We start from the raw sequence: 57,178 nt of genomic DNA, 5'->3' as shown, positions 1-57,178 counted from the left end.
TCCTCGGCATGGCAGGCATGGCGGTGGATTTCGCCCACGCCATGAGCCTACGCACGCAGCTCTTTGCTGCCGCCGATGCCGCCGCCGTCGGCTCGATCGCCGAAAAATCTGGCGCGGTCGCCGCCGCCATGACCATGAGCGGCAATGGCACGATCTCTCTCGGCAAGACCGACGCCCGCAGCATCTTCCTGTCGCAGGTATCGGGAGAACTGTCGGATGTTAATGTCGATCTCGGCATCGACGTTACCAAGACCGCCAACAAGCTGAATTCACAGGTTTCCTTCACCGCGGTTGTGCCGACCACCTTCATGCGCGTTCTCGGCAAGGATTCGATCACCATCTCCGGCACGGCAACCGCCGAATATCTGACCGCATCGTTCATGGATTTCTACATCCTGCTCGACAACACGCCATCGATGGGCGTCGGCGCCACGGCGAAAGACGTCGCGACGATGGAAAAGAACACCAGCGATAGCTGCGCTTTCGCCTGCCACGAAACGGAAAATAAAAACAACTACTACAACCTTGCCAAGAAGCTCGGAGTCAGCATGCGCATCGATGTCGTGCGCCAAGCGACGAAGGAGCTGACGCTGACCGCGAAGTCGACGCGCGTTTCCACCAACCAGTTCCGCATGGGAGTCTATACCTTCGGCACCAAGGCCGAAGACGCCAATCTGACCACGATATCGGACCCGACGGACGACCTCGACAAGGTAGGCACCTACACTGACGCGGTCGATCTGATGACCATCCCGAAGCAGGGCTACAATAACGACCAGCAGACGAGCTTCGACAACGCGCTGACGCAGATGAAAGACATTATCACCACCCCCGGCGACGGCAGCACCGCCACGACACCGCAGAAGATCCTGTTCTTCGTCTCGGACGGCGTCGGCGACAGCGAAAAGCCGAAAGGCTGCACCAAGAAACTGACCGGCAACCGCTGCCAGGAGCCAATCGACACTTCCTTCTGCAAACCGCTGAAGGACAAGGGCATCAGGATTGCGGTGCTCTACACCACTTATCTACCTCTGCCGAAGAACAGCTGGTACAATACCTGGATCAGCCCCTTCCAGAGCCAGATCCCGACGAAGATGCAGGAATGCGCCTCGCCCGGCCTCTATTTCGAGGTGACGCCGACGGAAGGTATCGCCGATGCGATGAAGGCGCTATTCCTCAAGGTCATTCGCGCGCCTCGCATTACCAGCTAATGCATGTCGCCCGGAAGTGCACAGCGGTTCCGGGATAACGACATGCATCAAAACAAAGAGCTAAAGCACGTCGCATGAATCACGTTTGATGCGACGCGCTTTAAGCGCACACGGATGACTCAGACGCGCTGCCCGTCACGGACCCGATAGCTAGGAGCATACATGGTGACGAGCTCTTCGGCCGCAGTCGGGTGCAGCGCCATGGTCTGGTCGAAGTCGTCCTTAGTGCAGCCGGCCTTCAGCGTGACCCCGAGCAGCTGCGCCATCTCGCCGGCATCATGGCCAAGGATATGGGCGCCCACTACCTTGCGGCTTCCCGCATCGACGATCAGCTTCATGATCATCCGCTCGGCGCGGCCGGAAAGCGTCGCCTTCAACGGCCGGAACTGAGCCCGATAAACCTCGAGCTCACCGTAACGCTTGCCCGCCTCTTCTTCTGAAAGACCGACGGTGCCGATCTCCGGCTGCGAGAAGACGGCGGTGGGGATCAGCTCGTAGTCCGGCCGGGTCGGATTGTTCTTGTACTCGGTCTCGATGAAGCACATCGCCTCGTGGATCGCCACCGGCGTCAGCTGTACCCGGTTGGTGACATCGCCGAGCGCGTAGATGTTCTCGACATTGGTGCGGGAATAGTCGTCGACGATAATCGCGCCGCGCTCGTCGATCGCAACGCCGGCCGCCTCGAGGCCGAGGCCTTCGGTGTTCGGATCGCGCCCGAGCGCCAGCATGACGACGCCGGCCTGCAGCGTGCCGCTGTTCAGCGTCTCCAGAACGAGCCCGCCCTCGCCCTTCGAAACCTTCTGCAGCATGTCGTGGCAAAGGATGCGGATGCCCTTGGCGACCATCGCCTCATGCAGCCCGCGCCTCAGATCCTCGTCGAAGCGCGACAGGATCTCGGCGCCACGATAAATCAGCGTCGTCTCGACGCCGAGGCCATGAAAGATATTGGCGAACTCGACGGCAATATAACCGCCGCCAGCGATGACGATCGATTTCGGTAGCTCTTCGAGATGAAAGGCCTCGTTGGAGGAGATGCAGAGCTCGTGGCCGGGAAGGGCTGCATGCGGGTTCGGCCGCCCGCCGGTGGCAATCACGATCGTCTTTGCCGTCACCGTCTGGCCAGTTTTCACAAGCCGCACCGTATGGGCGTCGACGAGTTCGGCGCGCGTTTCCAGGATCTCGGCATTGGCGCCGGCAAGGCCCTTCTTGTAGAGGCCTTCCAGCCGGGCAATTTCCGCATCCTTGGCCGCCACCAACTTCTTCCAGTCGAAGCTGCTTTCGCCGACCGTCCAGCCGAAGCCGGCCGCATCCTCGAAATGCTCATGGAACTGCGAAGCATAGACGAACAGCTTCTTCGGCACGCAGCCGCGGATGACGCAGGTGCCGCCGTAGCGGTATTCCTCCGCGATCGCCACCTTTTTGCCGAGCGAGGCAGCGACACGCGCGCCGCGCACGCCTCCGGAACCGCCGCCAATGACGAAGAGGTCGTAGTCGTAGGAAGACATGAGGAGCTCCGGAAGGGAATCGCTGGAAGGATGTTCCTGATATAGGGGTGATCGCCCTGAAAACAAAAGCCCGCTCCTGCATCATCCCGTTCCTCTCGCCCGAATTTTCCCGGCAAACGGTTGACCCGACCGCCTGAGGCTGGCAGGCAAATCCACGCTGTAAAAAAGAAGCCGGAGCAAAAGATGGATCAAACTCTCTTCGCCAACCTCTGCAAGGCTGGCAAATTCAAGGAAGCGCTCGGCCTCGCCATCCAAGGCCACGAGAACGAAAAATACGCGCCGAGCCGCTTTGCGATGGACAAGAAAACAGGACTGCCGATCTTCTATCGCGGCAACAAGCGCGTTGAGCCGGATGAAACGGGCGTATGGCAATTGGCCAAGAGCTCGAAGGATTGGGGCTGAGGGTCCGGCGCTCACAGAGCGCCATCTCCTGGCGGTTTGCCGCTTTCAAGCGGTGATGCGGAAATCCGTCGGCATTTCCGCAAGCTGGGTCGCTTCCGACTCGACGCCGGAAACCGATGCTCCCGCAGGCCCGCGGCCGAAACGATCGATCATTGTCGAGATGGCGGTATCGGATCCTGCGATCAAAGCGGTGACCGATCCGTCCGCTTCATTGCGCACCCAGCCTGTGAGCCCGAGCCGCAACGCCTCATCGCGCGCCCACATGCGGAATCCGACCCCTTGGACCCTACCTGATACTCGCACCTGCAAGCCCTCGTAATGAGCAGACATGTTGCCTCGCCAAAGCCTCATCAGTATTGCCGCATCCATCATAGCAAAAAAGCCCGGACGATGCCGGGCTTTTGCAAATCTGCGGAGGCAGCCTTTACTTCTGGGCAGCCGGGGCCGGAGCGGGTGCCGGAGCCACCGGGCTGTCGGTTGCCGGCGGCGGTGCCTTGATGACCTTGGAGAGTTCGGCATTGCTCTGCTTTTCCAGGTCGCGAGAAATGCCCTGCGCCCAGATGTCGGCAGCCTTCGCCGTCTCGCGCGAGGCAACCGGGCCGTCGCGCAGCAGCTTCTTGCCGACGTCGGAATTATAGAAGTCGGCGATCGCCTTCAGTTCGTCGGCGGTGAAGGTCTTGGCATAGGTGAGCGCCGCCTCCTTCTCCAGATCGCCGCGGCGCGGCGCCAGCGCCAGCGCCTGCGCGTCGACCGTCGACGAAATGATGTCCTGGTAGTTCGGCGAATCCTGGATCAGGCCGGCCTTCAGGCGCTCGGCAAGACCGGGCAAAATGTTGTCGAACTGGGCGGTGGCGCCGATGGCGTCGATCGCCGCGCGAGAGGCCTTCAGTTGCTCCTCGGAGACCTCCTGCGCCTTGACGGCAGAGCCGAAGGCAAGCCCGGAAAGAACGATGGTCGCAGCGGCAAAACGGCCAAGACCTGCAATGTTCATCATGTGTGTACGCTCCTGTTATCTGTTTGCCTGCAGCGTGCGCGCACCCGCAGGACCGGCAATGATTGCAAGTGCCGCCATATTGATAAAGAGCCCGTGTTCGACGACGCCGGGTATGGAATTCAGCTCGCTCGAAAGCGCCTCTGCATCAGGAATGCGGCCAAAAGATGCATCGATAATGTGATGGCCGCCATCCGTGGTAAACTCTCCGTCACCGGATTGGCGCAGACTGAGGTCGCCGGAAAGGCCGAGCCGGGCCGCGACCTTCTCGATCGCGATCCGTGTCGAGACGAGCCCGAACGGATTGACCTCAATCGGCAGCGCGTAGGCGCCGAGCGTTTCCACAAGCTTGCTCTCGTCGGCAATGACGATCATCCGCTCGGAAGCGGCCGCGACGATCTTTTCGCGCAGCAACGCGCCGCCGCCGCCCTTGATCAATCTGAGCGACGGATCGACCTCGTCGGCGCCGTCGATCGTCAGGTCGAGTGCCGGCAGTTCATCGAGCGACTTCAGCGGCACGCCGAGCTCGACGCACAGCCGCGCCGTTCTTTCTGACGTCGGAACGCCTTCGACCTTGAAGCCGCTTGCGACTTTCTCCGCCAACAGGCGAACGAATTCTTCCGCTGTGCTGCCCGTGCCGATGCCGAGGCGCATTCCGTCTTCGACATGGGCGAGTGCGGCTGCGGCGGCCTTTATCTTCATTTCGCGGGCATCCATGCGCCGCCAACTCCGAATTATTGCGTTGGATGTGCTGTTTACACGGCTCGCCTGGCAAACGAAAGTCAAAATCATCACGGAAAATGAAAAGCCGAAACAAATGCCTGCGGCCTTCCCGGCCGGCATCCTAACGTTGCTTTCCGCCGCGCGATCGCCTACCTCTGGGATGATCCATCGTTCCGGAGCCGACCTGTCGTTCCCAGGGGAAACCTGTCGTGCCTCAGGACGACTTTTCTCCAGAACGACCCATTGCGCAAAGAGACAAGCCTTGACCCTTTCCCACGCCCGCCCGGCACTCATCGTCTTCGATCTCGACGGTACCCTTCTCGATACCCATACGGATCTTGTCGAGAGCCTCAATCATACGATCTCAGCCCTTGGCCTCGACCCGGTCAGCTATGACGACCTCACCCATCTCGTCGGCCACGGCGCGCGCGTAATGATCGAACGCGCCTGCCGGCTGCGCGGCCATCCGCTCGAAAGCGACGCCCTGCCGCCCCTGGTCGAGCGCTTCGTCGCCCATTACGCCGGCAACATGCCCGGCTGCACCGAACCCTATCCCGGCCTCGTCGCCGCGATGGACCGGCTTAAATTTGCCGGTTACCGCCTCGCCGTCTGCACCAACAAGATGGAAAGCCTGGCGCTCGGCCTGCTCGAAAAACTCGACCTCGTCAGCTATTTCGATGCCATCACCGGCGGCGACAGCTTCCCCGTGCGCAAGCCCGACGCCCGCCACCTCACCGGCACCATCGACCGCGCCGGCGGCGACATCACCCGCACCGTGATGATCGGCGACAGCATCAACGACATCGCCGTGGCGAAGAACGCTGCCGTACCGTCGATCGCCGTGCCTTTTGGATATTCGGACGTGCCGGTTTCCAACCTGGATCCCGATATGATCATCACCCATTACGATGAGCTGACGCCGGAACTGGTGGAGCGGCTGCTGCGGGAGTATGCGGTGAAGGTCGCGGTCTGAGGAGTCCGCTCATTTGTCCTCTCCGTCCCTCATTCCTGTGCTTGTCACAGGAATCCAGCCGGCTTGCGTCCGCAAGCCGAAAAGACCCTTAAATTGAGACCAGCATCCATCACTTGAAGACGACATTGCTTCTGCAATGGCACCATTTGTCGACGGGGCTGCAATTCCCCGCCACGTAGACACGCGGCTGCTGGATTCCTGTGACGAGCACAGGAATGAGGGGCGAGTTTTGGGCGCCAGTCTGCCAAGCGCAGCACTCCCCTACTCCTCACTCCCAAAACAAAACGGGCGGCCCGAAGACCGCCCATTCCATAACCCGCTAGACCCTGCGTCAAATCTGCGCGCCACGCGCCTTTGTCGTCGCGTCGAAGGCCTTGTCGACATAGCCGTCGCGGCCATAGACATCGTCGAAATATTCCACCACGCCGTCCTTGTTCGGCCAGGCGGTGAAATAGGAAACGTAGACCGGGATCTTCTGCGGCACCTTCACGGCATGGTTCTGCCCGGTGGCGATCTGCTTGGCGACGTCGTCGACCGTCGTGCCGAGCACGGCAGCTGCCATAGCACGCGGATTGGCAAGGCGCACGCAGCCGTGGCTCAAAGCCCGCATATCGCGCTTGAAGAAGTTTTTCGACGGCGTGTCGTGCATGTAGATCGCGTGGCTGTTCGGGAACAGGATCTTCAGTTCGCCGAGCGCATTGTCGCTGCTCGGCGGCTGGCGCACCGAGACATTATTGGTCGAGCCGTACCAATCGACGCTCGACGAGGCGACGGCATGGCCGTTCACCTCGACTTCATAGCCGAGCTGGTCGAGATAGTTCGGATCCGAACGCAGCTTCGGCAACATCTCGTTGATGATGATCGACTGCGGCACGCCCCAGAACGGGTTGAACTCCACCGTCTCGATCTCGTCGTCGAAGAAATAGGTTTGATTGTTCTTGCCGCCGACAACGACGCGCATTGACAGCTGTTCCTTGCCGTCATTGTGGTAATAGACCATGAAGGCCGGCTGGTTGATCATCACGTAGCGGGAACCAAGATCCTCCGGCAGCCAGCGCGCCTGCTCCATGGCGACGACGAGCTTGTCGATCTTCGAGGCATTGGTATCGCCACCGGTCATGGCCCGCACGGTCGCCTGGCCGATGACGCCATCGGCCTTCAGTCCGCGCTCTTGCTGGAAGGCCTCGACCAGCGAGACGATATCGGGCGAATAGTCGGTGCTGCCTGCGTAAGCGGCAAGCGTTGCCGCGTGATCGGTCTTCAGCGTTTCGGACCCATGCTTGCCGATCGCCTTGACGATATTGGCAATCTCGGGCGAGCTGTCGCCAGGCTTCAGCAGCTTGTCGAGCGAAACGACGATTCGCTCCTCATTGCCGCCGTCGGCGGCGCGAAGCTTGGCAAGCTCCGCCTTCAGCGCCTCAAATTGAGCACTATCGGGCGAACGGCTGGCGATGTAGGCGCCGACATCGGGGCTCATGCGGGCAAGCTTCAGCACCGACGTCAGATTGACCGCCTTGCGCTGAAAGTCATGATAGCCGGAGATCTTGTTCGGATCGATGCGGCCACGCACGGTGTCCTGCACGAAAGCCAGCACCTTGGCCGAGAGTTCGAGCTCAAACTGCGTCAGTGCCCGGTCGCGGAAGGCGGGATCGGGATTGGCCGGGTCAATCGCCGGTGTCTGGACCGTATAATCGGCAGGATCGAGACCGACGGAAGCCGCATCGGCAAGTGTCGCCATCGCCGACTTCGCGCGGTCGTTGATCTGGTTGCCATCGACCCAGACAAGCGGATTGCGGCTGTCGCCGTAATAGGCTTCGAGCACCTTCGCAACGTCCGCATTGGCGCGCACCTCGGCCTGCGCCAGGAAGCGGCGCTGGACTGCGGGTTCGGCGCTGGCATCGCCGCTTGCCGAAACATCGGCGACCGCGCCGGTGACGACGGGATCGGCAAACCTGCTGGTGTCGACGAACTGCAGCGTCTCTGTCTTATAGGTGTAGTAACGCGGGCCGCTCACCTTCGGCAGCGGCGCTTCCGGATCGAGCCCGCCGAGCGACCCGCCGTCGGCGCCGCGCGGCACCGGACGGCCGGGCGCCTGATCCATGAAGATGGTGCTTTGGGTCCGCTGCCTGTCGCCGCGCAGCATGTCCATCAAAGTATAAGCATGCGCGGGTGCGGCACTCATAACCGCCACGCCGCAGGAAATTGCCAATGCGGATGCCGCGCTTTTCAAAACGAACGTCATATATCTTCCAGTCCCGGTGTCATGCTGTTCTCAGCTCAAATCCCGCGAAACTCAGCGTCCGGCTCATTGATCAGAAACCGGCCTGCGCCGCCAGCGCCGGCGGACTCAATTCTGTGTGACGGAGATCCTGCGCGGCGCCGCGCCGAAGTTCACACAAAATTATGAAATTATTAGTTAATTTTTTACCGAATTTTCGCATCCGGGCCAGTGGGACGAAATCGCCCGGACGCATAAAATTTTCAAAGTGGCCGAAAAAGCACGCACCACAACCCATCCAAACATGACTTTGGATTTCAATATTTCGCATGGGGTCCGGTTTTCTTGTCGGACGTTCCCACCTATAAGACCTCATCTTTCTCAGATGACCGAAAACAGCATGTAAAGGGAAGGCAAGGCCGATGACCGCAACCCGCACCGAAACCGATACTTTTGGCCCGATCGACGTCGCCGCCGACCGATATTGGGGCGCCCAGGCCGAGCGTTCGCTCGGCAATTTCAAGATCGGCTGGGAAAAGCAGCCGCTGTCGATCGTGCGTGCGCTCGGCATCGTCAAGCAGGCCGCCGCCCGCGCCAACATGTCGCTCGGCCAGCTCGACCCTGCGCTTGGCAAGGCAATCGTCGACGCCGCCCAGGAAGTGATCGACGGCAAGCTCGACGAGCATTTTCCGCTTGTCGTCTGGCAGACCGGTTCGGGCACGCAGTCCAACATGAATGCCAATGAGGTGATCTCCAATCGTGCCATAGAAATGCTTGGCGGCGTCATGGGTTCCAAGAAGCCGGTGCATCCGAACGATCACGTCAATATGAGCCAGTCGTCGAACGACACCTACCCGACGGCGATGCACATCGCCTGCGCCGAACGGATCGCTCATCACCTGCTGCCGTCCCTGAAGCACCTGCATGCCGCCCTCGACATGAAGGTCACCGAATTCAGCCACATCATCAAGATCGGCCGTACCCACACCCAGGATGCCACACCGCTGACGCTCGGCCAGGAATTCTCGGGTTATGCCGCCCAGGTCGGCTCGGCCATCAAGCGCATCGAAATGACCCTGCCCGGCCTTTGCGAACTCGCCCAGGGCGGCACCGCCGTCGGCACCGGCCTCAATGCGCCACTCGGTTTCGCCGAGAAGGTGGCCGAAGAAATCGCAGCCATAACGGCCCTGCCCTTCGTCACCGCGCCGAACAAGTTCGAGGCGCTCGCCTCGCATGACAGCATGGTCTTTTCCCATGGCGCCATCAATGCGGCGGCCGCCGCCCTCTTCAAGATCGCCAACGACATCCGCCTGCTCGGCTCCGGCCCGCGCGCCGGCCTCGGCGAACTGGCGCTGCCGGAAAACGAACCCGGCTCCTCGATCATGCCCGGCAAGGTCAACCCGACCCAGTGCGAGGCGCTGACGCAGGTCTGCATCCACATCTTCGGCAATCATGCCGCGCTGACCTTCGCCGACAGCCAGGGCCATTTCGAGCTCAACGTCTACAATCCGATGATGGCCTATAATTTCCTGCAATCGGTGCAGCTGCTGGCCGACGCCGCCGTCTCTTTCACCGACAATTGCGTCGTCGGCATCGAGGCGCGCGAGGACAACATCAAGGCCGGCCTCGACCGCTCGCTGATGCTGGTAACCGCGCTCGCCCCGAAGATCGGCTACGACGCCGCCGCCAAGATCGCCAAGGCCGCGCATAAGAATGGCACGACGCTGAAGGAAGAAGCCCTCGCCAGCGGACTGGTCTCGGCGGAGGATTACGATGCGATTGTCCGCCCGGAAACGATGATCGGCCCGAAGTAGGACCTTGGGGAGTACCGCCCACCGCCCCCTCCCTCATTCCTGTGCTCCTGACAGGAATGAGGGAGGTTGGGGTAGCCGTTCTGCTGAATTTTTCACCAACGCGGACAGACCCGCATCCGCCTGCCGCGGCAACCCACAGCCCTGCAAACCTCACACCAACAGCGAAAAATTGTCCATCACCACCGAATTGCCCATGAAATCGAAACGGATTTCTTCAATGTCTTCGATCTCGACCGTAAGATTGGGATCGGTGACCTCGAACTCCTGCTGATAGACGATCTGGCCATCATTCATGGCGGTCAGCGTCAGGTGAAAGGGCAATGCAGACAGTTCGGCGATCGAGACGCCCTGAAAGGTAAACTCCCCGCCATCGACCATTTTCAAGGTCACCGGCAGCGAGCCCGGGGATAGCACGGTATCGCTGAAGCCGTCCTCGGTGATGGCGTCGACGCCCGGGATGGTATCGTAGACGATGCCGTTCAGAAGCGTCAGCTCCTGACTGTCGTTCACGGAGAGCGCAAAGCCCCGATAGTCGGGAAGGAAGAAATTATCCGCCCTCGACGTGACGCCCATGTCGTCAAAATCCAGGACCTCGTGGTATTTTTCGCCTTCGTTGACGCCGTCGATCGCCAGCGTCAGCACGCCGAGGTCCGTGCCCCCGGAGCCATCGGACATCTTGTAGCTCAGCGTCTCGATGAGCTGATCGTATTTCCCTAAATTCTTCACCACGTCGAGAGTGTAGTCCAGCTCGTACGTGAAGTGACCGTCAGGTTTCACCTTGAAGGTTCCGTACTTGCCTTCAATGATCGTTTCATGGTCAGGCCCATGTTTGGCGTCGATACGCACGCCATTGACGAAGCGCGCATACATCTCCGCTCCTTCGGGATCGCTGGCGAGGCGCAGCAGATCGCCCCTGATCCAGTCATGTTCGAAAAAAACGAGTAGGTCGTCGACAGCAGTTGGCTTTGCATTTGGCATTGGAAGCCCCGGCAGGTTAACGCTGCGGGAATATGAACCGGACTTGATCTGGAGGCAACCTGAACGGCCGCGACAAATGTCGATCTCGCCTTTCTTTTACTCGCCTGCCGCGTGTGACATCCCGACGGCAAAATGCAGCACGACATGGCCGCAACGCCAAACTCCGCCGCATGCAGATTGCTTTTGCCCGACAGGGGATTTAGATCGGTTCCAATTTTAGCGACGCGCCCACCAGAAAGGTCACTTCGATGGCTGACGATCTCTTCCCGCTCGGCAAGGACACCACGCCCTATCGCAAGATCAGTAGCGATCATGTGTCGGTCGATAGCTTCAAGGGCCAAGACATCCTGACCGTCGAGCCGGAAGGCATCCGCCTGCTCGCCGAAACGGCCTTTGCCGACATCAACCACCTGCTGCGCCCCGGCCATCTGAAGCAGCTCGCCTCGATCCTCGACGACCCCGAGGCGACCGACAATGACCGCTTCGTCGCCTACGACCTCCTGAAGAATGCCAATATTGCTGCCGGCGGCGTGTTGCCGATGTGCCAGGATACCGGCACGGCGATCATCATGGGCAAGAAGGGTCGCAGGGTCTGGACCGAAGGCGGCGATGGCGCCGCCCTCGCCCGCGGCGTCATGGATGCCTATGAGAAGAAGAACCTGCGTTATTCGCAGCTCGCGCCGGTGAAAATGTTCGAGGAGAAGAACACCCGCAATAACCTGCCGGCGCAGATCGACATCTACGAGGAAGGGACCGACGCCTATGAATTCCTCTTCGTCGCCAAGGGCGGCGGCTCGGCCAACAAGACCTTTCTGTACCAGGGCACGCCCTCGCTTTTGACGCATGACCGGATGATCGACTTCCTTAAGGAGAAGATCCTGACATTAGGGACGGCAGCCTGTCCGCCCTATCATCTAGCGATCGTCATCGGCGGCACCTCGGCCGAGATGAACCTGAAGACCGTCAAGCTCGCCTCGACCCGCTATCTCGACGAGCTGCCGACCGAAGGTTCGGAAAGCGGCCACGCCTTCCGCGATCTCGAGATGGAGAAGGAAATCCACAGACTGACGCAGCAGATGGGCGTCGGCGCCCAGTTCGGCGGCAAGTATTTCTGTCATGATGTGCGTGTCATCCGCCTGCCCCGCCATGGCGCTTCGCTGCCGATCGGCCTCGGCGTCTCCTGTTCCGCTGACCGCCAGGCCAAGGGCAAAATCACCCGCGACGGCATCTTCATCGAGCAGCTCGAAACCGATCCGTCGAAATACATGCCCGAGATCGATGAGGCGAAGCTGTCGGAATCGACTGTGCGTATCGATCTCAACCGGCCGATGGCCGAGGTGCTTGCCGAACTGTCGCGACATCCGGTCAAGACGCGCCTGTCCTTGACAGGCACGATCATCGTCGCCCGCGACCTGGCGCATGCCAAGATCCGCGAGCGGCTGGAAAAGGGCGAAGGCATGCCCGATTACCTGAAAAACCATCCGGTCTACTACGCCGGTCCGGCCAAGACGCCCGCCGGCTACGCCTCCGGCTCCTTCGGCCCGACGACGGCCGGCCGCATGGACAGTTACGTCGACCAGTTCCAGTCCTTCGGCGGCTCGATGGTGATGCTCGCCAAGGGCAACCGGTCACGGGCGGTGCGCGAGGCCTGCAAGAAACACGGCGGCTTCTACCTCGGCTCGATCGGCGGCCCTGCCGCCCGCCTCGCCCAGGACTGCATCCGTAAGGTCGAAGTCTTCGAATATCCCGAACTCGGCATGGAAGCGGTGTGGAAGATCGACGTCGAAGACTTTCCCGCCTTCATCGTCATCGACGATAAGGGCAATGATTTCTTCCAGGAATTGAACCTGGGCTGATATCGACAAGTCGAAGACGATCTCCGGCAGAGAATAACTGTAAGTTTTTCAGACAGCGTTCTCACACAATGAGTATGCACTGTCTCGCCAAAGATACGTTTTTCCGTGCAGAATCATAGGCCTGCAAGAAGTATTGACCCATGGGGCAATTGTCGTATGTAGTATTTGGTATATATCGCTTTAATCTTTTCCCAAGAAATTTAAGCTACCAAATAGAATATTGCCTTTGAATATATGAGGAGTTCGCCGGATGAATACGGCTGTCGCGCCCAAGGTGCAGGTTCCCGATGTTGCGGGCCAGATCACCTATGCCATGCGCTCGATGGGCGTTGCGCCGATACCGCGCAATTACGAACTCTTCTACGAGGCCTATATCGGTTCCAATCCGGCGCTCACCCGCGAGCTTTCCGCGCTCGGCAGCCAGGCGACGCAGGCCGAACTTGACGCGCTTGGCGCGCAATATTTCACCAGCAGCCCGGTCCGCGTCGTCGATGACGCCCATACCCGCATATCAGGCGAACTCGACGGCCTGCTGCGGATCCTGAAACAGGAGCAGAGTTCGCTCGAAAGCTATACCAGGCTGCTCGGCGAGACCCATAAGCGCATCACCTCCAAGAGCAATGCCAGCGTCGAGCTGATCGAAAACGCCATCGAACTTTTGAGCCAGGCGACCGGCGACACCATGGCGCACGGCGAACGCACCGTCGAGGACGTCGTCCAACGCTCGCAGGAGATGGACCAGGTCCGCAAGGAACTGGACGAATACAAACGCATCGCCAACACCGATTCGCTGACGCGCCTTTCCAACCGCCGCGCCTTCGACGAGCGCCTCGCCGCCGTTTTCAACAATCCCGGCATGCGGCCCGTGACGGCCCTGCTGCTCGCCGACATCGACAACTTCAAGAAGATCAACGACACCTACGGCCATCCCGTCGGCGACAAGATCCTTGCCACCGTCGCCTCCGTCATCCGCAGCAACGTCCGGCGCGATGTCTTCGTCGCCCGTGCCGGCGGCGAGGAATTCGCCCTCATCATCGACGGCAATACGCCCGAGGAAATCACGGCAATCGCCGAGCGCATCCGCCGCACGCTGGAAACGACCCCGTTCAAGAATTCCCGCACGCGGGTCAACTACGGGCCGATCACCGTCTCGATCGGCATCTGCATGGCCTCCAGCGCCGAGGATGCCGGCGAACTCTACAGCAAGACCGACATCGCCCTTTACGGCGCCAAGAATGCCGGCCGCAACTGCACGATCCTCTATCAGGACGGCATGCAGAAGGATTTCACCAAGAGCTGGCTGATCTACAAGACCTGACGGCCGTTCCACTCCGCGGCGGTTTTACCACATCGTCTTCGCCGCGCGGCCGGGCCATTCCCGGTCGTAGGTTTCCTGGTCGAAATCGCCGACCGCGGCCTTCAGCATCTGGCCGGGCGTGGGCAGCCTTGCAGGATCGGCGAAATGTTCGGCATTCCACAGTTCGGCCCGCATCACGGCGCGCGCGCACTGGAAATAGACCTCGTCGATCGAGATGACGATGACGGTGCGCGGATGTTTGCCGTCCATCTCGAAGCTTGCAAGCAACGCCTCGTCATCCGAGACGACGCCGCGGCCGTTGATGCGCATCGTCGTGTTCGAGCCAGGGATCAGGAACATCAGCGCGAGCCTGGGATCACGCACGATATTGGAAAGCGAATCGACGCGGTTGTTGCCGCGCCAGTCCGGCAGATGCAGCGTCTCGTCATCTGCAACGCGCACCACGCCGCCGAGATCGCCGCGCGGCGAACAGTCGAGCCCTTCCGGCCCGACGGTCGCAAGTGCTGCGAAGGGCGAGGTCTCGATCATCTCCCGATAGAGCGGTGTCAGCCGCTTGGTCACCTTGTCGACTGAGGCCTGCGACAGGCCTGCGCCATAGATCCTATTGAGCTCTTCGATGCTGCTGATGATTTTCATGAGGCGTCCCGCCGCGGCTTGATCGTTGCGACGGACGCTACAATGCCGCGCGCCGCGCCGGAAGCTCAAAAAACGGAATGATCTCCGCATCTTTTTTGATGCTTTCGTCGGAAACACCCTCTTCGCCCCCATCGCAGTCGAGAAATGCCGCGATCGCGCCGAGGACGGGCGCCGCGCCGACGATGCGCCGATGGCCGAAGCCGTTCGCCCAAAGCAGCCGGACGTCCTTCCCGGCAGCCTGATAGCGCCTGGCATGGGTCGGCGGCACCTCCTTGTCGTCCTCGGCATGGATGACGAGCACCGGCCGGCCGATTGCGCCCAGCGTATCGCGCGCCTCGAACTCCTCAAGTCTCCGGCCGGTGACGCGATGGACTTCATCCTCCAGCACCGCTTGCGCGGCCGGGTGAAGGCCGATCATCCGGCCGAAATCGACAAACAGCCAGGCCATCTCGCTTGGCGCGCCGATCAGCACCAGCCGCTCGCAGGCAACAGGCGCCACCCCGGGCAGCAAGCCCGCCGCTGACACCATCAGCGCCGCACCGCCGAAGGAATGGCCGATAACCGCATCGAAGGCGCCGAACCGCTGCTCGGCCGCGGCGATCGCTCCGACCGCAAGGCCCATATGCAGGAAACGCCCGCCGGCGCGCCCGTGACCGGGAAAATCGAGCGCCACCACCTCCGCGCCGGTTGCCACAAGCATCGAAACCACCTCAGCCATATATTCGGCGCTCGAGCCCCAGCCATGTGTCACCAGCAAACGCTGGCGTTTTCCCAGCGCCCCGCCATTCAGCCGATAGGCATGCGCTTTCGCCCCGGCTGCGATCTTGAGAGTGAAGCGTTCGGCGCCTGCCAGCCGGGCCGCGCCCGCGGCATGCGCCGCCTTCGCCCTTGCTCCCTTCGGCCGCGGCGAAGGGGTGCGGCAGAACAGCCGGAACGCCGCCCTGCCCGCCAGATCGGGCGAAATCGCCTGCAGAGCCGAAAAACCCAGGCGGGTGACCTCAAGCGCAAAATTTGCCATAGTGAGAATCCAAAAGACTGTTCAACACTGAACAATAAAGTACAACGATGAACAAAAATCAATCCCTTCCCTGGGATCATCCGCGTTTTCGCAGCTGGATCGCGGTGGCGCGCGCCTGCCAGCTGATGCAGCAGTCGCTGACGCGCTCGCTGGCCGATCTCGATATCAAGCCGCCGCACCTCGATATTCTCGTCAATCTCTACCGTTTCGAAGGCATCTCGCAGCAGGAGCTGGCGCGCAAGCTGTTGGTTGGCCGCTCCAATATGAGCATGCTCTTGCCGCAGATGGAAAAACGGGAGCTGATCGAGCGGCGCGGCGACGCGCGCGACAAACGCGTGCTGCGCCTTTATCTCACTGCGGAGGGCCGCCGGCTGACCGAGGCGGCGATGGCGATCCAGACCGATCTTATCGAACGCACGCTCTCCGACGAGCCGATCGAACAATGCATGGCGACGGCCACCTCGATGGAGCGCATCATAGCCACGCTGCTCAAGGATCTCAGCGACGACGACTGATGATCAATGCAGCGTCGGCGCCGGCGATGCACCGCTCAGCGAGCGGTATTCCCAGGCGGCGACGACGATCAGCACCAGCGTCGCCAGAATGCCCAGCAGATAGATTTCGAGGAAGGGTGCCGCGAAGGCAAGCAGGATCAGCAGCACCAGACCGGCAAGATGCGACAGCGGCAGCTGCCCGCTCGTCGCGCCCTTGAACCAGAGATTACCGATGAGGAACAGGCCGGAGCCGCCGAGCACCGCCGCAGCGATGCCGAGATCGCCCGTCTCATGCGGATGCGAGAACATGAACTCGACGGCCACCGCATGGACGATGATGCCGGCCAGGATCGGGATATGCCCATAGGTGAAGGCAAGCCGCGCCAACGCCCCCGGCGTCGCCTCATGCTCGATGCGATGGGCGGCGCGCCCATGGCCGAAGCGAAAATAAAGCCACCACATGGCGACGGTGCCGATGAAACCGGTGACGAAGACGATGCCGGTCAGCCCCGAAACCGGCAGCTCCGAAAAGGTGCGGCCGGAAACCAGGATCGCCTCGCCGAGGCAGATGATGACGAACAGCGCGCAGCGCTCGGCCATGTGGGCGCCGGAAACGTCCCAGTCGCTCGGCTTCGAGCGGCCGAGCCCGGGCACGGCAAAGCCCGCGGCCGGCCCGATATATTCGATCGCCAGCGCGATCACCCAGGCGATCAGCCGGGCTTCATGCTCCAGCAACCCGCCGGCGATCCAGAAGACGGCGGCCACCACGAGCCAGGTGGTGATGCGGACGAAATTCAGCGTATTGGCGCGGTCGACGCGCGTCATTGCATAGGTGGTAAACAACGAGCGTCCGACCTGCATCGCCACATAGGCGCCGGCAAACAGCAGCCCTTTGTCGCCGAAGGCCTCGGGAATGGAGGCCGACAGCAGCAGCCCGAGCATCATCAGCGCCACCAGCATGCCGCGCACCGGCATCTTGTCGGGATCGAGCCAGTTGGTCACCCAGGCGGTGAAAATCCAAACCCACCAGACGGCAAAGGTCATCAGCGCCGCTTCGGCAGCACCGAGCGGCGTATAATGGGCGGCAAGCGCATGCGAAAGCTGCGAGATCGAAAAGACGAAGACCAGGTCGAAGAACAGTTCGAGGAAGGTCACCTTGCTGCCGGCCGCACTCCCCTTGGCGCGCAGCCAGTTCTTTCCGTTCGTTTTCGCCATATGGCCCCCCGATGGCTGGTTATGTGAAGTTCAGCGCGGCTTTTCCGCCGTGTCGCGGTTCATGCCCTTTTCCCTGAGTTCATCCTCATAGGCCGAAAACAGCTCGGCGCCCCTTTCGCCGAGTTCGCGCAGATAGGTCCAGGTGTAGATGCCGGTATCGTGCATGTCGTCGAAGCCGATCCTGACGGCATAATTGCCGGTCGGCGTCATCGAGATGATCGCGACGTTGCGCTTGCCCGGCACCGTCACCCGCTGCCCCGGCCCGTGGCCCTGCACCTCGGCCGACGGCGACAGCACGCGCAAGAGTTCGGCCGACAGGTCGAAGCTCTGGCCATCGTCGAAGGTTATCGCCAGCCTCTGCCGGTCTTTCGAAACGCGAAGTTCGCTCGGCCAGATATCGCTCATCTCTATCACCCTCTTTCCTCTGGAGCAGTAGGCGTTCGCCTTTTTCGAGGCAAGCGCAAATTAGCGTGTGCGAAATCCGTTTCCCTTGACGGCGCAATCACATATGCACACATAGGAAGATATCGCTTGAAAACAGGCAGGTCTGGCGCGCTTCAGGTTCGCTCGCGGAGGAATTGGTGAATACGAGAGTCGGAACGATAGGCAACGCGTCGCCGCTCACGGCGGATGCAAATCCGATGATCGACCCTTTCGGCCGGGCAGTCACCTATCTCCGCGTCTCCGTCACCGATCGCTGCGATTTCCGCTGCACCTATTGCATGGCGGAGAATATGACCTTCCTGCCGAAGAAGGATCTGTTGACGCTGGAAGAGCTCGACCGGCTCTGTTCCGCCTTTATCACCAAAGGCGTGAGGAAAATCCGGCTGACCGGCGGCGAGCCGCTGGTGCGCAAGAACATCATGTATCTTGTGCGCCAGCTCGGCGAAAAGATCGGTTCCGGCCTCGACGAGCTGACGCTGACCACCAACGGCTCGCAGCTCTCCCGCCATGCCGAGGAGCTTTATGAGTGCGGCGTGCGCCGCATCAACGTCTCGCTCGATACGCTCGACCCCGACAAATTCCGCAAGATCACCCGCTGGGGCGATTTCGCCAAGGTCATGGAAGGCATCGATGCCGCTCCAAAGGCCGGGCTGAAGATCAAGCTCAACGCCGTGGCGCTCAAGGATTTCAACGACTCCGAGATGCCCGAACTCCTGCGCTTCGCCCATGGCCGCGGCATGGACCTCACCGTCATCGAAACCATGCCGATGGGCGAGATCGACGAGGACCGCACCGACCAGTACCTGCCGCTCTCCGAGCTTCGCGCCGATCTGGAAAAGCAGTTCACGCTTACCGACATCGACTACCAGACCGGCGGCCCGGCCCGTTACGTCAGGGTCACGGAGACCGGGGGCGCCTCGGCTTCATCACGCCGATGACCCATAATTTCTGCGAGAGCTGTAACCGCGTCCGTCTCACCTGCACCGGCACGCTCTTTATGTGCCTCGGCCAGAACGACGCCGCCGATCTGCGCGCAGCACTCCGCGCCACCGAAGACGACGCCCTCCTCCAAGCTGCCATCGACGAAGCCATCACCCGCAAACCGAAGGGCCATGATTTCATCATCGACCGCACCCACAATCGTCCGGCCGTGGCGCGGCATATGAGTGTCACCGGCGGGTGAGACGCGGTCCCGCGAAGCGGGAGCGATCGATCCAGTGAATCGATCGCAGCGTCGAACGCCCTGAGCCCAAGCGAAGGGTTTCCCGCGCCCAAAGACTTGGGCGCACTGGATTCCTGTGACGAGCACAGGAATGACGGAGAGTGGGTTAATACCTGCGCTAGATTTTCTGCCGTCGAGCGAAGTTACGAGCAAAGCACACCAATCAGCCCATTGAACGCACGGCACATCGATCAGCCCTCATCCTGAAGTGCCAACACCCAAGAGAGCCCCATCCTGAGATGTGTAGCCCATAGGGCGAAGCCTCGAAGGACGAGGCGGGCGCTCCCGCCCAGGCACAACCATCCTGAAAAGCCCAGAAACGACGGAGCGGCAGGATCCTTCCGACCTCATCAATCAATCAGTCGATCAATCGCTGCGCCGTAAACTTGTCCGTAACAAGCATGTCGATGACCCCCACGCGCAACGCACCGGCGATTGCGTCGGTCTTTTTCGATCCACCAGCAAGAGCGATAACCCGCTCCACCCGCTCGAGATCCTCAAGCGGAAGTCCTATGACCCGGTCGTCCAGGGGCGTCTTGACCGGCTTGCCGTTTTTATCGAAGAAGCGCAGCGAGATGTCGCCGACGGCGCCCGCTTCCGCAAGATCGGAGAGTTCCCGAGATGAAAAGATGTTGCCGGACCGTGCGAGAAGTTCGGACGGTTCGACGGCTCCGATTCCGACGATCGCGAGCGTTATGCTGCCGAACAGGTCCATCGTCTCGCGAACATACGGATCGGCCTGCATCAGAAGTTTTGCCTCTCGGGATGACGTCACGCCCTGCACCGGGAGCAGTTTCGGCTCGGCGCCGGTCAGGCGCGCAAGCCGCGTGGTCAGCTGCGTGGCATGCGTCTGCACGGAAGGGTCACCCATGCCTCCAAGCGTCTGGACGACATATTTCACCTGAGCGCTCTTCTGCGGATGAATGTTCTCGACCATCTTGAAAATGGTCTGGCTCCAGCTGGAAACGCCGATGATCTCCCCCGGCGCAAGCGTCACCTCGAGGAGATGCGCCGCTGCCTCGCCAATGCGGGCCATGATGGCGCCGTCCCGATCTTCCGTGCACTCGACGACGATCGCCTCCGGCAGATCGTATTTCTCGCGAAGCGCGCTCTCGAGTTCGCTGTAGGTGCCGACGGGAGGGATGACGCTGGTTCGCACGATATCTTCAGCCTCGGCACGCTTGAGCATGCGCGACACCGTCGCCTGCGACAGGCGAAGGTGCTGTGCGATCTCGGCCTGCCGCCGCCCCTCGATGTGGTACATCTGGGCGACCCTTGAAATGAGGCGGAGTTCGTTGAGCCGAGTCATTGCTAATCCCAGAGTGAATTTTTATTCACCTTTAGCCTGTGTTTCGCGGGACGTCGAGCGGGCGAGCGCATCATTCCAGGCATCGAGAAGCCCCGCTCGATCCATGGGTTGCGGCTCTATGGTTTGGGTGTTTCGCGGCAGCCTCGCGACCACCTGGAGATCGGTCCACAAGCCGAGTGCCAGTCCCGCCAGGTAAGCAGCACCCAAAGCCGATGCCTCGGGTGCTTCGCATTGGATCACGGGATGGTCGATGAGGTTGGAGACACATTGCATCAGGAAGCGGTTCTGGCTCGGTCCGCCATCCACATAGAGCGCACCGAGCGCACCGCCGCTCTGCGCCCGCATGGCCGCGATCACGTCATGCACCTGCAAGGCGATGGAATCGGTGACCGACCGCGCCATTTGCGCCCGCGTTGTATTGAAGGTGATCTGGGAGAACAGGGCACGGGCGTCGGAATTCCAGTAAGGCGCCCCCAGTCCCACGAATGCCGGCACGAACCCGGGTCCGCCCGGCGCAGCACTTTCCGCAAGTTCGACAAGCGCCGCCACATCGGCAAGGCCAAGAATATCAGCCATCCAGGGAAGACTGGCGGCGCAGACCAGAATATTGCCTTCGAAAGCGAAGGTCGGCTTTCCCCGATACGCCACGCGACGGTGGTTGTGACACCGTTGCGTGGAGGAATATATTGCGCAAGCGTCGTCATAATGGAAGAGCCGGTTCCGAAGGTCACCTTGCCGTCGCCCGGCTTGAAAGCGCCGTGCCCGAACAGGGCAGCGTGGCTGTCGCCGATCGCGGCCATGATCGGCGTGCCATCCGCCACCCCCGGCAATCCCTGCGTTCTACCGAAATCGGCAGAACTGTCGAGCACCTCGGGAAGGAGCGCGATATCGACGCCGAAGATCTCGCCAAGCTCCTCGCTCCATCTCTGCTCCCGCAGATCGAACAATTGGCTCCTGGCGGCATTCGAAGCGTCGCAGACATGCCGGCGCCCGCCGGTCAGGCAGTGGACGAGCCAGCTGTCCACCGTTCCCAGTCGCACCGATCGCCCGGCCGGAACACGGTCGAGCAGCCACCGAAACTTGGAACCCGGAAACATCGGATCCAAGGGCAGGCCCGTGAGCGCCTGCACCCGGTCGAGGTGGCCCTCGGCAATGAGTCGTTCGCAATCGGGCGCCGTTCGGCGGCACTGCCAGCTGACCAACGGTCCAAGCGCATCTCCCATTTCGGCGTCCCAGGCAGTGACGGATTCACGCTGGTTGGAAATGGCCACGGCCTCGATCACCACATCCGGGCCGGCGGCCTTCAGGCAGGCGTCGACTGCTTCGCAGACCGAGGCGTAGAGCCTGCGCGGGTCCTGTTCGACCCAGCCCGGCTTCGGATAGGAGATGCCGACGCGAGCCGAACCTCTGCCGACGATTTCTCCCTTTTCGGAAACGAGAACGGCCTTTGAATTGGTCGTGCCCTGGTCGATTGCCAGAATTGTCCGCATTCTATCCTCTCCGGATCAGGTCACCGCCGGGACGACAAAAGCGTCCCCGCCGGTCACGTGATCCCAATTATTTGCGCCTGATTAGCGACTGCGCGGCGTCGGCGATGGCAGCCGGCGCCATCCCGAACTCGTCGAGCAGGAACTCTGCCGAACCGGTCGGGGCGTAAATGCCAGGAACGCCGAGACGCTTCATCGGCACTGGAGCATTGTCGACCACCACTTCGGCGACCGCGGAACCGAGCCCGCCGAAGATAGAATGCTCCTCGGCCGTGACGATCGCTCCGGTTTCCCTAGCCGCGGCGATGATAGCCTCCTCGTCGATTGGACGAACCGTCGCAAGGTTCAGAACCCTGGCATTGATGCCGCGATCCGCGAGGATTTCGGCCGCCTTCACAATGCGATGAGTCAAAGTGCCGTTGGCGATAAGCGTGACGTCGGAACCTTGGCGAAGGAGATTTGCCTTGCCGAGTTCGAACCTGTGACCCTCCGGAAGCAGATCGGGCACGCCAACGCGCGACAGACGCAGGAAACAGGGCCCGTTATAGGTCGCGGCCCACGCAACGGCAGCGGCGGTTTCGATGCGGTCACAGGGCGCAATGACCGGAAGGTTGGGCAGGACCCGCGTCCAGGCGAAGTCTTCGATCGAGTGATGTGTCGGACCGAGTTCGCCATATGCCATTCCGGAAGAAATGCCCACCAGCTTGACGTTGGCATTCGAGTAGGAAATATCGGCCTTGATCTGCTCCAGCGACCGCCCTGTGAGAAACGGAGCAGCGGCACATACGAATGGAAGACGTCCGCCGTTGGCCAGGCCTGCTGCAACGCCAACCATGTTCTGCTCGGCAATACCAACATTGACGAGGCGCTCTCCAAACTTCGCCTTGAAGCCGCCGAGCTTCGAAGAGCCGACGGAGTCGTTGCAGACGGCAACGATCGTGTCGTTTTCGGCTGCCAGCCGCTCAAGCGTAGAGGCAAATGCGTCGCGGCAATCATAGAGCTTGGGTGGGTTTACTGACGCGTTCATTACAGTGCCTCCGACAGTTCTGCCAATGCGATTTCGTACTGTTCCTTGCTCGGCACCTTGTGGTGCCAGTCGACCCGGTCCTGCATGAACGAAATTCCATGGCCCTTGTTGGTATGGGCGACGATGCAATGCGGTCTTGCTCCCCGGTGTTCGAGAGCCGGAACGACTTCGCTCATGGCGTTTCCGTTGATCTCGGTGACCTCCCAATCGAAGGCCTCGAGCTTCGGGCGAAGCGGAGCGAGATCATTGGTTTCGGCGAGCGCCGCACCCTGCTGGAACCTGTTGTGATCGATGACCAGGGTCAAGTTGTCGAGTTTGAACTGGGCGGCCGCCATGATCGCTTCCCAGTTGGAACCCTCCTGCATCTCACCGTCGCCGGTGGCGACATAGGTATGAAATTTTGCGCCTGAGAGTTTGGCGGCTTTCGCCATTCCGACGGCCACCGGAAGACCGTGGCCCAGCGGCCCGGTATTGGTTTCGACGCCGGGAACCTTGTTGCAATTCGGATGCCCGTTCAGCCTCGAATGCGGCTGCAGAAAGGTGGAGACCTCCTCCTCCGGAATGAAGCCGCGTTTTGCGAGCGTCACATAGAGAGCGCATGCCGTATGTCCCTTTGAAAGGACGAACCTGTCGCGGTCGGGGTGTTTCGGCTGATCGGGCCAGACATTCAGGACACGAAAATAGAGCGCCGTCAAAATGTCGATCACCGACATCTCCCCGCCAATATGGCCGGCGCCCGCTTCAAAGACCGCCTGGAGATCGCGCAATCGGATCTCGCGGGCGATGCGCTCAAGTTCTATCGTATCCATGGGTTCCTCATGTGTGCATAAATATTCACTTATCAATATTTTTGCACAAGAAGCTGATTAGTCAAGCCCCTTATACAATGCAATGACAGCGGACGCCCGAGGAAATCTTGTTGACAGCCGGAAAGCAACTTGTTAATGAATTTTCCAACAAGTGTGAATAATTATTCTTGCTTGCACGAATATCGGATACAAGCCTAGGCATATAGGGAGGAGCAATGGTGGCGCTCGATATCAATGAACACAGGCTTTCGTCCGGAGCCTGGCTGAGCAAGCTCAAGGGAGCAACCGGTCCGCTCGTCGGACTGCTCGCGCTGTGCGTCTTTCTGAGCCTGAGCACCGACACGTTTCTTTCGGTTCGAAACGGCCTCAACATCCTCGACCAGATCACCGTTCTCGGCATCATGGCGGTCGGAATGACCTTCGTCATCCTGATCGGCGGCATTGATCTCTCCGTCGGCTCGGCGCTTGCGCTGGCGATGATGGTCATGGGCTGGACCGCCAATGTCGCCGGTCTGCCGCTGCCCATCGGGATCGCCTCTGCGCTGATCGCATCGGCAGTCTCCGGCCTGATCGTCGGACTTCTGGTGACGCAATTCAGGGTACCGGCCTTCATTGCCACGCTTGCGATGATGTCCGCGGCTCGCGGCGTTGCAAACATGATCACCGATGGCCAGCAGATCGTCGGATTCCCCGATTGGTTCATGATGCTGGCAATCGACCGCCATTTCGGCGTCATGACGGCCACGGTATTTTTGATGCTTGCGGTTGTTCTTGCGGCATGGCTGTTCCTGCACTTCCGCTCCGAAGGGCGCATGCTTTATGCGGTGGGCGGAAATCCGGAAGTCGCACGCCTGGCCGGGATCAACGTCCCGCTCGTGACGATATCAGTCTATGTCGTCAGTGCCGTCCTTGCGGGGCTTGCTGGCATCGTGCTCGCCGCTCGGCTGGATTCCGTCCAGCCATCCAGCGGTCTCGGCTATGAGCTGGACACCATCGCCGCTGTTGTCATCGGCGGCACGTCGCTCTCCGGCGGCGCCGGCGGCATCGGGGGAACGCTGATCGGCGTTCTTATCATCGGTGTGCTTCGCAACGGGCTCAATCTTCTCAACGTCTCGCCGTTCCTTCAGCAGGTGATCATCGGCATCGTCATCGTGCTCGCGGTCGGCGCGGAAACCATTCGCAGGCGTCGCGCCTGACGAGCGTGGTCCGCCGCATTGGCGGACCTGGAATTCCGCCCCGAACGTTTGGGGCGGATCAATAACCCAAGGGGGAGGACATACCCGAGGGTCCCATCAAACAACGGAGGAAATACAATGAAAATAGCGCGCACCATGCTCGCGTCTGCCGCCCTGCTCGGCCTCATGCTCGGTCCCGTACACGCTGCGGAACTGAAGAAGCTCGGCCTGGCCGTTGCCAATCTTCAGGCAAACTTCTTCAACCAGATCAAGCAATCGGTCGAGGCCGAAGCCAAGAAGCGCGGCATCGAAGTCATCACGGTCGACGCAAAAGGCGACGGACCGACGCAGGTCAACCAGATCCAGGATCTTCTGACCCAGAAAATCGACGCGCTGATCTACATTCCGGCCGGTGCGGCCGCTGCGACCGTTCCGGTCAAGCTGGCCAAGAGCGCCGGCATCCCGGTCGTCAACGTCGACCGCAACGCCGAGGGTGCACCGGGCGACACCTTCCTCGCAACGGATTCCGTCGCCTCTGCCAAGGCAGTGTGCGACTACATTCTGAAGGAAGCCGGCGGCAAGGGGAAGATGGTCATCATCCACGGCCAGAAGGGCACGACGCCGGAAGTCGATCGCTCGAAGGGCTGCGCTGAATCCCTCAAGGCCTATCCTGACGTGAAAGTTGTCGCTGAGCAGTTCTCCAACATCTGGAGCCAGGACGAAGGCTTCCAGATCATGCAGAACATGCTGCAGGCAAACCCCGACGTTTCGATCGTGTTCGCCCAGGCCGACGGTCTTGCACTTGGCGCCGCGCAGGCGATCAAGGTCGCCAATCCGTCGCAGAAGATCGTCGTTGGCGGCTTCGATGGCGACACTGCAGCTCTCGAAGCCCTCAGCAAGGGCGTCTTCAACGTCACTGCGACACAGCAGACGCAGAAGATGGGCCGTGACGCGGTTGAAAATGCCGCCAAGCTTGTCGCCGGAGAAAAAGTGCCCCCGGTCCAGCTCCTCGATGCCACGCTGACAACCAAGGAAAACGTGGCAGGCTTCATCGCCAACCACCCGTAATGAAGTCGAGGTCTTGAGGAGGTGTGCCAATGACAGATCCGGTTCTTTCCCTGAGGGGCATATCCAAGTGGTACGGGCCGCTCCAGGTGCTGAAGGATGTCAGCTTGGACGTTTATCCTGGCGAAGTGGTTGCACTTCTCGGCGAAAACGGAGCGGGCAAGTCGACCCTGTCCGGCATCATCGCCGGGTCACGCACACCGTCCGAAGGATCAATGACATGGCTGGGGCAGCCTTATGCCCCGGCCACCCCCAGGGAAGCGATCGACAAGGGCGTTGTGCTGATCCATCAGGAACTGCAGCTTCTGCCGCAGCTGTCGATCGCCGAAAACGTCTTCATCGGACGCTGGCCAATGAAGAACGGCGTCGTCGACCGTGCCCAAATGGTTCGCCGGGCCCAGGATCAGCTCGCTCGCTTGAACCTTCACATCCCGGCAACGCGAACGGTCGCCGGCCTTTCCACAGCAAATCAGCAGCTCATCGAGATCGCCAAGGCGCTGGCTCTCGACGCAAAGCTCTTGATCCTCGATGAGCCGACAGCCGCGCTTGGCGGCGCGGAGACGGAAGCCCTCTTCGAACAGGTTCGCAAGCTTCGCTCGGAAGGCGTAGGCATCGTCTACATTTCCCACCGCATGGAAGAGATCAAGCAGATAACCAACCGGATCGTCGTTCTTCGCGACGGGGAGCGGGTGCAGGAATTCTCGGACAGCGCGACCCCGGTGCGAACGATTATCGAGAGCATGGTCGGACGCCCGCTTGACCGCTTGTTCCCCACCCTGCCCGTTCCGACAGACCGTCCAGTCCTGCAGGTGTCCGGGCTGAGCTCGCCCGACAACTCGTTCCGAGACGTTACCTTCGAGGTGCGGGCCGGTGAAATTCTCGGGATAGCCGGCTTGGTCGGCGCCGGCCGCACCGAACTGGTGCGTGCGATTTCGGGCGCAGATCCGATCAGTGCCGGTTCGATCAAGCTGGAAGGCGAGGAACTCAGGCTGCGCGATCCGGCGGACGCGATCGCCAAGGGCATCGTGATGGTTCCGGAAGACCGCAAGGAACAGGGCCTGGTGGTCGGGCACCGGATCAGCGAGAACATTATCTACGCCAATCTCGACAAACTGGGCGGCGGTTGGATTACGCCGAGCGTCAAGCGCTCGTTTGCGCAAAAGGCAGTTGCCAAGTTCGGCGTCAAGGGCCGTGCGGAGCAGTACGCCTCCGACCTTTCGGGCGGCAACCAGCAGAAGGTCGTGATCGCGAAGTGGCTCATGCGTGATCCCAAAGTCGTCGTGCTCGACGAACCGACGAGAGGCATCGATGTCGGCGCTCGCGCAGGCATCTACGACATCATCGTCAATCTTGCCAAACAGGGCGTGGCGGTCATCGTCGTAAGCTCGGACCTCGAGGAAGTTCTCGGAGTCTCCAACCGCATTCTCGTGCTTGCCCAAGGCAAGCAGGCGGGGATCCTCGATCGTGGCCAGGCAAATGACGTCTCGGTCATGGAGCTAGCTACCATCTAAACAGATAGAGAAAGGAAGAGCGGTGTCCGACATCACTCTGAACGCCCCGAAGCTTTTCGATCTCAGCGGCCAGGTTGCCATCGTCACCGGGGCCGGAAGCGGCATCGGGCAGCGCATTGCCATCGGGCTTGCGCAATGCGGCGCCGACGTGGCCCTGCTCGACCGTCGGAGCGACGACGGATTGGCCAGGACGGCTGAACATATCAGCGTCGCCGGCCGCCGCTCGATCCAGATCGCGGCTGATGTTACGAACAAATCTTCCCTTGGAGATGCAGTCGCACGTACCGAAGCCGATCTCGGCACCTTGACGCTTGCCGTCAACGCGGCAGGCATCGCCAACGCGAACCCGGCGGAGGAGATGGAGGAGGATCAATATCAGACGTTGATGGATATCAACCTGAAAGGCATCTTCCTTTCCTGCCAGGCCGAGGCTCGCGCCATGCTGAAGAATGGACGCGGCTCCATCGTCAACATTGCTTCCATGTCGGGTGTGATCGTCAACCGGGGGCTGAACCAGGCGCATTACAACGCCTCTAAGGCGGGCGTGATCCATATGTCGAAGTCTATGGCGATGGAATGGGTCGACCGCGGCATTCGCGTCAACACCATTTCCCCCGGATACACGGCGACGCCCATGAACACCCGTCCGGAGATGGTTCATCAGACCAAGCTCTTCGAAGAGCAGACGCCGATGCAGCGCATGGCAGCGGTCGACGAGATGGTCGGTCCGGCGGTGTTCCTTCTGTCGACTGCGGCAAGTTTCGTCACCGGCGTCGATCTTCTCGTCGACGGCGGTTTCTGCTGCTGGTGATGGATAAGAAGACGCATTGCCGGCGACAGAAAGTGAACCGGTCTCGCTTCCTCCCTGGCTGAGACCGAGGCGCTGAAGGGAGCAACGGGCCAGACGGCGCGCGATATCGCCGCCTGCCCGCCCTTCGCGCTGATCGAACGGCTGTCGCAGCCGCTTGAGCTTCAACAATGACCGTAAGGCAGGCATCCAGATTTGCTGTTTATCGACGATACCGCGAAGGAAAGAGCATGAAACGCTTTGAGCAAAAGACTGTCGTCATTACCGGAGGCAGCCGCGGCATCGGCGCGGCCATCGCCAGGCGTTTTGCCCGCGAAGGCGCCAACCTTGTCGTTTCGGCCAACGAGGATCTGGTCCACGGCGTTGCCGAGCAGATCCGGGCCGAAGGCGGCAAGGCAATCTCCTTCATCGGCGACGTTACCGACAAAACAAGCGTCATCGCCCTCTACGATGCGGCCGAGACGGAATTCGGCTCTGTCGACGTCTCGATCCAAAATGCCGGCGTCATCACCATCGCCCGCGTCGAGGACTTGACCGAGAACGAGTGGGACAAGGTCATGGCCGTCAACACCAAGGGCGTCTTCCTCTGCGCTCAAGAGGCGATATCGCGCATGCGCAAGCACAAGCGCGGCGGCCGCATCATCAACACCGCCTCCGGCCAGGCCCGCGACGGCTTCATTTTTACGCCGCATTATGCCGCCTCGAAAATGGGTGTCGTCGGCATCACCCAGAGCCTGGCCAAGGAAGTCGCGACCGAAAACATCACCGTCAACGCTTTCTGCCCCGGCATCATCGAAACCGACATGTGGGCCTATAACGACCAAGCCTGGGGCAAGCTGCTTGGCAACTACGCCCCCGGCGAACTGATGAAGGAATGGGTCGAAGGCATCCCGATGAAACGCGCCGGCTCCGGCGAAGACGTCGCCGGACTGGTCACCTTCCTCGCCAGCGACGACGCCGCCTACATCACCGGCCAGACGATCAATGTCGATGGCGGGTTGATCATGTCGTAGGTGGAGCGGAGGACACCGGCTCCTCGAAGCGGGCGATTTCCGCTCCCGCCTGAAGATATCCGCCAACTTCTACCTTGATCCAAATCTTGCCTGCCCGCGATGCCGTGACCTGGGTTTCCATCTTCATCGCCTCCATGACGGCGATGAGATCACCGGCAACAACCTCCGCGCCATCTTCGACCTTGAACGCCTGCAGCGTGCCGGAAATCGGTGCGGTTATGGTCGCCGCGTCGTCGGTCCTTGCCGCTGTCGCACCTCCACGACCCGCGCCTGCAAGTCCGCCGAGACCGGCAAGGAGCGCCGCGGGAATGCCGAGTTCATGTCGCTTACCATCGATCTCGACGTGGGTGCGGATCAGGTGGCCATCGGCAACCGGCTCGGGCCGGGCGACGGCCGAAAGCCGATCGGCGAAGCCGGTCTCGATCCAGCGCGTGTGCACCTTGAATCCTGTCTCGCCGATGAATTCTTCTGTCTCGATCGCGGCGCGGTGGAAGGGAAGGACCGTTGCGACGCCCTCGATCCTGAACTCCTTGAGGGCACGGCGGGCGCGGCTCAACGCCTCCTCACGGGTACTGCCCGTGACGATCAGCTTCGCCATCAGCGAATCGAAGGTGCCGGGAACGGTCGAGCCCACGCCGACACCGGTGTCGAGACGGATGCCGGGACCGGAGGGCGCGTCGAAAGCCGTGATCGCGCCGGGTGTCGGCAAGAAGCCACGGCCGGGATCTTCGGCGTTGATACGGAACTCGATCGAGTGGCCACGCGGGGCAGGCGTTTCGGTGACGCGCAACGGCAGGCCATCGGCGATGCGGAACTGCTCGATCACGAGATCGATGCCGGTCGTCTCCTCGGTTACCGGATGCTCGACCTGAAGGCGCGTGTTCACTTCGAGGAAGGAGATCGTACCGTCGACACCGAGCAGGAACTCGACCGTTCCCGCCCCCGAGTAGCCGGCCGCCGCACAGATCTTCTTCGCGGCGTCGTGGATCGACTGGCGCTGAGCGTCGGAAAGAAACGGTGCCGGCGCCTCCTCGACGAGCTTCTGGTTGCGCCGCTGTAGCGAGCAGTCACGGGTGCCGAGAACCAGCACATTGCCATGTTTGTCAGCCAGCACCTGCGCCTCGATGTGGCGCGGACGATCGAGGAAGCGTTCGAGGAAACACTCGCCGCGGCCGAAGGCGGCCTTGGCCTCACGCACGGCGGATTCGTAGAGTTCCGCCACCTCCTCCATCTTCCAGGCGACCTTCAGGCCGCGTCCGCCGCCCCCATGCGCCGCCTTGATGGCAACGGGCAGACCGTGTTTTTCAGCAAAGGCGGTGACTTCCGCAGCGGTCTCGACCGGACCGTCACTGCCAGCGACGAGAGGCGCACCGACACTCAGCGCAATGCGCCGGGCCTCGACCTTGTCGCCAAGGGCTTCGATGACATGCGGATCCGGTCCGATCCAGATGAGGCCTGCATCGATGACGGCTCGGGCGAACTCCGCACGCTCGGACAGGAACCCGTAGCCGGGATGAACGGCGTCGGCGCCCGAACGTTTGGCAATGTCGATCAGCTTGTCGATATCGAGATAGGTTTCCGCCGGACGGCTGCCGGAGAGCCCGTAGGCTTCGTCCGCCAGCTTGACGAAGAGCGCATCCATGTCCGGATCGGCATAGACGGCGACCGATTGCAGGCCGTGGTCGCGACAAGCCCGGATGATGCGCACCGCAATCTCGCCTCGGTTGGCGATCAGGACTTTCTGCATGGATGTCTCCTCACTTATTTCTTGGCGGCCGGGCTTTGGTGTCGGGCACGTGCGGCCGAACATCGGCAAACCTCGTCACGGGCCGGAAGCGTATCTGGGCATTGACCGGGATCTGCCCGGCGAGATCGAGATGATATTCGGCGACCGTGCCGATGACCGGGTAACCGCCGGTCAACGGATGGTCCGCAAGGAAAAGCACCGGCTGGCCGCTATGCGGCACCTGGATCGCGCCGGTTGCGGTTCCCTCGCTCGGCAGCTCCGTCTTGTCCTTACGCTCGATGGCGATGTCGCCGGAAAGACGGATACCGACACGGTTGGACTGCGGGGTCACCTGCCAGAGTTGACCCGAGAAACTGGTGATGGCGGCCTCGGTGAACCAGTCGCTGCGCGGTCCCATGATCACGTCGAGCGTCACGATCTCGCCGGAAGCCGGAAACGCGAAGGCCGGCGCTTCGGAAAGCGATACGCTGCCGAGAGACTGCGTCGCCGTTTGCAGTGTCAAGATCGTCCCTGCCGTGACCGGGTCCGGGCCGATGAAGGCAAGCGTATCGGTCGAGGCGCTGCCGAGCACCGGCTCGACAGTGAGACCGCCGCGGATCGACAAATAGCTTCGCATGCCGCGCGGCGCATGGCCGAGCGTCACCACATCGCCGGGCTCCAGCGAGATGGGCCGATAGGTTTCGGCGGCAATGGTGCGCCCTGAGGCATCGCGGATCGATATCGGACAGGGCGCGCCGGTCAGTGCCATCACCGTCCGGCCCGACGCCTCGAAAGAAAATCCGCCGAGGGTGATTTCGAGGCACGGGGTGCCGGCAGCATTGCCGACCACACGGTTGGCCGCCTTGAGTGCCCGTCGATCGAGCGCGCCTGAGGAGGACACGCCCTGGCCGGTCTTGCCGAAGCGGCCGAGATCCTGAAACAGTGCCGGCATGGGTGCGGCCAGGACCTTTAGTGTGACAGCCCCGCCGGAGACCTCGGCCGGGCCCGCATCTGCGACCTTCGTCGCCAGAGTGGAAATCGCAACCGTCCGCTTTTCGAGATCGAAGAAGCGCACCCGGTAGCCGGGCTGGAACAAGGCCGGCGGATCGCGCGACAGGTCCCACATTTTTTCCAACGTCGTGCCGATGATCTGCCAGCCGCCGGGACTTGCCTGCGGATAGACGCCGGAAAAGGCGCCAGCAAGAGCGACCGATCCCGCCGGAATCCGAGTCCGCGGGCTTTGGCGCCGCGGCACATGCAGCGCGGGATCACCACCGACAAGATAACCGAAACCGGGGGCAAAGCCGCAGAAGGCGACGGTGAAGGTGCTCTCGGTGTGACGACGGATGACCTCTTCGACTGACAGACCGGTCAGTTGCGCCACATCGGCAAGGTCTTCGCCGTCATAGTGAACCGGGATTTCGACGAGCTGGTCGGACGGCGCGATGCGGGCCGAAAGGTCGCGGGTGGCGATCTCGCCGGCAAGCCGTTCCGCGGTGAGCCTTTCTGCGCGAAAGCCGATCATCAGCGTGCGTGCGGCCGGCACTATCTCTTCGATGCCCTCCACCGGATCGGTTTCGAGCGAAGCAAACAGCGCCAGCGTCTGGTCGAGATCGTCGAGTTCGACCAGAAGGGTCGTCAGGTTGACGGGCAGGAAGCGCATCGGATCCTCAGGCGTGATAGGCGGTGTCGGGAATGTCGGTGATGAACATATGCCCCGGCGCATGGGTGATGGCAAAGGGCACGCCGGATGCCATCACGGCGGCCTGCGGGGTCACGCCGCAGGCCCAGAACACCGGGATTTCACCAGGCTCGATACGCACCGGCTCGCCGAATTCCGGCTTCGACAGGTCTCGGATGCCGATTTCTTCCGGCGCGCCGATATGGACAGGTGCGCCGTGCACCGCCGGGAAGCGACCGGAGATGGTCGCGGCATCGGCGACGCGGCTCGCCTTGATCGGCCTCATCGATACGACCAGGTTGCCGCGCAGCCGGCCTGCCGGGCGGCAGGCGCGGTTGGTCAGATACATCGGAACGTTCGACTTGTCGGTGATATGCCGGATCTCGATGCCCGCCTCGGCCATCGACGTTTCGAAGGTGAAGCTGCATCCGATGAGGAAGCTGACGAGGTCGGGGCGTTCCGCCCAGGCCGTCGTCGCATCCGCGATTTCCTCGGCGAGCTTGCCGTCGCGCCAGATGCGATAGAGCGGCAGATCCGTGCGAAGATCGGCCCCCGGAGCCAGAAGCGTCATGTGCGAGCCGGGATCGGAAACGTCGAGCAATGGGCAGGCCTTCGGATTGCGCTGCGCAAAGAGCAGGAAATCGAAGGCCCAGTCGCGCGGCAGGACGATCATGTTTGCCTGGGTAAATCCCGGCGCCACACCCGACGTCGGCTCGGCATTACCGGCCCGATAGCGCCGGCGCGCGAGGCGCGCCGCTTCGGCATCGATGTGACCAAGGTTCTCAATCGCAATCATGGTTTCCTCCAAATGTTTGCTCACGCCGCCAGGAACGAGCGAACGGTGATCCCGTCGGTCTCAAAGGCCTGACGAATCGCCTGGGCGATCGCGACCGCACCGGGGCTGTCGCCATGGACGCAGATCGACTGAGCATCGACCTTGATGGTCGAGCCGTCGATCGCTTCGATCGTACCCTCGTGAGCAAGTTGCAGCATGCGACGGGCGATCACGGTTGTGTCGTGCAGAACCGCGCCCGGTTCACGACGCGAAACGAGTTCCCCGCCGGCCGTATAGGCGCGGTCGGCGAAGGCCTCGGCCACGGTCTTGAGGCCGGATTTGTGCGCGAGTTTGAGGATGGGTGCTCCGGCCAGGCCCATTAGAACCAGGTCCGGATCGATCGCCTTGATGCCGTCGATCACCGCCTGGCCCTGTATTGGATCGTGGGCAATGCGGTTGTAGAGCGCGCCGTGCGGCTTAACGTAGCCGACTACGACGCCCGCAGCAGCGGCGACGCCTTTCAGCGCGCCGATCTGATAAATGACGTCGGCGGTCAGTTCCGGGCTGGTGACGCCCATGTCGCGCCGTCCGAAGCCGACTCGGTCGGGATAGGAAACATGGGCTCCGACCGAAACGCCCCTTTCAGCGGCGGCTTTGACAGTCTTCAGAATGCCGAGCGGATCGCCGGCATGGAAGCCGCAGGCGATATTGGCGCTGGAGACGATGGCCAGCATAGCCGCGTCGTCGCCCATGCCCCAGGCGCCGTAGCTTTCGCCGAGATCGCTGTTCAGATCGATGGCAGTCATGTCAGATCTCCCTGTGAATCACGAACGATGTAGGCCGGGCTGTCCGGAACCGAAAGCGTGATTGATTCAAAAAGTCAGAGCGGGGCCCGGGCGCAAAGGCGCCCGCGCCCTCCTCGTCCCGCGTTACGCGGCAAGCAGCGCGAAGATCGGGCCGATCGACTTGTAGCCCATGTACCAGGTCAGTGCGCAGACCAGTACGCCGAGCACCAGCAGCCAACGCGGATACCGATAGCCTCCCATCAGGTCGGACCGGGCCCAGGCCGCATAGATGAAGATCGACAGGCCGATCGGCAGAATCAGGCCGTTCAGCCCCCCGACGAAGACCAGCATCTGTGCCGGCGGCGTGGTGATGATCACGTAGAAGAACAGCGACACGGCAATGAAGATGACAGTCGCGATGCTGCGGGCCCGTTCGGTGATGTCTCTCTTGAAAATCGTGACGAACGAGACCGACGTGTAAGCGGCACCGATGACTGAGGTGATCGCAGCAGCCCAGAAGATGACGCCGAAGATGCGCAGGCCAATGTTGCCAGTGGCGGCCTGGAAAGCCTGGGCAGCCGGATTCGCACCCGCGCCGGAAACATCGATGACGGCTCCGCCCGCAACCACGCCGAGGACGGCCAGGAAAAGCACGTAGCGCATGAGGCCGGTGACAGCGATGCCCGTCAGCGCTGCACGGTTGACCGCACCGAGATTCTCGATGCCGACCGTGCCCTTGTCGAGCAGTCGGTGGGCGCCGGAATAGGTGATATAGCCCCCGACCGTGCCGCCGACGATGGTGGTGATGGTAGCGAAATCGATGGTGGACGGCAGAAAGGTCTGGAACAGCGCGTCGCCAACCGGCGGCGCCGATGCGAAGGCAACATAGACCGTCAAGGCGATCATCAGGATACCGGCCAGGACAATGAAGCGATCGATCGCCATGCCGGCACGCTTCGACAGGAAGATGCCGATCGAAAGCAGCGCGCTGATCGCCCCGCCAAGCTTCGGATCAAGGCCGATCATCGCATTGATGCCGAGGCCTGTGCCGCCGATGTTGCCGATGTTGAAGAATAATCCGCCGACGATGACGAGAATTGCGAGCAGATAGCCGGAGCCCGGGAGGGCGGCGTTGGCGAGGTCGGAAGCCCGCATCTTCGTCAGCGTGACGATCCGCCAGATATTCAGCTGAACGACGAAATCGATCAGGATATAGGCGAGGATCGCGAAGGCGAAGGCCGCACCGAGTTTTGTTGTGAACGTCGCCGTCTGGGTGATGAAGCCCGGACCGATGGCAGACGTGGCCATCAGGAAGATGGCCGCCACGAGCGCAGCGCGGCGCGACTTGGCCGACATCCGCGCCGGCGCAACGGTTGTCATTGAAATTGCTGACTGTTCCATGAACCCCTCCTTATGTGCAGGCCGACGCCGAGATCTCGGCGGGCTGCCTAGGTTTGTTGACAGCATCACGGTGACACGTTTTACAATTCTGTCAAGATTGTTCAACGATTTTGCTGTATCGTTCTACCAAATAACCGCAATTCGGCCGCAACAAACGCACTTGGACCAGGTGTCCTTTATTGTTGCAAGTTCCGGCCACATCCGAAGTGGCTCTTGCCTCCTTTCGTGCATCAACGATAAGGAACGGGTTGCGGGGGCTTTCACTTTCTGTCTGCCCGAGGGGCCATGTACGGCGTCTGGCGTTGCCCCAGTCCGCGTGGTCAAGCCACTCCTCTTATGGCTCCCGGAGATGCAAACCGCTATACCGGTGCGCAAGGGCGCGGAGGTTTCACTCGTGTCTGTGCATTAGGGGATTTGATGGTCGAACAAAATATCACATCGGCGCTCGCGCCGCGCCTGGCGGAGGAAATCCGCGACAAACTGATTGCTGGCGAATTGAAGCCGGGCCAGCGCCTTTCCGAGACAGCGCTAAGTGCCGGTCTGGATGTGTCGCGCAACTCTTTGCGTGAGGCATTCCGGCTTCTGACAAAAGAAGGGCTCTTGCGGCACGAGCCCAATCGCGGCGTTTTTGTCGCCACACCCAGTATGGCCTCGATCATCGACATCTATCGCGTGCGCCGTGTGATCGAATGCCAGGCGCTCGCCAAGGCGTATCCCAACCATCCGGCGGTGGCACGAATGCGCGCGGCAGTCACGCGTGCCAAGCTCGCGCGCGAGGCCAAGGATTGGGGTATGGTCGGCAGTGAGAACATGGTCTTTCACGCGGCGATCGTAGATCTCGCCGACAGTCACCGTCTGAACACCTTCTATGCGCAGATCGCCGCAGAGCTGCGCCTCAGCTTCGGCCTGCTCTCCGATCCCGAGCTGTTGCACGCTCCCTACGTCGATCTTAATGCGGCAATCCTTGAAAAGCTTGAGGCAGGGATGACGGCCGAAGCCTCCGCGGCACTTGAGGCGTATCTGATGCAGTCCGAGCGCACTGTTCTGGCCGCTTTCTCGCGAATTGGCGGCGCCAAATGAATTGCACGCTCGGCCGCGCGTTTCGATGCCGCTTAAAGGACGATTCGTCTCTGGTTGCGACAATAGCCCCGCGGCGCATGGCCATCGGTGGCGGATGGATTTCAACAGGTCCGCGGCCATAGGCTGCCGATCCCGCCCTCGCCCATCCTACGTCCGGCTGATCGAAACCCCACCATCGGCGAGCATCGCCGTCCCCGTCACGAAGCTCGACAGATCAGACGCAAGGAAGAGCGCCGCATTGGCGATCTCTTCCGGCTGCGCCATGCGCTTCAGCGCATGCAGCCCCTCGACGAAGGCGAGCAGTTCCTCGGTCGCGTCAGGCGCGTTGGTGATGCTGGCCGGCGTGTCAGTGCCGCCGGGCAGCAGGGCGTTGACGCGGATGTTCCGCCGGCCGAGTTCGGCGGCGAGCACCTGAACGAAGCCGATCAACCCCGCCTTGCTCGCCGCATAGGCGGCCATGCCCGGCATGCCGGCGGTGTGGCCGACGAAGGTGGAGGTGAAGATCAGCGATCCGCCGCCTTTTCCCATCGCTGCCGACTGGTATTTGGCGCCGACGAAGGCCGCGGTGAGATTGGTCTCGATCGTCTCGCGCCAGCCCTCCGGCGACAGTTCCGCCACCGGCCCCATCTCGCCGAGAATGCCGGCATTGTTGAAACCGATGTCGAGTCCGCCGAAGCGGGAGACAGCCGTTTCACTAAGCCTGGCCTGCAGCCCCTCGTCCCTGATGTCGCCCGATATTGCGACGGCCTGCCCACCCTCCGCCTCGATTTCGGCGACGACGGCGTCGAGCGCCTCTTGTCGCCTTCCGGTGACCACGAGCTTGGCGCCCTCCCGTGCAAAGAGTTTCGCCGCGGCGCGGCCAATGCCGGAGCTTGCGCCGGTGATGATCGCGACCTTGTCGTTCAGAAGTCTCATGTCCGTTTCTCCTCAATTGTCGAGGCATCCGGAATCTCAAACATCGGGCGATGCAGCCACCCGTTTCCCGCGCGGACAAACGAAAACCGCCGACAGCCGATGCTTTCGGCCAACGATCAGCCCCTCGCAGCAGCGGACAAAAGCCTCGACGCCGCATCGGAATATCGAAATTCGCGTTGCAAAACGCCGCCTTGCCGGACTTTCCACATACGCAGCTGCCGCAGCGTCAGCGCCATTGTGCGCTGCACCATCGATTTATCCAGCGTGTGACATTCATCCGATTCCCTTGATTGTTCTTCCCGATTAAGAAGGGACGCACACGTAAGGGAATCTCTTCATGCCGCGGTCACGCAATACTGAGGGCGCCATCTATATGAGCATGGCGATGGCCGGGTTTTCCGCGAGCGACGCTCTCTCCAAATCGGTGATCGCCTCCATGAACGCCGGCGAAATCATGTGCCTGCGCGGCCTCTTCACCAGCTTGCTCGTCTATCTGATCGCCTGGAAAATGGGCGCTCTGCGCTCCTGGCGCGTCGTGCTGAAGCCGATCATCATCCTCCGCATCGTCTGCGAGATGTTCTCCGCCGTCACTTATATCACCGCGCTCGGCATGATGCCGATCGCCAATGCCTCGGCGATCCTGCAGTCGCTGCCGCTGGTCGTCACCTTCGGCGCTGCGCTTTTCTTCAATGAGCCCGTCGGCTGGCGGCGCTGGTCGGCGATCCTTGTCGGCCTGGTCGGCGTGATGATCATCATTCGCCCAGGTCCGGAAGGATTCACCGCTGCCGCCCTGCTCTGCGTCGGCGCGGTGCTGACGACGGCCGGCCGCGATCTCGCCACCCGCTCGATCGATCCGGAGATTCCCTCGCTGATGATCACCGTCATCACCGCCATCTCCATCTCCTTTTTCGGCGCTTTGCTCATCCCGGTGCTCGGCGGCTGGCAACCGGTCAGCGCCACGTCGCTCGGTCATCTTCTGCTTGCCTCGGTGCTTGTGCTCGTTGGCTACCAGTCGGTCATCCTCGCCATGCGCACCGGCGAAATTTCCTTCGTCGCGCCGTTTCGCTATACGAGCCTCATCTTTTCCTCGCTGCTCGGCTTCTTCTTCTTTGCCGAAGTGCCTGACAGCTGGATGCTTGTGGGTGCTGCGATCGTCATCGCTTCTGGCCTCTATACGTTCTATCGTGAAGCCAAGCGCCGCGTGCCGCCGATCGCGCAGGAATCTGCGCCGCGCTCACCGGTTTGAGGTAGGATTATGACTGAATTCTCGCTCGGCAGATCCGATATAGCAGGCGTCGTGCTGGCCGGCGGCCGCTCGCAGCGAATGGGCAGCGACAAGGCGGGCGCAATGCTCGGGGCCGAAAGCCTGCTCCGACATGTCCTGACCCGCCTCTCGCAGCAAGTCCTCTCTGTTGCCGTCAATGCCGATGCCACCGCCGAGGATGTGCCTGCAGTCCCCGACCATTTTCCCGGCAAGGCCGGGCCATTGGCCGGCATCCATGCGGCGATGGTCTATGCTGCCGGCCTTCCCGGGATCACCCATGTCGTCACCGTCTCGGTGGATTGCCCGTTCTTCCCGGCCGATCTCGTCGCCCGGCTGGCGGCAGCGCTCGAGCGCCCGTCGCAGATCGCCATCGCCGCCTCCGAGGGCCGCAGCCATCCCGTCTTTGGGCTCTGGCCGGCGATACTCGCCGCCGACCTCGAAGCCTGGATCGTCACCGACGAAAAGCGCCGCGTGCGTGACTTCCTGTCACGGCATGACGTTACGGAAGTATCATTTCCGCTGCATCCGACCCGCGCCAGCCTGCTCGATCCTTTCTTCAACATCAACACGCCGGATGATCTCGTCGAAGCCGAACGCTGGTTGGAGGCCCTTCGCGCATGACCGCACCCAAAATCTTCGGCATCGCCGGCTGGAAGAACTCGGGCAAGACGGGGCTCGCCGTCCGGCTGGTGACGGAATTCACCCGCCGTGGCTACCGGATCTCGACGATCAAGCATGCCCATCATGATTTCGATATCGACAAGGTCGGCGCCGACAGCTACCGCCACCGCGAGGCCGGCGCCCATGAGGTCACCATCGTCTCCGGCACCCGCTACGCCATCATGCATGAGCTGCGCGGCGCGCCCGAACCGGAATTCGAGGAGATCCTTGCGCGTCTTGCGCCCTGCGATCTCGTGCTGATCGAAGGCTACAAGCGCGAGCCGATCCCGAAGATCGAGGCCCGCCGGCTGGAAGCCGCCAATCGCCAGCCGCTGGCGTCGAGCGATCCCCATATCTGCGCCATCGCCGCCGATCACGCCGTTACGGATACAGCCCTGCCGGTCTTCGATCTAGACGACACAGGCGCCATCGCCGATTTCATCGCCGGCACCGTTGGCCTTGGACAGGCGAAGCTTTGAACCACCTGCGTCGCCGCCGGATCTAAGAAGCGGAGCCGTTTCGCTTGCCATCGCCTTGGCGATTTCCTTGGCGAGTTGAGACTGATCATAGGGCTTTGCCAATCTCGGAAGATCTATATCGGTGCCGGCAGGAAGATCGGCGTAACCTGTCGCCAGCACGATCGGCAACGCCGGATGAATGTCCCGTGCGGCCCGGGCAAGCTGTGCGCCGGTCATACCAGGCATCGAATAGTCGGTTATGACAAGGTCGAAATGCTGACCGCTGCTGATCAGTTCCAGCGCCTGCGCGCCGGAGTTTGCTTCGACGACCTCGTGGCCAAGATCTTCAAGCATGTCGACCGAACTCATGGCGATCAAAGCATCGTCATCGACGAGCAGGATCTTAAGTCTGGATGCAGCTTGGGGAACGGGCAGTTCGGCTTCGATCGCCCGCTCGGGGCGCCGTTCGGTCGCCGGAAGCCACAATTCAGCGGTCGTTCCGACTCCAAGTTCGCTTGTCAGCCGAAGTGCGCCATTCAGCTGAACGGAAAGTCCGTGGATCATCGATAAGCCGAGGCCCGTGCCTTTTCCGAGTTCCTTGGTCGAGAAAAACGGATCTATTGCCTTCTTCAGCGTCTCCGCGTCCATGCCGGTGCCGCTGTCGGCCACCGCCAACACCAGATAGGCGCCCTTGTCGAGAATGCCGTCATCGCCGGCCACCTGCGCATCACGCAGCGATATGGACAGCGTCCCGCCATCCGGCATCGCATCGCGGGCATTGACCGCAAGATTGAGTAGCGCCAATTCCAGCTGGTTCGCATCGACCAGCGCCGGCGGCAGCGTCGCCGGCAGGTTGGTTTCGATGCTGATCGAGGGTCCGACCGAACGCCGCAACAGGTCGTTCATGCCGGAGACCAGCTCGGCCAGATCGACGGGCTTGACCTGCAGATCCTGCTGTCTGGCAAAAGCCAGCAGCCGCTGCGTCAGCGCCGCCCCGCGCCGCGCGCCCTGAATCGCCCCGTCGACCAGACGCGTCGCCTTGCCATCTCCGGCAACATGCTTGCCGAGCAACTCCAGATTTCCGAGAACGACCATCAGCAGATTGTTGAAATCGTGTGCGACGCCGCCGGTCAGTTGGCCGATCGCCTCCATCTTCTGCGATTGGCGAAGCTGCTCCTCGGCTCTTTCACGCTGGGCGACTTCCTCGAGCAGAGTCTGGTGAGCGGCGTTGACCTCTTTGGTCCGTTCCCTCACACGCTCTTCGAGGTTCTCATTGAGCCGTTTCAGATTTTCCTCGATGGTCTTGCGGACGGTGGTATCGGAGCAGACGCCGACGAGTTTCCTGGCGGAACCATATCTGTCGGAATAGAGCTGCGCGTGGACCTCGGTCCAATGCAGCGATCCATCCGGCCAGATCGTCCTGTGCTCGATCGAATAGTCGCGTCCAGTATCGATCGTCTGGCGCAGGCGTGCCAGCACACTATCCCGGTCGTCGGGGTGGATGCTTGCGATCAGATCGTCGCGCGTGACATCGTCATCCGGCCCTCGGCCGAAGACCGCTTTGCAGGTCGCCGAAGCAGACAGGGCCATCGAGGACAGCTCCAGCTCCCACGCCCCGAGACGACCGGCGGCAAGCGCCGTCTGCAACCGTCGTTCTCCCTCGCCCAGAGCCTCGAGCCGGGCTCGCGCTTCATATTGGCGCAGGCGCCCCTTCAATGCGGTCCGGGCAACGCTGATGAAGGAGGTCGCATGGAACGGCCTTTCCAGGAATGTGACGTTGCCAAGAACCTCGGAAAGCCTGGCAGCGGCGGGATTTCGCTCAGGTCCTCCACCGCGTTGAGTGAGGACGATGAACGGCAGGTCCGACCAGCTCGGTTGGGCCGAAACCCAAGCGGCAATCGGCTTGAGATCGCTTGAGCGAACGGCCTCTTCCGTCAGCACGCCAAGCGCAATGTCATCGCTGAGCAATGACGCGAACATAGGCAGGTCAGTGGCAGCAATCGATGCCAATCCGGCCTCATCGACCAACGATCTCGCCACCCAGGCATCGCGACCGGCAGGCGTGTAGATCAATGCTTTCGGTTTGCCGGAATTAGGAATTGCCGCTATCCCCGCCATCGGTCGCGAGGAGCGGCGTTGAGGTCGTGACAAATTCGGGAACGCCGCGAAGCACGCCCTGGAACCCCACGAGAGGATCACCTAACCTCAGGCCGGAACCGTCGATACGATATTCCCGGATGGTATCCTCGTGAAAGCCGGTCCTCTTCTTGATCACCGAGACCGCACGCCGCACCTTTCCCGCAGCCTCGAAGTAGCGCAGCAGAATGACGGTGTCGGCGAGATAGGTGACGTCGACGGGCGCCTTCATATCACCGACCAAGCCGTGCTGGGCAACGGTGAGGAAGGTGTTGGCGCCTTGCCTGTTCAAATATTGCAGCAACTCATGCATATGAAGAATTAACGAATTCTCATCCGGCATCGAAGCCTGATAACCGTTGATACTGTCGATGATGACGGTTTTCGCATCCGACTTGTCGACGCAATTGCGCACGCGGTGGGCGAATTCGCCCGGCGACAGTTCGGCGGCATCGAGCTGTTCGATGTGAATATAGCCCGCGTTTCGCATGGCTTCGAGATCCATTCCGAGCGCCTTCAGCCGCGTGAAGAGCAGGCCCAGCTCCTCGTCAAAAATGAAGGCCGCCACTTTCTCGCCGCGCGCAACCGCAGCCATCAGGAATTGAAACGAAAACGTGCTTTTGCCGGTGCCGGCAGGACCAAGGATGAGCGTACTGGAACCTCGCTCAAGGCCACCTCCTAAAAGAAGGTCCAGTTCTGGAATATTGCAGGAAATCTGATCACGGGCGTAATTCGACCTGTGTTCGGCGGCGACGAGCCGCGGAAAGACGATAACGCCACCAGTCTGGATGATGAAATCGTGATAGCCGCCGCGGAAGGCCTGTCCGCGATATTTTATGACCCTCAGACGTCGGCGTTCGGAGCCGTAGCTCGGTGCCATCTCTTCGAGATGGATGACGCCGTGCACGACGCTGTGCACTGTCTTGTCGAGCACCTCGGACGTCAGATCATCGAGCAGAAGCACTGTCGCGCCTTGTCGGGCAAAATAATGTTTGAGCGCCAGGATCTGGCGGCGGTAGCGCAGTGAACTTTGCGCGAGCAACCTTATCTCCGACAGACTATCGAGAACCACGCGACGTGGCTTAATCCGCTCGAAAGCGGCAAAGATTTCCTTTGTCGTCTCTCCGAGTTCAAGATCCGACGAATAAAGCAGGCTCTGCTGCTGGTCGGCATCCAGCAGGCTTTCCGGAGGCACGACCTCGAAGACCTCGATATTGCCATCGATCACCATGCCGTGAGATGCGGCACCGGCCCGAAGTTCGCTCTCGGTTTCCGAAAGGGTGATGTAGAGCCCCTGCTCGCCGAGCCGTGCACCTTCGATCAGGAACTGCAGCGCAATCGTCGTTTTGCCAGCTCCCGGATTTCCCTCCAGGAGGAAAACGTGCCCCGGCGAAAGCCCCCCGGCCAGAACTGTATCCAAACCGGACACGCCGGTCCGGGCTTTCGTGGCAGGTGCCGCAGTATTCATTCACTGTTTCCTTCAATTTCAAGTGTGAATTAGCGGCGAACGAAGGAATGTCAAATCACTGGCAGGCATGATTTCGCTTCCGCCAAGAGCCGATCACCAGTGGTTCGGATATATGCCTGTCCGGGCGGTGCGAAACGGCGAGCGCTTATGCTCGATAGCGAAGTGCATCGACGACGAGGGCAAATGCCGGCGACGTATGCCGGCGGCTCGGATAGTAGAGATGGTAGCCGGAAAACGGCGGGCACCAATCCTCGAGGACGCGCACCAGTCGTCCATCGGCCAGATGCGCCTCGACCAAGTTCTCCGGCATGTATGCCAGCCCCAGACCTGCCAGTACTGCGTTCAGCCGCAGCGCTATATTGTTGAAAACCAATTGCCCTTCGACCCGAACTCTGAGCTCGCGCCCGTCCTTTTCGAACTCCCATGCATAAACGCTGCCATAGGTCGGCAGGCGCAGATTGATGCAATTGTGATCTGTAAGGTCCTGCGGCGTCAGCGCCTTCGGCCTGGTGTCGAAATAGGCGGGAGCGCCGACTACGGCCATGCGCATGTCGGGGCCGATGCGCACCGCAATCATGTCCTTCGCTACCTGTTCTCCAAGCCGCACCCCTGCATCGTAGCGCTCCGCGACGATGTCGGTCAGACCGTAGTCGACGATGATTTCGACATTGATATCGGGATATTCAGGCAGGAGCTTTGCCAAGGCGGGCCAAAGGACGGCATTGGCCGCATGCTCGCCCGCATTGATGCGAATGGTGCCTGCCGGCTTCTCCCGAAACGCGCTTAAGGCGGCCAGCTCGCTCTCGATCTCGTCGAGGCGCGGCCCGATGGAGACGAGCAGGCGTTCGCCGGCCTCTGTCGGCGCGACGCTGCGGGTCGTGCGTGTCAGCAATCGCAGTCCAAGTCGCTCCTCGAGCCCGCGGATGGTGTGGCTGAGTGCCGATTGCGACACACCCAGCTTACCCGCCGCCTTTGTGAAGCTCTGTGCGCGTGCAACGGCGAGGAAGGCGATGAGGTCGTTGACGGCGGGGCGCGGCATTTATGAAACTTTCTCATGGGTTCTTGCCGTTTATACCATCTAATCGCGATCAGGCGCACGCCCTAAATACCTTTTCACTCGAGTGGACATGTCCACCCCGACATCGAAAGCCCGACATCGAAAGGAAGACAAGAATGGATATCAAGCGAAGCGGTTCGCAACCTTCGGCAAACGGACCAGCCGATTGGTTTACCGGCAGCGTGCGTGTCGACCCGCTGTTTGCCGTGACCAGCCCCGCACGTGCGGCCGGCGCCAGCGTCACCTTCGAGCCCGGAGCCCGCACCGCCTGGCACACCCATCCGCTCGGCCAGACGCTGATCGTCACGTCGGGTTGCGGTCGCGTGCAGCGCGAGGGCGGCCCCGTCGAGAAGATCCGCGCCGGCGACGTCGTCTGGTTCGCCCCGGGTGAACGCCATTGGCACGGCGCATCGCCGACGACGGCGATGACCCATATCGCCATCCAGGAACAGCTCGATGGCAAGGTTGTCGACTGGCTGGAGCATGTCACCGACACGCAATACCAAGGTTAGAAAAGGAAACTTCTATGCAGAAACGTGAGCTTGGAAAGAGCGGACTTCATGTCTCGGCCATCGGTCTCGGCTGCATGGGGCTGAGTTACGGTTATGGCCCGGCGACAGGTATTCAGGAAGCGACAGCACTAATCCAGCGGGCATTCGAACGCGGCGTGAACCTCTTCGACACGGCCGAGGCCTATGGCCCCTACAAGAACGAAGAGCTTCTGGGAGAGGCGCTTGCCCCCTTTCGCAACGAGGTGGTGATCGCCACAAAATTCGGTTTTAACTTCGATGCCAATGGTGGCCAGAGCGGCATGAACAGCCGCCCGGAACAGATCCGCGCGGTGGCCCACCAGGCGCTGAAGCGCTTGAAGACCGATGTCATCGATCTGTTCTACCAGCATCGCGTCGATCCGGATGTTCCGATCGAGGACGTCGCCGGCACGGTCAAGGCGTTGATCGCGGAAGGCAAGGTCCGGCATTTCGGACTCTCCGAAGCCGGCGCCCAGACGATCCGGCGCGCCCATGCCGTCCAGCCTGTGACGGCGCTGCAGAGCGAATATTCGCTCTGGTGGCGCGAGCCCGAGCAAGAGATCCTGCCGGTGCTGGAGGAACTCGGAATCGGCTTCGTGCCGTTTAGTCCGCTCGGCAAGGGCTTCCTCACCGGCGCGATCAGCGAAACCACAACCTTCGACAGCAAGGACTTTCGCAACATCGTTCCGCGGTTTTCGGCAGACGCGCGAAAGGCCAACCAGGTGCTCGTCGATCTCCTCGCAGAGATCGCTGCGCACAAGAAGGTCACCCCGGCCCAGGTGGCGCTCGCCTGGCTGCTGGCGCAGAAACCCTGGATCGTACCGATCCCCGGCACCACCAAACTGCATCGGCTTGACGAGAACATCGCAGCCGCCGAGGTCGAACTTACTGTTGAGGATCTCGGCAATATTGAAAGCGCGCTCGCCACCATCAAGGTGAAAGGCGATCGTTATCCCGCGCATCTGCAGGCAAGGGTCAACCGCTGAGAACAGAAGCGGCCGCCATCGTTTGCGGCCGCTTCTTCATCGCGTCATCGTCTCGGCGCCGGCGCGTTCTCCTGGAAAGCCGGGATTGTCTCGAGCCTGCCGACAATCTCGGCAATACTGGGCCACCGGGCGAGATCGAAGCCCATGCGTCGGGCGCTGATCGCCTGCGGGAAGAGAAAGATATCGGCAACGCCAGGCCGGTCGCCGACGGCGAAGGCGCCCGGCCTCCGGCCGGCAATCATCGTCTCCACAGCCGCCATTCCCTCGCCGACCCAATGGCGGCTCCAGCCGGCGATGGCATCGGCATTGGCCTGGAAGGTCGTTTTGAGATGCAGCCCGATCCGCGGCGGCAGCAGCGCATGGATCTCGGCGGCGATCGCCAGGGCGATCGACCGCGCCAGCGCCCGGCCCTCCGCTGTGTCGGGCAGCAGGGCCGGTTGCGGCTGGACCTCGTCGAGATATTCGACGATCGCCAGCGACTGGGTGATGAGAACGCCATCATCCGTCAGCAAGGCCGGCACCAGCCCTTGCGGATTGACGCTGCGATATCCGGCCTGCCGGCTCTCGGCCTCTTCGCCGAGAATGGAGATCGGCAGCACCTCGGCCGTCAGCCCCTTAAGGGCGAGCGCGATCCGAACTCTTGAGGTCGCCGAGGAAATTTCGTTCTGATAGAGTTTCACTGTCTTTCTCCCTGATGGCCTGAAGAGGAAACCGTGGACGCCGCCGTCACAAGGCCGGCGAGCGGCGAAGGCTCCCGCGAACTTACGTCGTAGATGCAGGGCGCGGCGAAGACCGTCGCGCCCAGAATGCAGATGATCATCAATCGCATCAAAACCTCCATCGGCGAGGCCGATCGGTCGCTATCCGTCAGACAACGATCAATTCGACATGGATATTGCCGCGCGTGGCCTTCGAATAGGGGCAGGTCCGGTGCGCCTCATCCACCAGCGCCTTCGCGACATCCGCTTCGATGCCAGGCAAGCTGACATTGAGGCGGGCTTGCAGGAAATACCCGCCGTCGGTCGATCCGAGATCGACCTCGGCATTCACCGCGGTCTCCGCCGGAAGCCCGACCTTCAGCTTGCCTGCGGCTATGCCGATTGCGCCGATGAAGCAGGCCGACCAGCCGGCGGCGAAAAGCTGTTCGGGATTGGTGCCCGGCCGCGCGCTGCCGGGCGGCGAGAGCTTGATATTTAGCTCTCCGTCATCGCTCTGCGAAGCGCCGTCGCGCCCACCGGTGGTGCGGGTCTTGCCGGTATAAAGAACCTTGTCGATCTTGGTCATGGAAACACTCCTTGTCTCGGTCGCTACTCGCGATCGGATCGCCTCAGGCGATCGGGTTGAACGGAGTGAGGTTTGACCGACTGTTATATCCGGCATGTTTCCGAAATCGGCCGAAATGTCACAAAACGTAGCATCCGGCATCCAGGACATTATCCCATACAAACCGCCGGAAATTTTTCCGGCAGGCCAGCATCACCGAAGGGTGACTTCCGCCGCCAGCCCGCCGCCGGCGCGATTGTAGAGCCGGAGCGATCCGCCGATCTTGGCCGTCAGTTGTTGGGCGATCGCAAGACCAAGACCCGTGCCGCCCGTCTCCCGGTTGCGGGATTGCTCCAGCCGGAAGAACGGCTGCATGGCGGCTTCGAGCATGTCTTCAGGAATTCCAGGCCCCCGATCCATCACGGTGATGACGACATTGTTTTCCGCATTGTGCTCGACGCTGATTTCGGCAGCACCCGCAAACTTCAACGCATTGTCGATGAAATTCGACAGGATGCGGCGAAGGGCATGCGGCTTGGTCAAGGCGGCGCCCTGAACCAGCCCGACGACGGTCACCGCCTTTCCGGTGTCCTGATAGTCATAGGATATGCTGTCGATGAACGAGGCGAGATCGATGCGGGCATTCTTCTCGCCGCTGCCGTGGGCGCTGCGCGCATAGGCTATACCGTCCTGGACGAGGCGCTGAATCTCGCCGAGATCATGCACCAGCTTTTCCTTTTCGGGTGAATCCTCCGCCATATCGGCGCGCAGCCGCATGCGGGTGATCGGCGTCTGCAGATCGTGCGAGATGGCCGCCAGTATCTGCACGCGCTCTTCGAGGTAATGGGCGATCCGCTCCCGCATCGCATTGAATGCCCTCACCGCATGCGCGACCTCGCTCGGACCGGCCTCGGTCAAAGCAGGACCGTCCTTGTTGGGGTCGAGGGCATCGGCCGCGGCCGCAAGCGCACCCAGCGGCCGGATCGCCTGGCGAACCGCGAACCAGGTGCAGAGGATGAGCAGCAGCATCTGGATGACGAAGACATAGGGCAGCCATCCGGCGATCGGCATGACGCCCTTCGGCGTGACGTCGATCGTCAGCGGGCTTCCGTCGCTCAGCGTCAGATGCGCCTGCAATCGGTTCACCGCACCCGGAATCCGTTCGATGCTGATCGGAAAGCGATGCCCGATCGCCTCCTCGATCTTGCCCGATATCTCGGCCCCTTTGCTTGACGTGTCGGGCACGCCGGGAAGTCCGGGCCCGAGCACGAAGCGGTAATTGCCGCGGCTCAGCCGATCGAGGAGATCGCCGCGCTCGCCCGGCGGAAGCCGGTCGAGAACGGCGATAGACGTTGCGACATCATTCTCCAGCGTGCCGAGCATCACCGCCTTGGCCGACATGGTGCGCTCCATATAGAGCACGCTGAAGGACAGCCCGTAGGCAAGGGCGAGACCGATCAAAAGGATCAAGAAGATTCGCGACCGCAACGTCCTCGGCCAGATCAAACCCGAGAACCATGGGATCGCCCTCATTGGCGCAGCTCCGTGATTTCGACCGGAACGGAAAATACATAGCCTTCGCTGCGCACCGTCTTGATGTAGGTCGGTTCTCGCGCATCGTCGCCCAGCCGCTGCCGCAGGCGGCTGACCAGGAGATCGATCGAACGATCGAAGAGATCGGCATCGCGGCCCTGCGTCAGGCTCAGAAGCTGGTCGCGATTGAGAACCCGCTGCGGATGATCGATGAAGACGCGAAGCAGCCGGTACTCGGCGCCGCTGAGTGCGATCGCAGTCCCCTCCTTGTCGAGAAGATGCCGGGCGACCGTGTCGACCCGCCAGTCGCCGAAGCTCAGCAACTGCCCGGCCTCGCTGATCTGCAGGTTGGGCGGCAGCATGCGCGTGCGCCGCAGCACCGCCTTGATGCGGGCGAGCAGCTCGCGCGCGGCAAAGGGCTTGGCGAGATAGTCGTCGGCGCCCATTTCCAATCCGAGGATCCGGTCCATCTCGTCGGTGCGGGCCGTCAGCATCAGGATCGGGATCGCCTTGTGCCGGCCGGCGCGCAGTTCGCGGCACAGCACCAGCCCGTCGTCGCCCGGCATCATCACGTCGAGCACGATCAGGTCGACGGCGTTGGCTTCGAGAAAGTTGCGCATCTGGCGCCCGTCCGCAGCAGTGCTGGTCCTCAGGCCATTCTTCTGCAGATAGCCCGAAACCAGCTCGCGGATTTCGCGATCGTCGTCGACGACCAGGATGTGATCGACATGATCCATATGTTCCTGTTCCCTTACCGATAGAAGCGGCCGCGCCCTCCTCCTCGATATCGAGGCGGCTGACGCGACCTACGCATATTCCGCCGGCCCAAGCAACGAGGCTCTGCGGCCGGCCTCATCGATCAGAAGCGGTCCACGTCGATGACCGCCTGCGCAAAGGCCTGCGGCGCTTCCTGCGGCAGGTTGTGGCCGATGCCGCCGCTAATCGTCCGATGCTCGTATCGGCCGGAGAATTTTCCGGCATAGGCCGAGGGCTCCGGATGCGGCGCACCGTTTGCATCCCCTCCATGGTGATCGTCGGCACGGAGATCATCGGCAATGCGGCGAGCGTCTTCTCATAGGCATCGTATTTCGCCTCGCCTTCGGCAAGCCCCAGGCGCCAGCGATAATTGTGAATGACGATCGCGACATGGTCGGGATTGTCGAAGGCGGCCGCCGACCTGTCGAAAGTCGCATCGTCGAAATTCCACTTCGGCGAAGCCGTCTGCCAGATGAGCTTTGCGAAATCATGGGTATTGCTCTCGTAACCCAGGCGCCCGCGTTCGGTTGCAAAATAGAACTGATACCACCAGGCCAGCTCAGCCTTCGGCGGCAGCGGTTTCAAATTGGCCTCCTGGCTGCCGATCAGATAGCCGCTCACCGAGACCATCGCCTTGCAGCGTTCCGGCCACAATGCCGCCATAATGTTTGCCGTCCGCCCGCCCCAGTCATAACCGGCAACGACCGCCTTTTCGATATCGAGCGCATCCATGAGCGCAATCATATCGGCAGCCAGCGCCGACGGCTGGCCATTGCGCGCCGTTGCCTGGTCCAGAAACCGGGTCGTGCCGTAACCGCGCAGATAAGGCACGATCACCCTGTAGCCCGCCGAGGCCAGCAGCGGCGCGACATCGACGAAACTGTAGATGTCATAGGGCCACCCGTGCAGCAGCAGCACAACCGGGCCATCCGCGCTGCCCGCCTCGGCATAACCAATATCGAGCACCCCGGCATTCACCCGCTTCAGCGCTTCGAAAGACGTATTGGTTCCGGCCTTCACGGCCGGCAGCGCCGACTGAGCAACGGCCGTGCCGGCCACGCCGAATTCGACGGCCGCAAGGGCGATTGCCGTCATGCCGAAGAAGCGGCGGCGGTGATGGTTGATTTGCTCTGACATCGGTCTCTCCTGTCGAATGAATCACGTCCTCAAAAGACGTTCCACTTGTATCAGCGATATGTCATGAGCAATCATTATTGAATGCTGATGTAGCTTCCGGCCGCCGGGATACATTCCGATACAATCGCGCCGTTTTCACCGCTGGCGGTTGCTGCGACCCCGGTTTGTGTCGCTCTGTATCGCGATCTCCCATCAGCAACACTTCGGTACATTTTCCCGCGAAGTCGGACACATCCGGGATACGTCGACCCGGCCATATCCCCGTCGTTGCTGGTTCAGGCCCATCGCCGTCCAGAGCCCGATCAATCGGTTTCAAAGGAAACGATGATGACACTTCTGATCATTGCCTATCTCGGAGGCGCGCTGACGATCCTCAGCCCGTGTATCCTGCCGATCCTCCCCTTCGTCTTCGCCCGTGCCGGGCAGCCCTTCGTCAAGAGCACGCTGCCGATGCTGGCGGGGATGGCCGCCACCTTCGCGCTGGTCGCCACGCTGGCCGCGGTCGGCGGCAGCTGGGCCATCCGCGCCAATGAATATGGCCGCCTCGCCGCTATCGTCCTGCTGGCGCTCTTCGGAGCCAGCCTGCTGTCGCCGCGCTTCGCCAGCACCCTTGCCCGGCCGATCGTCGATCTCGGCAACAATCTCCTGAACGCCAACGGCGGTGGACGCGCCGCGCCGACGGTCAAGAGCGCCCTCATCCTGGGCGTCGCCACCGGCCTGCTCTGGGCGCCCTGCGCCGGGCCGATCCTCGGCCTTGTTCTCACAGGCGCCGCCCTGCAGGGCGCCAACCTGCAGACCACCTTCCTGCTGGCCGCCTATGCCGCCGGTGCCGCGTCTTCGCTCGCGGTCGCCCTGCTTGTCGGCGGCAGGATATTCGCCGCCATGAAACGCTCGCTCGGCTTCGGCGACCGGATTCGCCAAGGTCTCGGTGCTGCGGTACTCGCTGGCGTTGCCGTCATCGCCCTCGGCCTCGACACCAGTCTGCTATCGCGGCTTTCCTATGCGAGCACCGCCTCGCTGGAGCAGGCCGTGCTCGACAGGCTGCATGCCAAGCCCGCCGGCGCCTCCGCCGAGGTCGCCAGCAACGACGTGCTGATCGCAGACGCGAAAAAGCCCTTCCGCAGCGATCTGCCCGTCGAAGGTTATGCGCCCTCGCTCGACGGCGCCGTCGAATGGCTGAACTCCAAGCCGCTGACCACCGAGCAGCTGCGGGGCAAAGTGGTGCTCGTCGACTTCTGGACCTATTCCTGCATCAACTGCATTCGCACGATCCCCTATGTCAAAGCCTGGGCGGAAAAATACGCCGATCAGGGCCTCGTGGTGATCGGCGTCCACGCCCCGGAATTTGCCTTCGAGAAGAAGCTCGACAACGTCAAGAAGGCGCTCAGTGACTTCGAGATCGGCTATCCGGTCGCGATCGACAATGACTACAAAATCTGGCGCGCCTTCGAAAACAGCTACTGGCCGGCCGGCTATCTCATCGATGCCGAGGGCCAGATCCGCTACCACCATTTCGGCGAAGGCAATTATGGCAGGACCGAAAAAGCCATTCAGGACCTGCTGCGCGAAGCCGGCGGCCAGATGACGTCAAGTACGGCGGTCGCACCGGATGCCAAGGGCGTGGAAGCCGGTCCGGACCTTGGCAATATCCGCTCCGGCGAAACCTATCTCGGCTACGAACAGGCAGCGAATTTTGCCTCGCCCGAGGGACTGCAGGCCGACGCGCCGCAGAATTATTCGATCGCCGAACCCGGCCTCAACGGCTGGGGCCTGTCCGGAACCTGGACTGTCGGCAAGGATGAGGCGAGGCTTGATGAGGCCGGCGGCGGCATCACGTATCGCTTTAGCGCCCGCGACCTGCATCTTGTCCTGGGGCCTGGCGCCGACGGCAAACCGATCCGCTTCCAGGTGACGGTCGATGGCAAGGCGCCGGGGCCGGACCACGGCTCGGACATCGGTGCCGACGGCAACGGCACGGTGACGGCGACCAGGCTTTACCAGCTGGTGCGCCAGTCCGGCACGGTCGGCGCCCGCAACTTCCAGATCCGCTTCCTCGATCCCGGAGTGCAGGCCTACGCCTTCACTTTCGGCTGACCTGCAGACTGATCAGTTCCGATCCTCGACAACGACCAAAGGAGTGATACCCATGAACAGACGTCTTCTCTTCACGGCAGCCCTTGCCTTCGCCACCACCGTCATCGCTTTCGCAGCAGAGGCTGCCGCCGTTAAAAACATCGTGATCGTGCACGGCGCGCTCGCCGACGGGTCGGGATGGCGCAAGGCGACGGAGATTCTCCAGAAACGCGGCTTCAACGTCAGCATCGTCCAGGAGCCCATCACCTCGCTCGACGACGATGTGGCAGCGACGAAGCGGGTTCTCGACCTCCAGGACGGACCGAGCCTGCTCGTCGGCCACAGCTATGGCGGCATGGTGATTACCGAAGCCGGCAACGACCCCAATGTCGCAGGCCTCGTCTATGTCGCGGCCTTCCAGCCCGACAAGGGCGAAAGCCTGCTGAGCCTTGCGAGCTCCAAGCCCGCCGGCAGCATGGATATTAAGGAAACCAAGGACGGTAAGTATCTCTATCTCGACCCCGCAGCCTTCGCCGCGGATTTCGCTGCCGACCTGCCGAAAGCCGAAGCCGACTTCCTAGCAAGGTCACAGGTCTTCGCCTCGAAGCAGGCGTTCTCCGCCAAAAGCGCCGAGCCGGCATGGCGGACAAAACCGAGCTGGTCGATCGTCGCCACGGAGGATCGCGCCATCAACCCCGACCTGGAACGCGAGATGGCAAAACGGGCCGGCAGCGAGGTGACCGAGATCAAGGCAAGCCACGCCGTCTTCGCGTCCCAAGCAGAGAAGGTCGCCGACATCATCGAAAAGGCGGCCAGGAAAGCCGGCGAGTAGGACCGGCGGGATGGGGGCAGCAGATCATCGACGGCCGCCTTCGCCCCGCCGAGAAGAAGGAAAAGGCCATAAAATGCCCCTCCCCATAATGGAGAGGGGCAACGATATTTACTGGTTGGCAGCCACCGGCCGAACCAGCGCCGTCACCCGGCGGATGGTGACGCGGCGGTTTTCCTGTTCGGGGCCTGACGTGTTGACCTTCAGATATTGCTCGCCATAGCCCTGGGTCGCCAAGTTCTCCGGCGGGATGCCGTAGACGTCGGAGAGCACGTTCGCGACCGATTCCGCCCGCTGGTCGGAAAGGACCAGGTTGCTCTGATCGGTTCCGACGGCATCCGTGTGACCCTCAATCAGGAAGGTTTCGCTCGGATCCTTTTTCAGCACCTGGCTGATCGCGTCGGCAACCTTGCGCAGGGTACGCGCTTGGGTCATCGGGATATCGGCGCTGCCGGTCGCGAAGGTGATCGTGTCGAGGTCGATGCGGCGCACCTTGTCGCGGATACGGGCCGAATACTTTACCTCGTCAAGCGAGTAGACACGCTCCACCGGCTCGACGGGCGGCTCGCTCAGGAACTCGTAATAATCCCGGTCCGGGTCGCTGCGAGTATCGATGATGTAATCGTTGAGCGGTACGCGCAGCCGCATCGGCGGCAGGTCGGCGCCCGGATCCTCGAAATAGTCGCGGTCCGGATCGTCGTAGAGGTCCTGCGAATAATAGAGCACATGCTCGCGCCCGCGGGCGTCGACGCGCGACCGCTGAATGATGTCGCCATAGCGGTTGCGGATTGTCACGATACGATAACCCTCCGGCCGCGTGATTGTCTCGCGGTAGCGATCACCCGACAGTTCCTCGTAGCTCGGCCGTTCGCCGTCGCGCAGGAACCGCCTGTCGTCGTCGCCACGCACGATCACCCGATTGTCGTACTGGATGATCACACGATTGTCGTCGGTGCTATCGTCGACGCGCGCACCGTCGGGACGGACGAATTGCGGCCGCGCATCGAGCTTTCTGCCCTTCTCGCTGGTCACCGCTTCAAGCTTGATCGTCGGCGCCGCCTTGGCGCCGCTGGCGGCCTGCGCATCGGCATCCGAGGTCGGCACCTTCACCTCCTGGGTCTCGGCGCGCATCTTGTCGCGGTCGCGGCGGCCTTCGCGGCCCTTGCTGCGGTCGGCATCCTTGTCGCTGTCGAGCACGGCCGCACCGTTCTCGACTGGCAGCACGACGGTCTCGTTGCTCTTGGCCGGATCCGCGGCAATCTTCTTGCGGCGCTCCAGCTCTTCGGGCGAAACCTTTTCCGGCGCCGGAATGGCCTGCTCGACCTGCTGGCCGCCGCTGGCATCCGGCAGCGGCTGAGCAGTGTCGGTCGCCGGCGCGGCCGGCTGCGCGCCGGCGGGCTGTTCGCCGGCAGGCTTTGCCGCGGTGCCGTCCTTTGGCTTTTCGGCGGGTACGGCTTCTGGTGCCGCCGCTTTATCTTCGGTCGCCTTGCCTTCAGTTGCCTTATCTTCAGTTGCCTTGCCTTCAGCCGGCTTCTCCGCGGGTGCTGCGGCTTCGCCCTTTACCGGCTTCTTCTCCACCGGTGCTTCGGCGGCGGGTTTTGCCTCCGGCTTGACTTCGGGCTTTGCCTGCTCCTCGGCTGGCGTCACGGCTTCGGGAGCACCAGTCTCGGCCTTGCCCTTGCCTTTATCCTTGCCTAGGGCCTTGTCCTGCCCTTTGGCGCGCTTGCCGCCTTCCGGCTTGGCTTCCGGCTGCGCCTGCTCCGTGTCCGGCTGCGCTTCCTTTGCCGCCGGCTGCTGTTCGGGCTGCGGCTGAGCCTCCGGCTCGGCCTGCTTCTTCGGCTTCCTCGGCTTCTCCTGCGTTACAGGCTGCTCCGGCTGAGGCGCGGCCTCCGGCTTGACCTCGGGCTGGGCTTCCTGCTTGGCTTTCCGCTCGGGTTTGCTTTCGGCCTGCGGCGCAGGTTTTTCCTTCGGCGCTTCCGGCTCTGCCTTGGGTTCAGGAGCCTTGGGTTCAGGCGCCGGCGCCTCCTTGCGCTCAGCCTTCGGCTTTTCGGCGGGCGCCTCCTTCGGCTGCTCGGCGGCCGGTGCCTTTTCGGCTGGAGCTTCTTCCTTCTGCTTGCGCTTCTTCTTCAGCAACTCCTCATCGGAAGGCGCATCCTGTGGCGCATCCTGGGCCACCTCGAAACCGCCCTGTTCGACTTGCCGCACGGCCTGAGCCTGCGTCGCGACGTCGCGCACGGCAGCCATTGCCGATGCAGGCTGGAACGCCAGCGAGAGGGAAAGCAGCGGAAAAGCCGCGCTTGCGAACAATCTTGATTTCATGCCCATCGGGTTTCCTCGATCCTGTTTGAGCTTCCTGAAGGCCGACAGGCCCAGCTTCCGCCCCTAGCGTCGCAATGAGGCGAAACGGCGAAATGGCAATCGCCGAGCCGCCGATTTGTTCCGGTTCTAGGAAGCTGCAGATTAACCTCGCGTGAATGTTGCAGTCTGCCGACGTTCATCTCGACTGCAATTTGCACCGCCCAATTGCGATGGGATTTGTGTTGCAATTCCATGAAAAAAAGTCTGATTATCGCCGCAAGGCGGTCTCGGACCGTTGAACTGCAGCCGTCAGCCCACGAGAAAAAGAGCGGCGGCTACCAACAGAGAGGATCCTCATGCATATCTCCACCCGTATTTTCGCGGCAGCCTCGATCGCGGCGATGTCCCTTTTCGCCGGCTCGGCCATGGCCGATGGCGAGAAGTATGTGATCGGCACCGATTCGACCTATCCGCCCTTCGAGTTCGTCGACGCCAGCGGCACGATCCAGGGCTTCGACATCGACATCACCAAGGCGCTTTGTGCCGAGATGAAGGCCGAATGCTCCTTCGTCAGCACCGACTGGGACGGCATCATCCCGGCGCTTAACGCCAAGAAGTTCGACATGATCGTTTCCTCCATGTCGATCACGCCGGAGCGCCTGAAGCTCGTCGACTTCTCCAACAAGTACTACAACACCCCGCCGGCCATCGCCGTGCCGAAGGATTCGAAGATCACCGACGTTGCCGGCCTCAAAGGCAAGGTGATCGGCGCACAGACCTCGACGACGCATGCCAACTACGCCGAGAAGCACCTCGCCGATACTGAGCTGAAGCTCTATCCGACGGCTGACGAATACAAGCTCGACGTCTCCAGCGGCCGTGTCGACGCCGTCATCGACGACGTCGTCGTTCTCTCCGAATGGGTCAAATCCGACGCCGGCGCCTGCTGCAAGATCCTGACGACCCTGCCGGTCGACAAGGAAATCAACGGCAACGGCGCAGGCATTGCCATCCGTAAGGGCGATCCGCTCAAGGAAAAGCTGAACACGGCAATTGCTGCGATCCGCGCCAGCGGTGAATACAAGAAGATCCAGGACAAGTACTTCGACTTCGACGTTTACGGCGAATAAGAAATTCGCTATCTG

At 61.8% G+C, this 57,178-nt stretch carries 50 protein-coding genes and 3 pseudogenes (1 of these 53 only partly in view); 22 read left to right on the top strand and 31 right to left on the bottom strand.

All coding sequences use genetic code 11. From position 1 onward, the window contains the following. Positions 1-1,211, top strand: partial view of a vWA domain-containing protein gene (locus MF410_RS06805; RefSeq protein WP_097628548.1) — the 3' portion only. The gene continues 79 nt to the left of window position 1, outside the view; 1,211 of the gene's 1,290 nt are visible here — the last part of the coding sequence; its start codon lies beyond the left edge, outside the window; it ends in the stop codon at positions 1,209-1,211. A 119-nt stretch (positions 1,212-1,330) separates the two neighbouring features. Here MF410_RS06805 and gor read toward each other — a convergent pair whose 3' ends face one another. Beyond that, complete coding sequence (gene gor / locus MF410_RS06800; protein ID WP_097628547.1) at positions 1,331-2,716, bottom strand: glutathione-disulfide reductase; 1,386 nt, start codon at positions 2,714-2,716, stop codon at positions 1,331-1,333. 183 nt (positions 2,717-2,899) lie between these two features. On the opposite strand from gor, the gene MF410_RS06795 reads away from it, so the two are divergent. Further along, positions 2,900-3,118, top strand: coding sequence for a hypothetical protein (locus MF410_RS06795; protein ID WP_003569075.1), 219 nt, complete (start codon positions 2,900-2,902; stop codon positions 3,116-3,118). A gap of 45 nt (positions 3,119-3,163) precedes the next feature. On the opposite strand, the gene MF410_RS06790 is transcribed toward MF410_RS06795, so the two are convergent. The 3 genes from MF410_RS06790 to rpiA form a co-directional block, all read right to left on the bottom strand. After that, complete coding sequence (locus MF410_RS06790; RefSeq protein WP_097628651.1) at positions 3,164-3,448, bottom strand: acylphosphatase; 285 nt, start codon at positions 3,446-3,448, stop codon at positions 3,164-3,166. Positions 3,449-3,542: 94 nt separating this feature from the next. Continuing rightward, on the bottom strand, positions 3,543-4,112 hold the full coding sequence (locus MF410_RS06785; protein ID WP_003579679.1) for a DUF2059 domain-containing protein: 570 nt from the start codon (positions 4,110-4,112) through the stop codon (positions 3,543-3,545). A gap of 15 nt (positions 4,113-4,127) precedes the next feature. Further along, positions 4,128-4,826: a ribose-5-phosphate isomerase RpiA gene (gene rpiA / locus MF410_RS06780; RefSeq protein ID WP_097628546.1), complete on the bottom strand. Its 699-nt coding sequence runs from the start codon at positions 4,824-4,826 to the stop codon at positions 4,128-4,130. Positions 4,827-5,094: 268 nt separating this feature from the next. On the opposite strand from rpiA, the gene MF410_RS06775 reads away from it, so the two are divergent. Beyond that, entirely contained in the window at positions 5,095-5,805 is a 711-nt protein-coding gene (locus MF410_RS06775) for an HAD family hydrolase (protein ID WP_097628545.1), read from the top strand. Positions 5,806-6,136: 331 nt separating this feature from the next. Here MF410_RS06775 and MF410_RS06770 read toward each other — a convergent pair whose 3' ends face one another. Continuing rightward, positions 6,137-8,047: a murein L,D-transpeptidase gene (locus MF410_RS06770; RefSeq protein ID WP_239620283.1), complete on the bottom strand. Its 1,911-nt coding sequence runs from the start codon at positions 8,045-8,047 to the stop codon at positions 6,137-6,139. A gap of 70 nt (positions 8,048-8,117) precedes the next feature. After that, positions 8,118-8,354, bottom strand: a complete 237-nt coding sequence (locus MF410_RS06765; protein ID WP_143541935.1) for a hypothetical protein — start codon at positions 8,352-8,354, stop codon at positions 8,118-8,120. Between the two features lie 91 nt (positions 8,355-8,445). Between MF410_RS06765 and fumC the strand changes: the two genes are divergently transcribed. Beyond that, on the top strand, positions 8,446-9,837 hold the full coding sequence (gene fumC / locus MF410_RS06760; RefSeq protein WP_097628543.1) for a class II fumarate hydratase: 1,392 nt from the start codon (positions 8,446-8,448) through the stop codon (positions 9,835-9,837). Between the two features lie 150 nt (positions 9,838-9,987). On the opposite strand, the gene MF410_RS06755 is transcribed toward fumC, so the two are convergent. Continuing rightward, positions 9,988-10,815: a VCBS domain-containing protein gene (locus MF410_RS06755; RefSeq protein ID WP_097628542.1), complete on the bottom strand. Its 828-nt coding sequence runs from the start codon at positions 10,813-10,815 to the stop codon at positions 9,988-9,990. A 248-nt stretch (positions 10,816-11,063) separates the two neighbouring features. Between MF410_RS06755 and MF410_RS06750 the strand changes: the two genes are divergently transcribed. Next, the gene (locus MF410_RS06750) at positions 11,064-12,671 is read left to right on the top strand and encodes a fumarate hydratase (RefSeq protein ID WP_131711019.1); all 1,608 of its coding nucleotides are present in this window, start codon (positions 11,064-11,066) and stop codon (positions 12,669-12,671) included. Between the two features lie 250 nt (positions 12,672-12,921). Further along, positions 12,922-13,989 (top strand): GGDEF domain-containing protein, encoded by a 1,068-nt coding sequence (locus MF410_RS06745; protein WP_097628540.1) that lies wholly within the window; start codon positions 12,922-12,924, stop codon positions 13,987-13,989. A 24-nt stretch (positions 13,990-14,013) separates the two neighbouring features. Here the strand turns inward: MF410_RS06745 and MF410_RS06740 are convergent, their stop codons facing one another. After that, positions 14,014-14,625 (bottom strand): pyridoxamine 5'-phosphate oxidase family protein, encoded by a 612-nt coding sequence (locus tag MF410_RS06740; RefSeq protein WP_097628539.1) that lies wholly within the window; start codon positions 14,623-14,625, stop codon positions 14,014-14,016. A gap of 37 nt (positions 14,626-14,662) precedes the next feature. Then, entirely contained in the window at positions 14,663-15,643 is a 981-nt protein-coding gene (locus MF410_RS06735) for an alpha/beta fold hydrolase (RefSeq protein WP_131711020.1), read from the bottom strand. A gap of 47 nt (positions 15,644-15,690) precedes the next feature. Here MF410_RS06735 and MF410_RS06730 point away from each other — a divergent pair, with 47 nt between their 5' ends. Next, the gene (locus MF410_RS06730; protein ID WP_097628537.1) at positions 15,691-16,158 is read left to right on the top strand and encodes a MarR family transcriptional regulator; all 468 of its coding nucleotides are present in this window, start codon (positions 15,691-15,693) and stop codon (positions 16,156-16,158) included. Between the two features lie 3 nt (positions 16,159-16,161). On the opposite strand, the gene MF410_RS06725 is transcribed toward MF410_RS06730, so the two are convergent. Both MF410_RS06725 and MF410_RS06720 read right to left on the bottom strand, forming a co-directional pair. Beyond that, positions 16,162-17,352, bottom strand: a complete 1,191-nt coding sequence (locus MF410_RS06725; protein ID WP_131711021.1) for a low temperature requirement protein A — start codon at positions 17,350-17,352, stop codon at positions 16,162-16,164. A 30-nt stretch (positions 17,353-17,382) separates the two neighbouring features. Next, entirely contained in the window at positions 17,383-17,757 is a 375-nt protein-coding gene (locus MF410_RS06720) for a DUF971 domain-containing protein (RefSeq protein ID WP_054182994.1), read from the bottom strand. A gap of 236 nt (positions 17,758-17,993) precedes the next feature. On the opposite strand from MF410_RS06720, the pseudogene moaA reads away from it, so the two are divergent. Beyond that, positions 17,994-18,979: pseudogene (gene moaA, locus MF410_RS06715) on the top strand (GTP 3',8-cyclase MoaA). A 397-nt stretch (positions 18,980-19,376) separates the two neighbouring features. Here moaA and MF410_RS06710 read toward each other — a convergent pair. The 4 genes and pseudogenes from MF410_RS06710 to MF410_RS06695 all read right to left on the bottom strand — a co-directional run bounded on the left by MF410_RS06710 (position 19,377) and on the right by MF410_RS06695 (position 23,650). Then, a complete protein-coding gene (locus MF410_RS06710; RefSeq protein ID WP_054182988.1) occupies positions 19,377-20,327 on the bottom strand; it encodes a sugar-binding transcriptional regulator in 951 nt (316 codons plus the stop codon). Positions 20,328-20,348: 21 nt separating this feature from the next. After that, a pseudogene (locus tag MF410_RS06705) lies at positions 20,349-21,817 on the bottom strand (FGGY-family carbohydrate kinase). A gap of 67 nt (positions 21,818-21,884) precedes the next feature. Further along, positions 21,885-22,841 carry a transketolase family protein gene (locus MF410_RS06700; RefSeq protein WP_097628533.1) on the bottom strand — a complete coding sequence of 319 codons (957 nt, stop codon included), beginning with the start codon at positions 22,839-22,841 and terminating at the stop codon, positions 21,885-21,887. Then, the gene (locus MF410_RS06695) at positions 22,841-23,650 is read right to left on the bottom strand and encodes a transketolase (protein WP_097628532.1); all 810 of its coding nucleotides are present in this window, start codon (positions 23,648-23,650) and stop codon (positions 22,841-22,843) included. Before MF410_RS06695 ends, MF410_RS06700 begins: the two co-directional genes overlap by 1 nt. Positions 23,651-23,865: 215 nt before the next feature. On the opposite strand from MF410_RS06695, the gene MF410_RS06690 reads away from it, so the two are divergent. From MF410_RS06690 to MF410_RS06670, 5 genes are all read left to right on the top strand, one after another. Further along, complete coding sequence (locus MF410_RS06690; protein ID WP_131711024.1) at positions 23,866-24,846, top strand: ABC transporter permease; 981 nt, start codon at positions 23,866-23,868, stop codon at positions 24,844-24,846. Positions 24,847-24,963: 117 nt separating this feature from the next. Then, positions 24,964-25,893 carry a sugar ABC transporter substrate-binding protein gene (locus MF410_RS06685; RefSeq protein ID WP_003540275.1) on the top strand — a complete coding sequence of 310 codons (930 nt, stop codon included), beginning with the start codon at positions 24,964-24,966 and terminating at the stop codon, positions 25,891-25,893. A gap of 29 nt (positions 25,894-25,922) precedes the next feature. Continuing rightward, positions 25,923-27,401: a sugar ABC transporter ATP-binding protein gene (locus MF410_RS06680; RefSeq protein WP_131711025.1), complete on the top strand. Its 1,479-nt coding sequence runs from the start codon at positions 25,923-25,925 to the stop codon at positions 27,399-27,401. A gap of 22 nt (positions 27,402-27,423) precedes the next feature. Continuing rightward, positions 27,424-28,212: an SDR family oxidoreductase gene (locus MF410_RS06675; protein WP_222134660.1), complete on the top strand. Its 789-nt coding sequence runs from the start codon at positions 27,424-27,426 to the stop codon at positions 28,210-28,212. 227 nt (positions 28,213-28,439) lie between these two features. Next, complete coding sequence (locus MF410_RS06670) at positions 28,440-29,222, top strand: glucose 1-dehydrogenase (RefSeq protein WP_131711027.1); 783 nt, start codon at positions 28,440-28,442, stop codon at positions 29,220-29,222. Here MF410_RS06670 and MF410_RS06665 read toward each other — a convergent pair. From MF410_RS06665 to MF410_RS06645, 5 genes are all read right to left on the bottom strand, one after another. Then, on the bottom strand, positions 29,212-30,969 hold the full coding sequence (locus tag MF410_RS06665) for a biotin carboxylase N-terminal domain-containing protein (RefSeq protein WP_239620280.1): 1,758 nt from the start codon (positions 30,967-30,969) through the stop codon (positions 29,212-29,214). The two genes, MF410_RS06670 and MF410_RS06665, sit on opposite strands and share 11 nt — an antisense overlap. 10 nt (positions 30,970-30,979) lie before the next feature. Continuing rightward, positions 30,980-32,611 carry a 5-oxoprolinase/urea amidolyase family protein gene (locus tag MF410_RS06660; protein ID WP_131711029.1) on the bottom strand — a complete coding sequence of 544 codons (1,632 nt, stop codon included), beginning with the start codon at positions 32,609-32,611 and terminating at the stop codon, positions 30,980-30,982. A 7-nt stretch (positions 32,612-32,618) separates the two neighbouring features. Beyond that, positions 32,619-33,425 carry a putative hydro-lyase gene (locus MF410_RS06655; protein ID WP_097628525.1) on the bottom strand — a complete coding sequence of 269 codons (807 nt, stop codon included), beginning with the start codon at positions 33,423-33,425 and terminating at the stop codon, positions 32,619-32,621. A 20-nt stretch (positions 33,426-33,445) separates the two neighbouring features. Further along, positions 33,446-34,210, bottom strand: coding sequence for a 5-oxoprolinase subunit PxpA (locus tag MF410_RS06650; protein ID WP_097628524.1), 765 nt, complete (start codon positions 34,208-34,210; stop codon positions 33,446-33,448). 123 nt (positions 34,211-34,333) lie between these two features. After that, a complete protein-coding gene (locus tag MF410_RS06645) occupies positions 34,334-35,590 on the bottom strand; it encodes an NRAMP family divalent metal transporter (protein WP_239620278.1) in 1,257 nt (418 codons plus the stop codon). Between the two features lie 417 nt (positions 35,591-36,007). Between MF410_RS06645 and MF410_RS06640 the strand changes: the two genes are divergently transcribed. Continuing rightward, the gene (locus MF410_RS06640) at positions 36,008-36,670 is read left to right on the top strand and encodes a GntR family transcriptional regulator (protein ID WP_097628522.1); all 663 of its coding nucleotides are present in this window, start codon (positions 36,008-36,010) and stop codon (positions 36,668-36,670) included. Positions 36,671-36,817: 147 nt separating this feature from the next. On the opposite strand, the gene MF410_RS06635 is transcribed toward MF410_RS06640, so the two are convergent. After that, the gene (locus MF410_RS06635) at positions 36,818-37,585 is read right to left on the bottom strand and encodes an SDR family oxidoreductase (protein ID WP_097628521.1); all 768 of its coding nucleotides are present in this window, start codon (positions 37,583-37,585) and stop codon (positions 36,818-36,820) included. Positions 37,586-37,922: 337 nt separating this feature from the next. Here MF410_RS06635 and MF410_RS06630 point away from each other — a divergent pair, with 337 nt between their 5' ends. The 3 genes from MF410_RS06630 to mobB are packed head-to-tail and all read left to right on the top strand — an operon-like array spanning position 37,923 to position 39,988. Further along, positions 37,923-38,831: a DMT family transporter gene (locus MF410_RS06630; RefSeq protein ID WP_097628520.1), complete on the top strand. Its 909-nt coding sequence runs from the start codon at positions 37,923-37,925 to the stop codon at positions 38,829-38,831. 9 nt (positions 38,832-38,840) lie between these two features. Then, positions 38,841-39,470, top strand: a complete 630-nt coding sequence (gene mobA, locus MF410_RS06625) for a molybdenum cofactor guanylyltransferase MobA (RefSeq protein ID WP_097628650.1) — start codon at positions 38,841-38,843, stop codon at positions 39,468-39,470. Further along, positions 39,467-39,988 (top strand): molybdopterin-guanine dinucleotide biosynthesis protein B, encoded by a 522-nt coding sequence (gene mobB, locus MF410_RS06620; RefSeq protein ID WP_097628519.1) that lies wholly within the window; start codon positions 39,467-39,469, stop codon positions 39,986-39,988. The genes mobA and mobB overlap by 4 nt, the downstream gene beginning before the upstream one ends. Here mobB and MF410_RS06615 read toward each other — a convergent pair. From MF410_RS06615 to MF410_RS06605, 3 genes are all read right to left on the bottom strand, one after another. Then, a complete protein-coding gene (locus MF410_RS06615; RefSeq protein ID WP_131711030.1) occupies positions 39,920-42,085 on the bottom strand; it encodes an ATP-binding protein in 2,166 nt (721 codons plus the stop codon). The two genes, mobB and MF410_RS06615, sit on opposite strands and share 69 nt — an antisense overlap. After that, positions 42,060-43,571: an ATPase domain-containing protein gene (locus tag MF410_RS06610; protein ID WP_097628517.1), complete on the bottom strand. Its 1,512-nt coding sequence runs from the start codon at positions 43,569-43,571 to the stop codon at positions 42,060-42,062. Before MF410_RS06610 ends, MF410_RS06615 begins: the two co-directional genes overlap by 26 nt. 145 nt (positions 43,572-43,716) lie before the next feature. Continuing rightward, complete coding sequence (locus MF410_RS06605; protein WP_097628516.1) at positions 43,717-44,610, bottom strand: LysR family transcriptional regulator; 894 nt, start codon at positions 44,608-44,610, stop codon at positions 43,717-43,719. A gap of 134 nt (positions 44,611-44,744) precedes the next feature. On the opposite strand from MF410_RS06605, the gene MF410_RS06600 reads away from it, so the two are divergent. Together MF410_RS06600 and MF410_RS06595 are read left to right on the top strand one after the other, a co-directional pair. Beyond that, positions 44,745-45,140, top strand: coding sequence for a cupin domain-containing protein (locus MF410_RS06600; RefSeq protein ID WP_097628515.1), 396 nt, complete (start codon positions 44,745-44,747; stop codon positions 45,138-45,140). 14 nt (positions 45,141-45,154) lie between these two features. After that, positions 45,155-46,144 (top strand): aldo/keto reductase, encoded by a 990-nt coding sequence (locus MF410_RS06595; RefSeq protein WP_131711031.1) that lies wholly within the window; start codon positions 45,155-45,157, stop codon positions 46,142-46,144. A 44-nt stretch (positions 46,145-46,188) separates the two neighbouring features. Here MF410_RS06595 and maiA read toward each other — a convergent pair whose 3' ends face one another. From maiA to MF410_RS06565, 6 genes and pseudogenes are all read right to left on the bottom strand, one after another. Beyond that, a complete protein-coding gene (gene maiA / locus MF410_RS06590; protein ID WP_131711032.1) occupies positions 46,189-46,824 on the bottom strand; it encodes a maleylacetoacetate isomerase in 636 nt (211 codons plus the stop codon). After that, the gene (locus MF410_RS06585; RefSeq protein ID WP_165503901.1) at positions 46,821-46,973 is read right to left on the bottom strand and encodes a hypothetical protein; all 153 of its coding nucleotides are present in this window, start codon (positions 46,971-46,973) and stop codon (positions 46,821-46,823) included. Before MF410_RS06585 ends, maiA begins: the two co-directional genes overlap by 4 nt. 38 nt (positions 46,974-47,011) lie before the next feature. Next, complete coding sequence (locus tag MF410_RS06580; RefSeq protein WP_131711033.1) at positions 47,012-47,428, bottom strand: organic hydroperoxide resistance protein; 417 nt, start codon at positions 47,426-47,428, stop codon at positions 47,012-47,014. 192 nt (positions 47,429-47,620) lie between these two features. Further along, positions 47,621-48,940 carry a HAMP domain-containing sensor histidine kinase gene (locus tag MF410_RS06575; protein ID WP_131711034.1) on the bottom strand — a complete coding sequence of 440 codons (1,320 nt, stop codon included), beginning with the start codon at positions 48,938-48,940 and terminating at the stop codon, positions 47,621-47,623. Next, complete coding sequence (locus MF410_RS06570) at positions 48,937-49,677, bottom strand: response regulator (protein ID WP_097628510.1); 741 nt, start codon at positions 49,675-49,677, stop codon at positions 48,937-48,939. The genes MF410_RS06575 and MF410_RS06570 overlap by 4 nt, the downstream gene beginning before the upstream one ends. 122 nt (positions 49,678-49,799) lie before the next feature. Further along, positions 49,800-50,833, bottom strand: a pseudogene (locus tag MF410_RS06565) (alpha/beta hydrolase). 327 nt (positions 50,834-51,160) lie between these two features. On the opposite strand from MF410_RS06565, the gene MF410_RS06560 reads away from it, so the two are divergent. Both MF410_RS06560 and MF410_RS06555 read left to right on the top strand, forming a co-directional pair. Next, on the top strand, positions 51,161-52,927 hold the full coding sequence (locus MF410_RS06560; RefSeq protein WP_097628508.1) for a cytochrome c biogenesis protein DipZ: 1,767 nt from the start codon (positions 51,161-51,163) through the stop codon (positions 52,925-52,927). 52 nt (positions 52,928-52,979) lie between these two features. Then, positions 52,980-53,738 carry an alpha/beta hydrolase gene (locus MF410_RS06555; RefSeq protein ID WP_097628507.1) on the top strand — a complete coding sequence of 253 codons (759 nt, stop codon included), beginning with the start codon at positions 52,980-52,982 and terminating at the stop codon, positions 53,736-53,738. Between the two features lie 108 nt (positions 53,739-53,846). Here MF410_RS06555 and MF410_RS06550 read toward each other — a convergent pair whose 3' ends face one another. Beyond that, complete coding sequence (locus MF410_RS06550; RefSeq protein WP_097628506.1) at positions 53,847-56,060, bottom strand: OmpA family protein; 2,214 nt, start codon at positions 56,058-56,060, stop codon at positions 53,847-53,849. A gap of 329 nt (positions 56,061-56,389) precedes the next feature. Between MF410_RS06550 and MF410_RS06545 the strand changes: the two genes are divergently transcribed. Further along, the gene (locus MF410_RS06545) at positions 56,390-57,163 is read left to right on the top strand and encodes a transporter substrate-binding domain-containing protein (protein ID WP_003569151.1); all 774 of its coding nucleotides are present in this window, start codon (positions 56,390-56,392) and stop codon (positions 57,161-57,163) included. The last annotated feature ends 15 nt before the right edge of the window (positions 57,164-57,178 follow it).

Source organism: Rhizobium sp. C104, assembly GCF_022354505.1.
GTDB lineage: Bacteria > Pseudomonadota > Alphaproteobacteria > Rhizobiales > Rhizobiaceae > Rhizobium > Rhizobium redzepovicii.
This window is presented reverse-complemented; position numbering and strand designations above follow the sequence as displayed.

Coding starts and splice junctions, on each gene's coding strand:
- gor (WP_097628547.1), bottom strand. CDS start 2,716: ATGTCTTCCTACGACTACGACCTCTTCGTCATTGGCGGCGGTTCCGGA.
- MF410_RS06795 (WP_003569075.1), top strand. CDS start 2,900: ATGGATCAAACTCTCTTCGCCAACCTCTGCAAGGCTGGCAAATTCAAG.
- MF410_RS06790 (WP_097628651.1), bottom strand. CDS start 3,448: ATGTCTGCTCATTACGAGGGCTTGCAGGTGCGAGTATCAGGTAGGGTC.
- MF410_RS06785 (WP_003579679.1), bottom strand. CDS start 4,112: ATGATGAACATTGCAGGTCTTGGCCGTTTTGCCGCTGCGACCATCGTT.
- rpiA (WP_097628546.1), bottom strand. CDS start 4,826: ATGGATGCCCGCGAAATGAAGATAAAGGCCGCCGCAGCCGCACTCGCC.
- MF410_RS06770 (WP_239620283.1), bottom strand. CDS start 8,047: ATGACGTTCGTTTTGAAAAGCGCGGCATCCGCATTGGCAATTTCCTGC.
- MF410_RS06765 (WP_143541935.1), bottom strand. CDS start 8,354: ATGCGAAATATTGAAATCCAAAGTCATGTTTGGATGGGTTGTGGTGCG.
- fumC (WP_097628543.1), top strand. CDS start 8,446: ATGACCGCAACCCGCACCGAAACCGATACTTTTGGCCCGATCGACGTC.
- MF410_RS06755 (WP_097628542.1), bottom strand. CDS start 10,815: ATGCCAAATGCAAAGCCAACTGCTGTCGACGACCTACTCGTTTTTTTC.
- MF410_RS06750 (WP_131711019.1), top strand. CDS start 11,064: ATGGCTGACGATCTCTTCCCGCTCGGCAAGGACACCACGCCCTATCGC.
- MF410_RS06745 (WP_097628540.1), top strand. CDS start 12,922: ATGAATACGGCTGTCGCGCCCAAGGTGCAGGTTCCCGATGTTGCGGGC.
- MF410_RS06740 (WP_097628539.1), bottom strand. CDS start 14,625: ATGAAAATCATCAGCAGCATCGAAGAGCTCAATAGGATCTATGGCGCA.
- MF410_RS06735 (WP_131711020.1), bottom strand. CDS start 15,643: ATGGCAAATTTTGCGCTTGAGGTCACCCGCCTGGGTTTTTCGGCTCTG.
- MF410_RS06730 (WP_097628537.1), top strand. CDS start 15,691: ATGAACAAAAATCAATCCCTTCCCTGGGATCATCCGCGTTTTCGCAGC.
- MF410_RS06725 (WP_131711021.1), bottom strand. CDS start 17,352: ATGGCGAAAACGAACGGAAAGAACTGGCTGCGCGCCAAGGGGAGTGCG.
- MF410_RS06720 (WP_054182994.1), bottom strand. CDS start 17,757: ATGAGCGATATCTGGCCGAGCGAACTTCGCGTTTCGAAAGACCGGCAG.
- MF410_RS06710 (WP_054182988.1), bottom strand. CDS start 20,327: ATGACTCGGCTCAACGAACTCCGCCTCATTTCAAGGGTCGCCCAGATG.
- MF410_RS06700 (WP_097628533.1), bottom strand. CDS start 22,841: ATGAACGCGTCAGTAAACCCACCCAAGCTCTATGATTGCCGCGACGCA.
- MF410_RS06695 (WP_097628532.1), bottom strand. CDS start 23,650: ATGGATACGATAGAACTTGAGCGCATCGCCCGCGAGATCCGATTGCGC.
- MF410_RS06690 (WP_131711024.1), top strand. CDS start 23,866: ATGGTGGCGCTCGATATCAATGAACACAGGCTTTCGTCCGGAGCCTGG.
- MF410_RS06685 (WP_003540275.1), top strand. CDS start 24,964: ATGAAAATAGCGCGCACCATGCTCGCGTCTGCCGCCCTGCTCGGCCTC.
- MF410_RS06680 (WP_131711025.1), top strand. CDS start 25,923: ATGACAGATCCGGTTCTTTCCCTGAGGGGCATATCCAAGTGGTACGGG.
- MF410_RS06670 (WP_131711027.1), top strand. CDS start 28,440: ATGAAACGCTTTGAGCAAAAGACTGTCGTCATTACCGGAGGCAGCCGC.
- MF410_RS06665 (WP_239620280.1), bottom strand. CDS start 30,969: ATGCAGAAAGTCCTGATCGCCAACCGAGGCGAGATTGCGGTGCGCATC.
- MF410_RS06660 (WP_131711029.1), bottom strand. CDS start 32,611: ATGCGCTTCCTGCCCGTCAACCTGACGACCCTTCTGGTCGAACTCGAC.
- MF410_RS06655 (WP_097628525.1), bottom strand. CDS start 33,425: ATGATTGCGATTGAGAACCTTGGTCACATCGATGCCGAAGCGGCGCGC.
- MF410_RS06650 (WP_097628524.1), bottom strand. CDS start 34,210: ATGACTGCCATCGATCTGAACAGCGATCTCGGCGAAAGCTACGGCGCC.
- MF410_RS06645 (WP_239620278.1), bottom strand. CDS start 35,590: ATGGAACAGTCAGCAATTTCAATGACAACCGTTGCGCCGGCGCGGATG.
- MF410_RS06640 (WP_097628522.1), top strand. CDS start 36,008: ATGGTCGAACAAAATATCACATCGGCGCTCGCGCCGCGCCTGGCGGAG.
- MF410_RS06635 (WP_097628521.1), bottom strand. CDS start 37,585: ATGAGACTTCTGAACGACAAGGTCGCGATCATCACCGGCGCAAGCTCC.
- MF410_RS06630 (WP_097628520.1), top strand. CDS start 37,923: ATGCCGCGGTCACGCAATACTGAGGGCGCCATCTATATGAGCATGGCG.
- mobA (WP_097628650.1), top strand. CDS start 38,841: ATGACTGAATTCTCGCTCGGCAGATCCGATATAGCAGGCGTCGTGCTG.
- mobB (WP_097628519.1), top strand. CDS start 39,467: ATGACCGCACCCAAAATCTTCGGCATCGCCGGCTGGAAGAACTCGGGC.
- MF410_RS06615 (WP_131711030.1), bottom strand. CDS start 42,085: ATGGCGGGGATAGCGGCAATTCCTAATTCCGGCAAACCGAAAGCATTG.
- MF410_RS06610 (WP_097628517.1), bottom strand. CDS start 43,571: ATGAATACTGCGGCACCTGCCACGAAAGCCCGGACCGGCGTGTCCGGT.
- MF410_RS06605 (WP_097628516.1), bottom strand. CDS start 44,610: ATGCCGCGCCCCGCCGTCAACGACCTCATCGCCTTCCTCGCCGTTGCA.
- MF410_RS06600 (WP_097628515.1), top strand. CDS start 44,745: ATGGATATCAAGCGAAGCGGTTCGCAACCTTCGGCAAACGGACCAGCC.
- MF410_RS06595 (WP_131711031.1), top strand. CDS start 45,155: ATGCAGAAACGTGAGCTTGGAAAGAGCGGACTTCATGTCTCGGCCATC.
- MF410_RS06585 (WP_165503901.1), bottom strand. CDS start 46,973: ATGCGATTGATGATCATCTGCATTCTGGGCGCGACGGTCTTCGCCGCG.
- MF410_RS06580 (WP_131711033.1), bottom strand. CDS start 47,428: ATGACCAAGATCGACAAGGTTCTTTATACCGGCAAGACCCGCACCACC.
- MF410_RS06575 (WP_131711034.1), bottom strand. CDS start 48,940: ATGAGGGCGATCCCATGGTTCTCGGGTTTGATCTGGCCGAGGACGTTG.
- MF410_RS06570 (WP_097628510.1), bottom strand. CDS start 49,677: ATGGATCATGTCGATCACATCCTGGTCGTCGACGACGATCGCGAAATC.
- MF410_RS06560 (WP_097628508.1), top strand. CDS start 51,161: ATGACACTTCTGATCATTGCCTATCTCGGAGGCGCGCTGACGATCCTC.
- MF410_RS06555 (WP_097628507.1), top strand. CDS start 52,980: ATGAACAGACGTCTTCTCTTCACGGCAGCCCTTGCCTTCGCCACCACC.
- MF410_RS06550 (WP_097628506.1), bottom strand. CDS start 56,060: ATGGGCATGAAATCAAGATTGTTCGCAAGCGCGGCTTTTCCGCTGCTT.
- MF410_RS06545 (WP_003569151.1), top strand. CDS start 56,390: ATGCATATCTCCACCCGTATTTTCGCGGCAGCCTCGATCGCGGCGATG.